We start from the raw sequence: 57036 nt of genomic DNA, 5'->3' as shown, positions 1-57036 counted from the left end.
ATGCCGGAGACGAACGCGATGTTCTCCTTGGCCAGCCCCAGTTCGGGCATGAAGCCCTGCACCGCCGCGAGGACCGCGTAGTCGCCGCAGCCCGGGCACCAGCGCACCTCCTGGTCGGACTTGAAGTCCTTCATGGACTGCTTGCCCTCGGCCCTGGGGACCAGCTGGAGGAGCTCGTTGGCGTGGGCGTCAGGCATCGATGGCCTCCTTGAGGACTGTGGCGAGCTGCTCGGCCTTGAAGGGCATTCCGTTGACCTGGTTGAAGCTCCGCGCGTCCACGAGGTACCTGGCTCTCAGCAGCAGGGCGAGCTGACCGAGGTTCATCTCAGGTACGACGACCTTGTCGTAGCGCCGCAGTACCTCACCGAGATTGGCCGGAAATGGGTTGAGGTGGCGAAGATGCGCCTGCGCGATCGTGTCGCCGGCCGCACGGAGGCGGCGCACCGCGGCGGTGATCGGCCCGTACGTCGAACCCCAGCCCAGGACCAGCGTCGTCGCGCCGGCCGGGTCGTCGACCTCCAGGTCGGGGACCCGGATGCCGTCGATCTTCGCCTGGCGGGTGCGGACCATGAAGTCGTGGTTGGCGGGGTCGTAGGAGATGTTCCCCGTGCCGTCCTGCTTCTCGATCCCGCCGATCCGGTGCTCCAGACCCGGGGTGCCCGGCACCGCCCACGGGCGGGCCAGCGTCTCCGGGTCCCTCTTGTAGGGCCAGAACACCTCCGTACCGTCCGCGAGTTCGTGGTTCGGACCGGTCGCGAACCGTGTCCGCAGGTCGGGGAGGCTGTCGGCCTCGGGGATCCGCCACGGCTCGGAGCCGTTCGCGAGATAGCCGTCCGAGAGCAGGAAGACCGGGGTGCGGTAGGTCAGCGCGATCCGGGCCGCGTCCAGGGCTGCGTCGAAGCAGTCCGCCGGAGTCATCGGTGCCACGATCGGGACCGGGGCCTCGCCGTTGCGCCCGTACATGGCCTGGAGCAGGTCGGCCTGCTCGGTCTTGGTCGGCAGACCGGTGGAGGGGCCGCCGCGCTGGATGTCGATGATCAGCAGCGGCAGTTCCAGCGACACCGCCAGACCGATCGTCTCCGACTTCAGCGCCACACCCGGCCCCGACGTCGTCGTCACGCCCAGCGAACCGCCGAACGCGGCCCCCAGCGCCGCTCCGATCCCGGCGATCTCGTCCTCCGCCTGGAAGGTCCGCACGCCGAAGTTCTTGTGCTTGCTGAGCTCGTGCAGGATGTCGGACGCCGGGGTGATCGGATACGAGCCCAGATACACCGGCAGATCCGCCTGACGGCCCGCCGCGATCAGCCCGTACGACAGCGCGAGATTCCCTGAGATATTGCGGTACGTGCCCGTCGGGAAAGCCTGTGACGCCGGTGCGACCTCGTAGGAGACCGCGAAGTCCTCCGTCGTCTCACCGAAATTCCAGCCGGCCCGGAAAGCCGCCACATTGGCCTCGGCGATATTCGGCTTCCGGGCGAACTTCGACCGGAGGAATGTCTCCGTACCCTCCGTCGGACGGTTGTACATCCAGGACAGAAGCCCGAGCGCGAACATGTTCTTCGAGCGTTCGGCCTCCTTACGGGAAAGCCCGAACTCCTTCAACGCCTCGATCGTCAATGTCGTCAAGGGCACCGGATGTACGTTGTACGCCTCCAGGGAACCGTCCTCCAAAGGAGACTCGGCGTATCCGACTTTCGCCATCGGGCGCTTCGTGAACTCATCCGTGTTCACGATGATGTCCGCCCCGCGCGGCACATCGGCGATATTGGCCTTGAGTGCGGCGGGATTCATCGCGACCAGGACATTCGGCGCGTCGCCCGGTGTCAGGATGTCGTGGTCCGCGAAATGCAGCTGGAACGACGACACCCCGGGCAGGGTACCGGCGGGTGCCCGGATCTCGGCCGGGAAGTTGGGAAGCGTCGACAGGTCGTTCCCGAACGACGCCGTCTCCGACGTGAAACGGTCGCCCGTCAACTGCATACCGTCACCCGAGTCACCCGCGAAACGGATGATCACCCGGTCCAGACGGCGGATTTCCTTCTCCGTGCCACCCGCACGAACAATGTGCGGGGCGCGCTGTTCCCCGACGACAGCCTCGCTGGCCTCATCGGACTTTCCGGCTGGGCTACTGACCTGGCTGGTCACTGAACTGGACCTCCCTCGGGGCGGCGGCTCGGGACCGGCCGACCCGCCGGCGGTCCAGACCCCACCCTACTTCTGTAAGGGTCGCCTTCCTTGGACCGGTCATATGGTGGACGCGTTTTCGACACATGAATGCGTCACGCTCCGCCAGGTTTTCCGGACCCCCTCAGCCGCCGTTCAAACCCCCTCCGTGCTCATCCTTTCGTCCTAGGTCCCGGGGAATGGGCAGACTGCGGGTGGATCATCCAGATGATCACGAGTAGATCATCGCGTTGTCATGAGTTCAGATAAGTAAGAACGGCGAGAACGCGTCGGTGATCCCCGTCACTGGGGGACAGTCCGAGTTTCAGGAAGATGTTGCTGACGTGCTTCTCCACCGCTCCGTCGCTGACCACCAGCTGCCGTGCCACGGCCGAATTCGTACGCCCCTCCGCCATGAGGCCGAGGACCTCCCGCTCGCGCGGCGTGAGCCCCGTCAGCACGTCCTGCTTGCGGCTGCGGCCCAGGAGCTGCGCCACCACCTCGGGGTCCAGGGCGGTCCCGCCCCGCGCGACGCGCACCACGGCGTCCACGAACTCCCGGACCTCGGCGACCCGGTCCTTGAGGAGGTAGCCCACCCCGCGGCTGCTGCCGGCCAGCAGTTCGGTGGCGTACTGCTCCTCGACGTACTGGGAGAGGACCAGCACCCCGATGTCCGGATAGTCCTTGCGCAGCCGTACCGCCGCCCGCACGCCTTCGTCGGTGTGGGTCGGCGGCATCCGCACATCGGCCACCACCACGTCCGGCAGCGCGTCCTGTCCCGCGAGATCGCTCACCGTCTTGATCAGCGCCTCGGCGTCCCCGACCCCCGCGACGACATCGTGCCCGAGGTCGGTCAGCAGCCGGGTGAGTCCCTCCCGGAGCAGCACCGAGTCCTCGGCGATGACGACCCGCACTCTTTCCTCCACGACGTTGTGTCCCCCACTGTCGGTGTTCCGTGCGCACGCGCTCCCGCGTGCCGCTTGCGTCCAGCATTCCAGCTCCGGCGCCCCCGTGGGCCGGGGACCAGCGGTTCCGGTGCAGCGGTACGTCCGGTGCGGCGGCGGTCACGGCACAGCGGCACGTCCGGTGCGGCGGGCCCTGCTGTTCCGGTACAGCGGTGCGTCCCGTACGCCCGCCGTTCCCGTACAGCAGGACGCGCCGCAGTGCCCCGGCCGCCATGACGGCGGCCGGGGCACTGCGGATCCGGCCCGTGTACGGGCCAGGGCCTCAGCCCCGCCAGGGCAGTTCGGCCGTGACCGTCGTCGGGCCGCCGGCGGGGGAGTCGACGACGAGGATGCCGTCCACCGCGTCCAGCCGCTCCGTCAGCCCGGCCAGCCCGCTGCCCTTCGCCGGCCCCGCGCCGCCGCGCCCGTCGTCGGTGACCTGGAGCATCAGCCGGTCGCCCGCCCGCCACACGTCGACCGAGGCACGGGTGGCCCGGGCGTGCTTGCTGACGTTCTGGAGGAGTTCGGAGACCGTGAAGTACGCGATGCCCTCGATGGCCTGTGCGGGCCGCGACTCCAGATCCACCACGACCTTCACGGGGACGGTGCAGCGGGAGGCGATGGCGGAGAGTGCGGCGTCGAGGCCGCGGTCGGTGAGGACTGCGGGGTGGATGCCGCGGGCGAGGTCGCGGAGTTCCTGGAGGGCGACCTTGACCTCTCCGTGGGCTTCGTTGACCATGCGGGCGGCTGCTTCGGGGTCGTCGGTGAGTTTCTCCTTCGCCAGCCCCAGGTCCATGGCGAGGGCGACGAGACGGGCCTGTGCGCCGTCGTGGAGGTCGCGTTCGATGCGGCGCAGGTCCGCGGCGGCCGTGTCCACGACCACACCCCGGTCCGACTCCAGCTCCGAGACCCTGGTGGCCAGCCGGGAAGGCCCGAGCAGACCCAGGACCATGACCCGGTCCACCGCCACCAGCCCGCGGACGATCCACGGCGTGACGAGGACGAGAGCCAGGCCGAACGCGCTGGTCACCGCCACCTCGAAGGGCGAGTCCAGGTAGACCTGGTGCGTCCGGTCGCCGTACAGCTGGATGCCGTCGACGCCCGCGTACGCCGGGAAGACCCAGCGCCACAGCGGATAGGTGAAGGCGGCCCAGCCGTACGCCCAGAAATTCACCGCGACGACGAACGCGAACGTCGCCCAGGGCATGTGCAGCACCGCGTATAGGAGGTGCCGCCAGGACACGCCGCTCTTCAGGACGGCGCCGACCCACGACATGAGGCCGCCCTTTCCGCGCATCGGCGCGGGATCCGCGATGTCCAGCCCCAGCAGCGCGCGCGCCCGGGCCCGCTCCATGGCGCCGAAACCGCGGCACATCGCCAGGCCGGCCGCGAGTATCGGAATGCCGAGGAAGGTGATCAGCATGCCCAGCCCCAGCGACACCATGGTCACCGCGAAGCAGAACAGCACCACGCTGATCGGCATGCTCAGGAGCACGTAGCCCAGCTCACGCCACGTGCGCGCCTCGAAGGGCGCGCGCAGCGCCGCGGGGAGGAGGTGCTTCGCCGGGGGGTGCCCCCCGGACCCCGTGCCGGGCCTGTGGCGGTCCCGCGTGTCCGGTCCGTATGCCGTGGCCATCAGTGGCGTCCGTCCGTTTCTTGTGGGCGGGTGCTCCCCGCGGGTTCGTGTGGGCGGGTGCTGCCCGCGGGTTCGTGTGGGCGGGTGCTGCCCGCCAGTTCTCGTGGGCGGGCGTTCCCCGTGGGCCGATCCGACGGCTGGTACCTCAAGACTGCTCTGCCGGGGGCCGCCGCACCATGAGGGCGGTCTCCGTATCCGGCAGGGGGTTTTCCCCACCATCGGGAGCGCCCGTCCCAGCCCCCGTCACTGTCGGCGGCCGGTTCACGTGGCGCCGACCCGCTCGGTCCCGGCGTCCGCGCGGTCGCGCCAGGGCAGTTCCGCGGTGACCGTGGTGGGCCCGCCCTCGGGGGAGTCCAGGACGAACAGCCCGTCGACGGCCCCCAGCCGCTCCGCCAGCCCCGACATGCCCGTGCCACCGTCCAGCCGGGCGCCGCCCGTCCCGTCGTCACGCACCTGGAGCATCAGCCGGTCGCCCGCCCGCCACACGGCGACGGACGCGGCGGTGGCGCGGCTGTGCTTGCTGACGTTCTGGAGGAGTTCGGAGACCGTGAAGTACGCGATCCCCTCGATGGCCTCGGCCGGCCGGCCCGACAGCGTCACCGTCACGTTCACGGGGACGGTGCAGCGGGAGGCGATGGCGGAGAGTGCGGCGTCGAGGCCGCGGTCGGTGAGGACTGCGGGGTGGATGCCGCGGGCGAGGTCGCGGAGTTCCTGGAGGGCGACCTTGACCTCTCCGTGGGCTTCGTTGACCATGCGGGCGGCTGCTTCGGGGTCGTCGGTGAGTTTCTCCTTCGCCAGTCCGAGGCCCATGGCGAGGGCGACGAGACGGGCCTGTGCGCCGTCGTGGAGGTCGCGTTCGATGCGGCGCAGGTCCGCGGCGGCCGTGTCCACGACCACACCCCGGTCCGACTCCAGCTCCGCGATCCTGCGCTCCAGTTCGTCGGACGGCGAGAGCAGACCCCGCACCATCGCCCGGTCCGCGTTCGTCAGGCCGCGCGCGATGTACGGGAGCACGGGCCAGAGCACGAACAGGCTCACCAGCGTCACGGCGAACGTCGCCACACCCCATGGCAGCCGGATGAACGAGTACAGCAACGCCCGCCAGCCCACCGGGTCCTTCAGCCCCGCCCACAGCCAGGTGAAGAAGCCCTGTTCCCGGCGGCTCCGGGCCATGGGGCTGGGCTCCTCGATTTGTACCCCGAGCATCCCCCGAGCCCGGCCGCGCTCCGCCCGGCCGAGTCCCCGCGCGCCCTGCAGTCCCAGGGCGAGCAGCGGCAGACCGATCACCGTGACGGATAGCCCGGCGCCCACGCCGATCAGGAACACGGCGTACACGAACCCGGCGACGGCCATCGGCAGATTCGCCAGGAGATACGCGATCTCCTTCCACGTCCACCGGTCGAAGGCGAAGCGCGCGGGCGGCGGCCGGTCGTTGTCCGGCACGGAGGGGCTCTTGGTCATAGGACCAGCGTGCCGGGCCGCGCGCGCCCACGCCATGGGGTTCGTGGGTGGGGCCGAGTAGGGATAACCCCACCTCGCGTCGCGCCTCCCCGGTCACCTCCTGCCCCACCCGTTCTGCGACGGGGCTGCTTACCCTTTCTTTAACAGGGCCTAGACTCCCGTGCGTACAGACCGTCGAACAGGTTGAGGGAGCGAGGGGCGGACGTGGCGGACGTGCCGGGACCGACCGTTCTCGCGTCGGACTACTTCCAGAGCTACTCAGTGGTCGGACTGCTCGCCCTGGTGGGCGTGCTGTTCGTCGCCGTCGCCTTCGGGGCCGGGCGGCTGCTGAGGCCGGTGGTCCCGACGCCGGAGAAACTCCTCACGTACGAGTGTGGCGTCGACCCCGTGGGGGAGGGCTGGGCCCACACCCAGGTTCGCTATTACGTGTACGCCTTCCTGTACGTGATCTTCGCCGTCGACTCGATCTTCCTGTTCCCCTGGGCGACGGTGTTCGCGGCCCCGGGATACGGGGCGACGACGCTGGTGGAGATGTTCATCTTCCTCGGTTTCCTGGCCGTGGGACTGCTCTACGCATGGAAGAAGGGCGTCCTCGAATGGACGTGACGAGCCGGTCGAACCCCGAGCCCCCCGTATCGCTGCCCGAGCCGAAGCGGCTCGGTGTGCTGTCCCGGCTCGCGCCCGAGCCGATGAAGGTGGTCCTCAACTGGGGCCGCCGCTACAGCCTGTGGGTCTTCAACTTCGGACTCGCCTGCTGTGCCATCGAATTCATCGCGGCCTCCATGGCACGCCACGACTTCATCCGGCTCGGCGTCATCCCGTTCGCACCCGGCCCCCGGCAGGCCGACCTGATGGTCGTGTCCGGAACGGTGACGGACAAGATGGCCCCGGCGGTGAAGCGGCTCTACGAGCAGATGCCCGAGCCGAAGTACGTCATCTCCTTCGGCGCCTGCTCCAACTGCGGCGGACCGTACTGGGATTCGTACTCCGTGACGAAGGGCGTCGACCAGATCATCCCCGTCGACGTCTACGTACCCGGCTGCCCGCCCCGCCCCGAGGCGCTCCTCCAGGGCATCCTCAAGCTCCAGGAGAAGATCGCCCGCGAGTCGCTCGCCGAGCGGTACGCCACCGAGGACACGGCCCGGCCCTCGGCCGCGGCCCTGCGCAGCGGCCTCGTGGCAGCCCCGAAGGCGCCGGGGGAGGAGCGGAAGTGACCGCCTCGGACACCTACGACCGGCTGCCCGACGCCGTCACCGACGTCTTCGGCACGGACGCCACCGCGGCGCACGCGTACGACCTGCTCACCGTGGACGTCCCCGCCGCCTCCTGGATCGGGGCCCTGGAAACGGCTCGCGACGAGCTGGGCTGCACCTACTTCGACTGGCTGAGCGCCGTCGACGAACCGGGCACCGGCTTCCGCGTCTGCGCCCACGTCGCCGCACTCGGCGACGGCACGGTGCGACGCCTGCTGCTCCGCACGACCGTCCCGCACGAGGCCGCCGTCCTGCCGACCGCTGTCGGCGTCTACGCGGGCGCCGCCTGGCACGAGCGCGAGACGCACGAGATGTTCGGCATCGATTTCTCGGACCACCCCCACCTGGCCCCGCTGCTGCTGCCGGAGAGTTTCGAGGGCCACCCGCTGCGCAAGGACTTCGTCCTGGCAGCCCGGGTCGCCAAGGCCTGGCCGGGGGCGAAGGAGCCGGGGGAGTCGGAGCACGGCGGACCCAAGCGGCGCACGATGCTTCCGCCCGGGGTGCCCGACCCGAACGAGTGGGGCCCGCTCAAGGGGCAGCTCCCGCCCGCCCCGGCGCGGCCAGCCCGAGGTGCCCGCGCGGCGGGCGACCGCCCGGTACGCCGGGCGCGCAGTGCGAGTGAGGGTTCGGCGGCACAGCGGCCGGACGCCACGGAGACCCCGCAGGCAGCTCCGCCGCGCCGTACCCGCAGCGCCTCCCAGGGCTCGGCGAGCCAGGCCACCGGCCCGGCGCCCGAGTCTCCGGCAGCCACGCCGCCCTCCTCGGGTGGGCCCGGAGACGGTGCGACGGGCACGCCGGACGCCGCTACGCCGGACGCCCGCACCTCGCAGGGCGGCGGCGCGGCCCGCGCGAAGGGCGCGGCAGGCAGCGCGGACGCACCCTGGCACGACGCGCAGCCCGCCTTCGGCGACACACCGAAGGAGCCGGGGCCGGAGCGGCCCGCATCGGACGGGCCCGTACCTGACGGGCCCGCACCGGCAGAGCCCGAGCGTGCGGCAGCACCTGAGCCCGAGCAGCCATCGGTGTCCGGGCCGGAGCAGCCGTCAGAGGCCGAGGCCGAGGCCGATTCCGACTCTGCCGATTCCGCCTCCGATTCCGCCTCCGATTCCGCCCCCGACTCTTCCGACGACACCGACCCGGGCTCCCCGTCCCCGACCGACGGTTCCGCCGGACCCGACCGACCCGCCGGAGGCGATACCGCGTGAACGACGTACTCGACGTCGCACTCCGCCTCGTCATCGTCTTTGCCGTGTTCATGGTGGTCCCGCTCGTCGTGGGGCAGACCGAGCACAAGGTGATGGCCCACATGCAGGGCCGCCTCGGACCCATGTACGCGGGCGGGTTCCACGGCTGGGCCCAGCTCGTCGCGGACGGGGTCAAGTTCGCGCAGAAGGAAGACGTCGTACCGGCCGATGCGGACCGTCGCATCTTCCAACTGGCCCCCGCCGTCGCCCTGCTCCCGTACCTCCTCGTGATCGTGGCCATCCCGATCGGCCCCAGCGAGGGTGCGGTCGGTCAGGTCGTCGACGCGGGCATCTTCTTCGTGCTGGCAGTCATGGGTGTCGGCGTACTCGGCTCGCTGATGGCGGGCTGGGCCTCGGCCAACAAGTTCTCCCTCCTCGGCGGTCTCCGCACCGCCGCGCAGCTGCTCGCCTACGAACTGCCGATGCTGCTCGCCGCCGCATCCGTGGCCATGGCGGCCGGTACCGTCTCGCTCCCCGGCATCCTCAACGCCTTCGAGTGGTGGTGGCTGCCCTGGCAGATCGTCGGCGCCCTGGTCTTCTTCGTGGCGGGGCTGGCCGAGCTCCAGCGGCCGCCCTTCGACATGCCGGTGGCCGACTCCGAGATCATCTTCGGCGCGTACACGGAGTACACGGGCCTCCGCTTCGCCCTGTTCCTGCTCGCCGAGTACGCCGGCATCGTCGTCCTGTGCGGTCTGACGACCGTCCTCTTCCTCGGCGGTTGGCACGGACCGCTCGGCGAGGACGGGCTCGGCTGGGTGTGGACCCTGCTCAAGACCGGCGTGCTCGCGTTCGTCGTCATCTGGCTCCGGGTCACCTACCCCCGCCTGCGCGAGGACCAGTTGCAGAAGCTCGCCTGGACCACGCTCATCCCCCTCGCCCTCGCGCAGATCGCGCTCACCGGCATCGTGAAGGTGGCGATCAACTAGTGCCCCCGATCCCCGGCTCAGGCCTGGCCAAGGGCCTTGCCGTCACCCTGCGGACCATGACGAAGCGCACCGTCACCGCGCAGTACCCGGACGTCCAGCCCGAACTCCCGCCCCGCACCCGGGGCGTTATCGGACTGTTCGAGGAGAACTGCACGGTCTGCATGCTCTGCGCCCGTGAATGCCCCGACTGGTGCATCTACATCGACTCCCACAAGGAGACGGTGCCCGCGGCCGCCCCCGGCGGCCGTGAGCGCAGCCGCAACGTCCTGGACCGCTTCGCGATCGACTTCGCCCTGTGCATGTACTGCGGTATCTGCATCGAGGTGTGTCCCTTCGACGCGCTGTTCTGGTCGCCCGAGTTCGAGTACGCGGAGACGGACATCCATGAACTGACCCACGAGCGCGACAAGCTCCGTGAGTGGATGTGGACCGTCCCCGAACCGCCCGCGCTCGACCCCGGGGCCGAGGAGCCCAAGGAGATCGCAGCCGCGCGCAAGACGGCCGACAAGCTCCAGGCCCAGGAAGCCCGCGAGGCCCAGGAAGCTCAGGACGCCCGCGAGGCCCAGGGATCGGCGGAAGGCCACTCGGACCGGACAGCGGAACAGGAGGGGCAGGAGTGATCCTCTCGGCCACCGCCGGCCACCCCGGCTTCCTCTCACCGACCGGTGTCGAGATCGCCTTCCTCCTGGTCGGGCTCGCCACCTTCGGCGCAGCCGTCGTCACCGTCACGACCAAGCAGCTCGTGCACGCCGCACTCTGGCTCGTCGTGGCGCTCGGCGGCATCGCGGTGGAGTACCTCCTGCTCACCGCCGAGTTCATCGCGTGGGTGCAGGTCCTGATCTACGTCGGTTCCGTCGTGGTCCTCCTCCTCTTCGGACTGATGCTCACCAGAGCCCCCATCGGCCGCTCCCCGGACGCCGACTCGGGCAACCGGTGGACAGCGCTCGGAGCGTCCGTACCGGCGGCCGGCGTCCTCGTCTGGGTCGTCGTGGACGCCTTCCGCACGACCTGGATCGATCTGGACGGCCCCGCCCAGGGCTCCACCAAGGCCTCCGGGGAATTCCTCTTCCGGAACTGGGTCCTCCCCTTCGAGGCGCTCTCCGTCCTGCTGCTCGCCGCGCTCGTGGGCGCGATCGTCCTGTCCCGCAAGGACCGACCGGACCGCCAGGGTGGCCCGGGCCGGAACGACGGGCGCACGGCTGCGCAGGACCGTCCGGACGCTCGAGCTCGCCGAACCGGCCCCGACCCCACGGACCGGCCGGCCGCCGACCGGGAGGACAACAGCTGATGCACCTCGCCTATCCCGCCGTCCTCGCCGTCCTCCTCTTCTGCACCGGGCTGTACGGGGTGCTCGCCCGCCGCAACGCGATCCTCGTCCTGATGTCCGTCGAGCTCATGCTCAACGCCGTCAACCTCAACCTGGTCGCCTTCGACGTCTGGCTCCGCGACGCACTCCACGGGGGGCAGGCGCTGACCCTCTTCACGATCGCCATCGCCGCGGCCGAGATCGGCATCGGCCTCGCGATCGTCCTGGCGGTGTACCGCAACCGCGGCAGCTCGGACATCGACCGCCTCCGCGACACCGCGGAGACCGACGACGCCGAGACACTCCCCGACGACGACGACGCCCGGGACACCACCGCAGACCAGGCCACTGCTCCGGCAGGGAAGGCAAAGAAGGCAGAGGCCACCGCGTGACCACCACGACCCTCGCCGTCCTCGTCCCCCTCCTCCCCTTCCTGGGGGCCGCCGCAGGGCTCCTCCTGGGCCGGACCGCGCCCGGTTTCGTCCGTCCCCTCGCGGTGCTGCCGACCCTCGCCGCCGCCGTCCTCGCCGTCGTCGTCGCGTCACGCCAGGGCGGTGGCCGGCCCATCGACGCGGCGACCCAGCTGACCCCCACGGGCTCGGTCCCGATCGACCTGGCCCTGCACCTGGACGGTTTCGCCGTCCTCGTCGCCGTTCTCGTGGGGCTCGTCGCCACCTGCGTCCAGGTCTACTCGACGGCGTACCTCAAGGACGACGCCCGCTACCCCTCGTACGCGGCGCTCGTCTCCCTCTTCACCTCCGCGATGCTGCTCGTCGTCTACTCGGGCGACCTCATGGTGCTCCTGGTCGGCTGGGAGATCATGGGCATCTGCTCGTACTTCCTGGTCGGCCACTACTGGGAGACCCCCGAGGCACGCGCGGCCTCCCTCAAGGCCTTCCTCGTCACCAAGCTCGGCGACGTGCCCTTCCTGATCGGCCTGTTCGCGCTCGCCGCGGACACCGGCACGTTCCGCATCACCGGCATCCTGGCCGCAGTCGGCAACGGCGGACTCGACCACCCCACCCTCATCGCCCTGCTGCTCCTCGCCGGAGTCGCCGGGAAGTCCGCGCAGTTCCCCCTGCACACCTGGCTGCCCGACGCGATGGCCGGCCCCACCCCCGTCTCCGCGCTGATCCACGCCGCGACGATGGTCGCCGCCGGCATCTACTTCGTGGCCCGGCTCCTCCCCGTCTTCGCCTCCTCCGGCGCGGCACTCGTCGTCCTCGCCGTGATGGCCGCCGTCACGATGATCGGCTCCGGTCTCGCCGCACTGGCACAGGACGACATCAAACGCGTGCTCGCCTACTCGACCATCGGCCAGCTCGGCTACATGTCCGGCGCCCTGGCCGTCGGCGACCGCGGAGCCGCCGTCTTCCACCTCATCTCGCACGGTGCGTTCAAGGCCGTCCTGTTCCTCTCGGCCGGTGTGGTCATCCACGCGGCGGGCACCAACTCACTCGCCGCCATGTCCCGCATGAGCGGGCTGACCAAGCGCATCCCCGACGCCTTCTGGACGATGACCGTCGCGCTCCTCGCGCTGGCCGCCATCCCCCCGTTCGCCGGCTTCTTCTCCAAGGAAGCCGTCCTCGTCGCCGCCGAGCACACGGCCTTCGGAGACCGTGACGTCGCCCCGGCCGCCGCCGGCTGGCTGGTCCTCGTCGCCGGACTCGCCGCCGCGGTCCTCACCGCCGCCTACGCCACCCGGCTGTGGCTCCTCGCCTTCCGGGGGCGCGGCCCCGAGGTCCCCGACCACGGCAGGCAGCCCGTCGCGATGACGTCCGTCCTCTGGGTCCTGGCCGTCCCCACGATCGCCTTCGGTCTCACCACCGGTGTCCTGATCGACTGGTTCGACGGACACAGCCTCGCCCCCTCCCTCACGACCGCCGTCCTCTCCACCGGCGTCGGACTCGTCGGCGGGCTCGTCACCTACGGGACATGGCGTCACACCACGGCGCTCGCCGAACGTCCCCCGGTCGGCGCGGTCGCCGCGCACCCCGACGCCGAACCCGCCGTGGTGGAGGCCGAGGCGATCGCCTCGCACACCGCGGCGTACGGCACCATCGCCGGCGCCCCGGACCCCTCGGACCCCGGCAGGCTCCTGCTGGGCCCGCTGCACCGCCACGCGGTCACCGGCTTCCACCTCGACGCCCTCTACACGGCGCTGTTCGTCCGCCCCACGGCGGCTGCCGCACAGCTGGTGCGCTTCCTGGACCGTGAGGTGGTCGACACCTACGTGCGCGGCTCGGGCGGGATCGCCCGTGGACTCGGCAGCCTCGTCCGCCGCGCCCAGACCGGCAACGTGCAGACCTACCTGGGCGCGTTGCTCGCCGGAACCCTCGTCCTGGCGATCGCCGCCGTCGTCCTTGCCAACGTCTACGCCGGGGCGTGAGCCGTGTTCGATATCAGCGCATCCGTGATGCAGTTCCTTCTGGCGTTCGTCGTCGTCGCCCCGCTGCTCGGCGCGGTTGCCGCGCTCCTGCCCGCCCCTCCCGGGCTCAGGGGCAGGAACCCCGACCAGGCCGTGCTCCGCCACGGCGTGACCGTCACCGGCGCCGTGCTCCTGGCCGTGCTCGTCCTCGCCGCGGGATTCGACCACGACCACCCGTCGAAGATGCAGGCCACCACGGACATCAGCTGGATCCCGGCACTCGACGTCCGGATCCACCTCGGCACCGACGGCATCTCGCTCCCCCTTCTCGTGCTGACCGCGCTGCTGACCTTCCTCTGCGCGCTCCACAGCTACTTCAAGCTCCCCGCAGGCCCCTCCCCGAAGGCCTTCGTCGCGCTCGTCCTCGTACTCGAGTCCGGCACGCTCGCGACCTTCGCCGTCCTCGACCTGCTGCTGTTCTTCCTGGCGTTCGAGATGGTCCTCATCCCGATGTACTTCCTCATCGCCCGCTGGGGCGGCGACCGGAAGCAGCCCGCCGCCTGGAAGTTCATCCTCTACACCCTGCTCGGCTCCGTGATCATGCTGCTGGGACTGCTCCTCATCGGGCTGGAGAGCGGCACCTTCGACATGGTGGCACTCGCCACTGACAACGGCCGCGGGCTCACCACATCCGTGCAGGTCATCGCCGTGCTGGCGGTCGGCCTCGGACTGGCCGTGAAGACCCCGATGTGGCCCCTTCACAGCTGGCTGCCCGACGCCCACACCGCGGCCCCCACCGTCGGCTCCGTCCTCCTCGCAGGTGTCCTGCTGAAGATGGGAACGTACGGATTCGTCCGCATCCTGCTGCCCGTCACCCCGGACGGGATGCAGACCTTCGCGCCGTACCTCGCGGCGTTCGCGGTCGTCGGGATCATCTACGGCTCCCTGGCCTGCCTCGCCCTCGCACGTCCCGGAGCCAAGGGCGACCTCAAGCGTCTGATCGCCTACTCCTCCGTCGGGCACATGGGCTTCGTGCTCCTCGGCATCGCGACCATGACCCCCACCGGCGTGAACGGCGCGCTCTTCGCGAACATCGCCCACGGCCTCATCACCGGACTGCTGTTCTTCCTCGTCGGCGCCGTCAAGGACCGCTACGGCACGGCGGACCTCGATACCCTGGCCGGGGCCACCGGAGCCGCCCTCTACGGCCGGGCACCCCGGCTCGGCGGCCTCCTCGCCTTCGCAGCCGTCGCCTCGCTCGGACTCCCCGGCCTCGCCGGCTTCTGGGGCGAGATGCTCACGCTGTTCGGCGCCTTCGACCCCGCCGAAGGCCTCAGCCGCCCCGCCTTCCTCACCTACATGTCCATCGGCGCCCTCGGCACCCTGCTCACAGCCGCGTACATGCTGATCGTCGTACGCCGTGTCTGCATGGGTGAACACCGTGAGCAGCCCCACCCGGTCGCCGACGTCCAGCGCTACGAACTCGCCGCCTGGACCCCGCTAGCCGCCCTGACCGTCCTCGCCGGACTCTGGCCCGCCGTCCTCCTCGGCCTCACCGACCCGGCCGTGCAGAAGCTCCTCGCAGGAGGCAAGTCGTGACCGTGGCAGCCGACAGCGCAACCGGGGCGGCGAGCCTCGTCCAGTCCGTCGACTGGCTCGCCGTCGCACCCCCCGTCATCGCGGCGTCCGTGGCCCTCGTCGTCCTCGTCGCCGACCTCTTCGTGGGGGAACGGCACAAGCCGCTCCTCGGCTACGGGGCCGTCGCAGGGCTCGTCGCCGCACTCGCGATGCTCGTCCCGCTGCGGGCCGGCGACCGCTCCACCTTCTGCCTCACCGACGGTTCCCAGGCCTGCAGCTACACCGCCGACCACTTCGCGCTCGTCATCCAGGCCCTCGTGCTCGGCGGAGCCCTGCTCACCGCGCTGCTCTCGATCGGCGACACCCGCAAGCTCCCCGCCGGCGAGTTCTGGTTCCTGCTGCTGGCCTCCGCGTCGGGCGCCGTGCTGCTGCCCGCCGCCCGGGACCTCGCCACCCTCGTCGTCGCCCTCGAAGTCGCCTCGCTCCCCGCGTTCGCTCTCGTCGGCATCAAGCGCGGCGACCGGCGCTCCTCCGAAGCGGCCCTGAAGTTCTTCCTCTCCTCCGTCGTCGCCACCGCCGTCATGCTCCTGGGCGTCAGCTTCGTCTACGCGACGACCGGGACCATGCACCTCACGGAGATCGCAGCCCGCCTGGACGACGTACCGGCGAGGTTCTCCACGCTCGCCGGAGCGGGCGTCGTGCTCACGCTCGTGGGCTTCGCCTTCAAGACGGCCGCCGCGCCGTTCCACTTCTGGGTCCCCGACACCTACGTGGGGGCGCCGCTCCCCATCGCCGCCTACCTCTCGGTCGTCGGCAAGGCGGTCGGCTTCTCCGGTCTCGTCCTCGTCACGGTGATCGGCTTCCCGTCGTACGCCGACGTCTGGGGGCCCGCCCTGGCCGTCCTCGCCGCGCTCACCATGACCATCGGCAACGTCGCCGCGCTCCGGCAGACCGCCACCCGCGCCCGCAGCGCCGTTCGGCTCCTCGCATGGTCGTCCGTCGGCCAGGCCGGCTACCTCCTCGTCCCGATCGCCGCCGCCGCGTACTCCAGCGACGAGCAGATCGGCTCCACCGTCGCCTACGCCCTGATGTACGCCGTCGTGAACCTCGGCGCCTTCGCCGTGGCAGCCCTCGTCGCCCGTACCCACCCAGGCAACCGTCTGAGCGACTACCGCGGCCTGTACGCCACCCGCCCCCTGGCCGCGCTCACCATGGGCTTCTTCCTGCTCTGCCTCGCGGGCCTGCCCCCCGGCATCATCGGCCTCTTCGCCAAGGTCACGGTCTTCTCGGCGGCCGTCGACGCCGGGCTGGGCTGGCTCGCCGTCGTCATGGCCGTCAACGTGGTGATCGCGCTCTACTACTACCTCCGATGGACGGCCGCTCTCTTCGTGGCCCCGGAGCCGGACACGGCGGCCGGGACGGCGTCCCCGGAACCCCGGCACCGGGTCCCCGCCCCGCTCACCGCGGCGATCGTTCTCACCGCAGTAGCCGGAATCACACTGTCCGGCGCTCCCCAGCTCATCCTCCGCTTCGCGGCCGTCAGCCTCTTCTGACCGGTTCCGACCGGAGTCGACCGGCTTGCCCGTGGACCCGCGCACAGGGCATGGTCTTGCGTGCACAGGTCACGTAACAGAGCACGCAAGACGAGAACGCATGCAGAGCACGCAAGAAGAGCACAGAGGAGCCAGAGCGGTGCTGAACGGTTTCAAGGACTTCATCCTCCGCGGGAACGTCATCTCCATGGCCATCGGCCTCGCCGTCGGAGCCGCCTTCACCGCCGTCGTCACCGGCTTCAGCAACGCGTTCATCGTGCCGCTGATCGGCCTCTTCACACGGGGCACAGGCGACTTCAGCAAGGCCGAGTACACCGTCGACGGCGTGAAGTTCCCCTACGGCCTCTTCATCAGCGCCGCCATCGCCTTCCTCATCACCGCGGCGGTCCTCTACTTCCTGGTCGTCCTGCCCATGGCCAAGGTCCAGAACCGCTTCACGGCGAAGGAGGAGGAGGAGAAGGCGGACATCAAGGCCGCCCTGCGCGACTGTCCCCGCTGCTTCACCGAGATCCCCGCCGTCGCCACCCGCTGCGCGCACTGCACCAGCGACGTCGAACCGGACGCGGAAGCCCGGGCACTCGCGGGACTGCCCGCACAGCGCTGACGCACCGCCGCGGGGACACCACCCGCCCGCGGCGGACAGACCACTCGTACGGCCCAGGGGCGGATCCGACCGGATCCGCCCCTTCTGCCTGTGCTCCCGGCCACCTCGCACAAGGGAACTAGCTCCCCTCGCCTCGCGTTGACCAGTACGGGAGGCTCCACTGGGGAGTGGAGCACCACCGAGCAAGGGTTCCCCTGCTGCACCACTTAGGAGGGCGTACCGTGCACCGCCGGCACAACGGGCTGAAAACCGCTGTACTCCTCGGGGGCCTCTCGGCCCTCATCATCGTCATCGGCAGCTTCTTCGGACGGACCGGCCTCGTCGTGGCCGTTCTCGTCGCGCTCGCGACCAACGCCTACGCGTACTGGAACAGCGACAAGCTCGCCCTGCGCGCCATGAGGGCACGCCCGGTCAGTGAGTTCGAGGCTCCACAGCTCTACCGCACCGTGCGTGAGCTCTCCACGGCGGCCCGCCAGCCCATGCCCCGGCTGTACATCTCCCCGACCCAGGCACCCAACGCCTTCGCCACCGGCCGCAACCCGCGCAACGCCGCCGTGTGCTGCACCGAGGGGATCCTCCAGATCCTCGACGAACGCGAACTGCGCGGCGTCCTCGGCCACGAGCTGAGCCATGTCTACAACCGCGACATCCTCATCTCGTCCGTCGCGGGAGCACTCGCCTCGGTCGTCATGTTCCTGGTCAACTTCGCATGGCTCATCCCAGTGGGCCGGTCCGACGACGACGACGGCCCCGGTCTCCTGGGGATGCTGCTCGTCATGATCCTCGGCCCGCTCGCCGCCTCCGTGATCCAGCTCGCCGTGAGCCGTTCCCGCGAGTACCAGGCCGACGCGTCCGGGGCCCAGCTCACCGGTGACCCCCTCGCCCTGGCGTCCGCGCTGCGCAAGCTCGACGCCGGGACCAAACAGCTTCCGCTCCCACCCGAACCCCGGATCGAGACCGCGAGTCACATGATGATCGCGAACCCGTTCCGTCCCGGCCAGGGCATGTCCAAGATGTTCTCCACCCACCCGCCCATGGCCGATCGCATCGCCCGACTCGAGCAGATGGCAGGGTATCGACCGTGAAGACAATCCTGAACGTCATATGGCTGGTCCTGTGCGGACTCTGGATGTTCCTCGGCTACATCGCCGCGGGACTCCTGCTCTGCATCACGATCATCGGCATCCCCTTCGGCGTGGCCGCGTTCCGCATCGGCGTCTACGCCCTCTGGCCCTTCGGCTACACCGTCGTCGACCGTCATGACGCCGGAGGCGGCTCCCTCGTCGGCAACGTCCTGTGGGTGATCCTGGCCGGCTGGTGGCTCGCGCTCGGCCACATCTTCACGGGCATCGCCCTGTGCGTCACGATCATCGGAATCCCGCTGGGCATCGCGAACTTCAAGCTCATCCCCGTCTCGCTGATGCCCTTCGGCAAGGAGATCGTCCGCACGGACCAGCCGTTCGCCACCCGCTGACGGGACGGCCCGGCCGCAACCCACCCGCCCACGCAGGCGTCTTGGCTTGCAGGAACAAGCGACGGGTAGGAACGCGAACATGAGCATCATCAGTTGGATCATCCTCGGGCTGCTGGCCGGAGCCATAGCCAAATTTCTTCTGCCGGGCCGCGACCCCGGCGGCATCATCGGCACCACCCTCATCGGGATCGTGGGTGCCTTCCTGGGCGGCTGGCTGTCGTCCCAGTTCCTCGACCGCCCCATCAGCACGGACTTCTACGACACGGCCACCTGGGTGGCCGCCATCGCCGGCTCCCTGGTGCTGCTGATCGCCTACCGGCTGCTCTTCGGCAACTCCCGCGACCGCCGCTGACCCGCGCCCGCACGGCCCGCGCACACGGCGACGGGGCGGGGCGCGCCACCCGGCACGCCCCGCCCCGCCCGCGACACGCTGCACACGGCAGCGAACGTTCTACCGGTAGTTGGCGAACTGCACGGCGAAGTCGAGGTCCTTGCCCTTGATCAGCGCCTGCACCGCCTGCAGGTCGTCCCGGCTCTTGGAGCTGACCCGCAGCTCCTCGCCCTGGACCTGCGCCTTGACACCCTTCGGGCCCTCGTCCCGGATGATCTTCGCCACCTTCTTGGCGTTCTCCTGGGAGATGCCCTCCTCGATCGTGGCGAAGATCTTGTACTCCTTGCCGGAAAGCTGCGGCTCACCCGCGTCCAGCGACTTCAGGGAGATCCCGCGCTTGATCAGCTTGGACTGGAAGATGTCGAGGATCGCCTTGACCCGCTCCTCGCCGTTCGCCTCCATCAGGATCTTCTCGCCGGACCAGGAGATCGACGCGCCCGTCCCCTTGAAGTCGTAGCGCTGGGAGATCTCCTTGGCGGCCTGGTTGAGGGCGTTGTCGACCTCCTGCCGCTCGACCTTCGAGACGATGTCGAAACTGGAGTCGGCCATGACGTGTGGCTCCTTGCGTCGTATGCGTTGGGTACGGCACAAAGCCTAGCCACCCACGCCCGCGCCCGGTGCTGATCAACCGGGTGGCGTAGCACCCCTGGGTATCGGGTATCGTTTACGTCGTCGCCAAGGAGCCCTTGCGGGGATCCGAGGCGTCGTTCCAGGCGGTGTGCCCGAGTGGCCAAAGGGAGCAGACTGTAAATCTGCCGGCTCAGCCTACCCAGGTTCGAACCCTGGCGCCGCCACAGGACGGGAAACCCCGTCCGACCTGCTTAAACACCAGGTCGGGCGGGGTTTTTTCGTGCGTGGGGCGGGCGCGTGGATCACGGCCGTTCGAAGAACTGGAGCACCCCTCCGACGGAGAAGCAGAGCGCACCCGTGAGGGTGCCCCAGTTGGCGATGTCGATGTTCAGGACGCTTCCCGTGGCGGGGCGCGTGAAGTCTGCCAGCGCCGAGGCCATGAAGAGTGCCGATCCGAGCTGGTTGACCGCGACGATCCACCAGCCGAGATCCCGTGGAAGTACGCGAGGCCGGCCGTGGCAGACCTCCACCAGGGCCAGATGTCCTGAGACGAGGAAGAGCGTGCAGCCGATCAGATCGGGGGCCCAGACCAGCCCGTTCTCCTGCTGCACCGAGAGCCCCTGCAGCAGGGAGCCGACCAGATTGATGCCGAACACCAGCGTTCCCACGAAGAGCAGGAAGGTGCTCAGCCAGTCGATCCGGCCGGGCTCGTAGCTCCACCAGCTCCAGTGCCGTGTGGCGAGCGACGCGCTTGTGCTGTCCTGGCGGGGGGCGTTGACCGCCTGGAGCAGCGACGCGTAGCCGCCCGCGTTGAAGAACAGGCCGCCGGCGAAGTAGATCCAGGCGCCCGTCGCGTCGGCGGGGCCGAACTGCGCCACCGCGGCCCCGAGGACGAACAGGCCCCCTCCGACGGCGAACGTACCGGCGGCGACGGCATTGAGCGTGCGGAGGCGGCCCACCGACGCGGTGTCCGCGCTCCGTGACCGGGCCTCCGTCTCACCCGCGGCCCTGACACTGAGCAGGCCGCGCTTGCGTGCCCGCCGTGATTCCCAGACGGCGGTGCTTCCGTCGTTGAGGCGCCAGGTCAGCCGGGTCGTGAACGGCCCCGCCCCGTCGGCGGTCTCCTCGGTTCGGGTCACCTGGTGACTCCAGCCTCTCGATCCCTGTTGTTCCTTCTGCGCGGCAGGTTCACGCTCGGCCGCTCCCTCATGGAGCCGAACTCGACGTGGTGGGGTCGCCGGAAGGCGGTGAAGAGCTCCGCAGCAGGTAGACCCCGGCGCATGTGACCAGGACCGCCATGCAGGCGATGAAGACCAGCCCCGCGTCCTGGAGGCCGATGTGGCCGGACAGGATGCCGACGCCGATCACCGGCAGTGAGATGCCCGCGTACGCCACCACGAACAGCGTCGAGATCACCGCTGCCCGCCGGTCCGCCGGCGAGGCGGCTGCCACCTGGGCCAGGGCCGCCCTGAAGGCCAGCCCCTGGCCCGCGCCGCCGAGGACCGCGCTCAGGACCACCAGGGGCAGCAGCTGCCACCACAAGGCACCCGCGAGCAGAGCCAGTCCGCCGAGGAGGCCCGCGCAGCCGAGCGGCAGCGACCGGCGCTCGCCGATCCGGCCGACCGCCGACTGCCCGGCGATCGAGGCGAAGAAGGCCAGCGCGACGATCAGTCCGCTCACCGCGTGGTTGTCCACGTCCAGGAACTGGGAGAGGAACGCCGGGCTGACCGAGGTGAACACCCCGAACAGTGCGAAGCCGACGAAGGAGGCGAGTGCCGCGGGCCTGAACACCGCCCTGACCTCGGGCGGCAGCCCCGGCCTCTGCGGGCGGACGGTGCTCAACGGCCGCCGCTCGCGCACGGTTTCCCGCAGGCCCAGGAGGACGGCCGCCGAAACGGCCAGCAGCGCCAGGTGCACGACGAAGGGCAGGTACAGCGGCCAGGGGGCGTACTGGGCGAGGACCCCGGCGAGCAGCGGCCCGCAGCCCAGACCGCCCATGTTGGCCGCCGTCGCCACGAGCGAGGCCCGGGGCGAGCCCTTGCCGGGCGCCAGCTCCATGACGTACGCGGTGGCCGCCCCGGTGAACAGCCCGGCCGACAGGCCCGACAGGAGCCGTCCCGCGTAGAGCCAGCCGAGAGCGGTGGCGCACAGGAAGCAGACGGCGCTCGCCGCCGCGCAGACCAGGCCCCAGATCAGCACGGGGCGTCTGCCGACAGCGTCGGAGGCGTTCCCCGCCAGCAGCAGCACCCCGATGACGCCGAAGGCGTACACGGCGTACACCACGGTCACCGTCAGCTCGGAGAACCCGAGCTTGTCCTGGTAGAGGCTGTAGAGCGGGGTCGGCAGAGTGGTCCCCGCCATGCACACGGCGAACACGGCCCCGCTGAGAAAGCAGGGGAGCCAACCTCGGCGGGCAGGGTCACCGTCCATGCGGCCGACGCTATCCCGCAGACGCCCCGGCGGACCGGAACGCCTCGCCCCGGCGGACCGGAACGCCTCGCCCCGCGGGTCCGGGGGCGCCGGACGGGCAGCTACCCGGCCGCCCACGCTGCGGAAGCGGCGGTCACGTGCCCCGCCTACGACTCCAGGTACCTCAGGACCGCCAGAATCCGTCGGCTGTGACCGGTGGTGCGCGAGAGCTCCAGCTTGTCGAAGATCGCGTTGAGGTTCTTCTCCACCGCGCTCACCGAGATGTGCAGTCGCCTCGCGATCGCGGTGTTGGTGAGTCCCTGGGCCAGAGGCTCCAGGACACTGCGTTCGCGGGGTGTGAGACGGCCCAGAGGATCCCCGTGCGTGGAGCGGATGACCAGTTGCCGGACCACCTCGGGATCGAGGGCGGCGCCGCCCGCCCGGACGCGCTCCAGCGCCTCCAGGAACTCGTCGACCTGGGCGACCCGGTCCTTGAGCAGATACCCGACTCGTTCCGCACCGGAGGCCAGCAACTGGGCCGCGTAGTGGCGCTCGATGTGCTGGGAGAGCACCAGCACCCCGGTCTCCGGCCACCGCTCGCGGATCTCCAGTGCGGCGCGCAGGCCTTCGGTGGTGTGTGTCGGAGGCATCCGGATGTCGAGGACGACGACGTCCGGCTGCCGCGTCTCCATCCCGTGCAGCAGGGAAACCGCGTCACCGAAGGAGGCCAGAACCTCGTGCCCCTCCTCGACGAGGAGCCGGACCAGGCCCTCCCGCAGCAGGGTCGAGTCCTCGGCGAGCATCAGACGCATGGAAGCTCCGCGGTAACCATGGTGGGTCCCCCCTCGGGGCTGTCGATGTGCAGGGCGCCGTCGAGTGCGTCCACCCGGCTGCGCAGACCGCTGAGACCGACGCCCGCAGGATCCGCGCCGCCCCTGCCGTTGTCCCGGACGCGAACCGTGAGTACCTGGTTGTCGAGCAGCACACGCACGGAGACGGCCGTGGCACCGGAGTGCTTGGCCGCGTTGGTCACGGTTTCCGACACCACGAAGTACGCGGCGGTCTCCACCGGCCGAGGCAGCGGCCCCTGGACGGTGAATTCCGTACGGACGGGGACACCGCACCGCTCGGCCACTCCTCCCAGCGCCTCCTCCAGCCCGAGGTCGTCGAGCGCCGAGGGGTAGACCCGCCAGGCCACCTCGCGCAGCTCCGCGAGTACGTCCCTCGACTCCTGGTGCGCCTGGAGCAGCAGAGCGTCCGCCTGCTCCGGGTCGCGCCCCCTGCGTGCCCGGCCGAGCAGCATGGCCAGGGCCACCAGGCGCTGCTGGATCCCGTCGTGGATGTCCCGCTCGATGCGCCTGCGTTCGGCGTCCACCGCCTGCACGACGGCAGCCCGGCTGACGGCCAGTTCGTCGATGCGCCGTTGCAGCAACTCCTGTTCGGAGGGGCCGAAGCTCTCGCGGGCGAGCCGGGAGTCCAGGGCGACGAGCGAGCGGAGCCCCTGGAGGCCGAGGAAGAGCAGCACACCGCCGAGGAGCGACTGCGTCAGCAGTTCGCCCCACCGGAGCGACCCCTGGACCGCTCCCCTCACCAGCAGACCCGCCAGGACGGCTCCGATGCCCAGCAGTCCGATCACCACACCGCACAGCAGTCCGGTGCTGCCGCGGACCGCCAGGTAGCGGAGGACCTTCCGGTCGCAGGACTCGTAGTGTTCCGGGAACCGGTCGCCGAAGAAGAAGGATCTCCGGTTCCGTTCGAGTCCCGCGAGCCTGCGGGCTCCTGCCATGAGAACGCCGAACGCCCCTGGCCGGGTGTGCGGCCACAGCAGGAACGGCCCCAGAGCGACACCGGCGAGTAGGAAGGCGAGGAGTCCGGCCGCGGCGGTCGTACAGCCGAGGAGCACACCCGCCACCCGGAGTGCCCACGAGAGTGTCCGGCCGTCCACGTCCTCGTCCGCTCCGGAGCCTTTCCGCCCGGGCCGACCGGGGATACGACGGGCGACGACACCTGCTGTGTCCCCCTGCACGACGGCGGATCCTAGTACGGCCGTGGGACCGCAGCAAGATCGCCCGGAGAGGCGCGAAGGCGGCGCCGCCGACCTCGGTCGCCCGGGGCGGGTCATGAACTGCGGCGGTGCTGGGCCTGGTTGGCGCCACGCAGACGCAATGCCACGAACGTCGCGGCGGCCGCGACCACGGTGACCAGCACGGCCTTGGAGGCGAACCCGACGTAGGTCTCCACCGACTCCCACCGGTCGCCCAGCCGGTAACCGGCCAGCACCAGCACCGAGTTCCAGATCAGGCTGCCCAGCGTGGTCAGCACGACGAAGAGGTGCAGCGGCATGCGCTCGACCCCGGCGGGGACGGAGATGAGACTGCGGAAGATCGGCACCATGCGGCCGAAGAAGACCGCCTTGGTGCCGTGCTTCGCGAACCACTCCTCCGTGCGCACCAGGTCGGAGGCCTTCACCAGCGGGAGCCTTCCCCAGATGGCGTGCATGCGTTCGCGGCCGAAGACCACGCCGATCCGGTACAGGACCACGGCACCCACGACCGAGCCGAGCGTGGTCCAGAAGAGGGCCGAAGCCAGACTGATGACCCCCTGCCCGGCGGCGAACCCCGCCAGCGGCAGGATCACTTCGCTCGGCAGCGGAGGGAAGAGGTTCTCCAGTGCGATGGCCAGGCCGGCTCCGGGGCCGCCCATGGCTTCGACGAGGCCGGTTGCCCAGCCCGCGATGCCGCCCGCCGGCTCCTGGAGCGGGGCCGCGTACGTGAGATGCATGAGGAGTCTCCAAGTGGCCGGGCGTCGTCCGGGGCGTGTGCCCCGATCGCCCTCCACGTTAGAAACCGCGGATCAACGGCGGTATGAGGAAGGCCGTCCGGTCCGTGTGCGGCTCTCCACAGGATCTGACCTGAGGAAAACCGCACCCCTGGGCGGGCAACGGGCCGCCGCCCGGGTCCGGACGGCCCGGCTCAGTTCCCCGCGATGTCCTTCACCGCGACCGTCACCGGCTTGTTCCCGCTGATGAGCTCCAGCGTGAGGCCCGCCGTCGCCGGGGTGTCCAGCAGCTCCACCAGCACCGCCGCCACGTCGTCACGGGGGACCGGGCCGCGGCCCGTCGAGACGGCGAGCTGGATCTGCCCGGTGCCGGCGTCGTTCGTCAGCATCCCGGGGCGCAGGATCGTCCAGTCCAGGCTGCGCCTGGAACGTACGTACGCGTCCGCCTCGCCCTTCGCCCGCTGGTAGATGTCGAAGACCTCCTCGCCCCGGTTGTCCGGGTCGGCGCCCATGGAGGACACCACGACGTAGCGGCGCACCCCAGCCCGTTCCGCCGCGTCCGCGAAGAGCACGGCCGCTCCTCGGTCCACCGTGTCCTTGCGGGCCGAGCCGCTGTTCGGGCCCGCTCCCGCCGCGAAGACCACCGCGTCGGCCCCGCGCAGCACCTCCGCCGTCTCCTCGACGGACGCCGATTCGAGGTCGAGGACGACGGGTTCGGCGCCCGCCTCCCTCAGATCCTCGCCCTGCTGCGGGTTGCGGATGACGCCCACCGCCTCGTCACCGCGCGCGGCGAGCAGCCGCTCGAGCCGCAGCGCGATCTGACCATGTCCACCTGCAATGACAATGCGCATGTCTCCGACCGTACGCCGCATGGACCGCTCGCGCTCAAGGCCCGCCGCCGGAACCGGAATCGGCCCGTCCCTGACGGGGGAGATCGAGGGCAGCCGCCGCGGCCCCGGAGTCGAGGTACTCGCGTACGGCGCTGGTCCGCGCCACCACGCGCCCGCGGTGCACCACGATCCTGCTGTACGCGAGGGAGAGCGCCCCGGCCAGGTCGTCCCCGCGTACGGCCAGCAGCTCGGCGGGGGAGCCGGACTCGACGCGCACCCCCGGCAGGCCCAGTGCCGCCCTGGCGGCTCCCGAGACGGCGTCGTAGGCGCTCTCGGGAGCGATGCCCTCCTGCGAGGCCAGCAGGTACGCCGCCTCCAGGGGGTCCGCCCGCCCGACGGGGTTCGAGCGGTCACGCAGGGCCCCGCCGCCCGCGGCCACCCGTACCCCGGCGGCGCGCAGCACACCTACGGGCGGGGTCCCGCGGATCCCGGCGCAGGAGCAACCGCCCTGGGGGAGGCAGACGACGGTCACGGCCGCGGCGGCGAGCCTGTCGGCGGTCCGGGCGATCTCGTCGCCGGGAAGCCGCGAGAGACCCGCACAGGGGCCGAGACAGACGCCGGGGCGGAAGCCTCCCGCCGTGGCGGCCAGCCGGGCGAGGAGGGCCGGGTCGTCGCCGTCCGTGTGCAGGTCGACTGGGCGGCCCCGGTCGGCGGCGAGTTCGAGCACGGTCTCGGCGTAGCCGGCCGGGTCCGGGTCGAGGTCGGGGCGGCCGCCGATCACGCCCGCGCCCATGTCCACGGCGTCCCGGAGCGCGGCGAGACCGTCCGCGCCCGCTACGCCCGTGAGGAGCCGGGGCACGGCCACGGCGGTGAGTTCGGTGAGTCCGCGCAGGGAACGGCCGGCGGCCAGGACCCCCTCCAGGGCGGCGAGGCCCTGGGCGCCACCGACCCGCACGTGGGCGCGCAGTGCGGTGGCCCCGTGGCTGAGCTGGAGCAGCGCTGCCTCGGTGGCGCGGCGCCTGACGTCCTCGGGCCGGTGGGACGGCGGGCCTCCCGAGGTGCCTGTCAGCGCGGTGTCGGCATGGGCGTGGGGTTCGGCGGGGGCGGGCAGCAGGAGGTGACCGCGCAGGTCCAGGCGGGTCCCCCGGGTGGTGAGGCTGCCCGCCGGCCCGACCGCCTCGATGCGCGGTCCACCGACCCGCACGTCGACGAGGCGCCCGTCCGCCAGACGCGCCCCGCCGAGGACGAGCGGGGGCGCGTCGCCGGTGTTTTCGGGCATCGCGCCGCTCCTGTAGGAAATGCAAGATCACGCAGAGTGCGCCGAGCCTAGGCGTGGGGTCGTCCCGCTCCAGGGAGGGCCGAATTAGTCGTACGAATGTGGCCTCGTGCGGCAGGTGCGGGAAGGGGTGCCCCTGTGGCCCGCGAGGCTGTCCGCGGAGTCGGCGTACGGGCTGATCAAGGGCCTGATCAGGGGTACGGCCGCAGGGGTCGCAAGGGGGCAGGAGAGGTCCCGGAGCGGGCGACGGAAACGGATTTGGGCGATCGGCGACAGACCGTGTAATGTCTTCCTCGCTCGCCCCAATAGCTCAGTCGGTAGAGCGTCTCCATGGTAAGGAGAAGGTCTGCGGTTCGATTCCGCATTGGGGCTCTGGTGATCGGGTGACCCCGCTTCGGCGGGGAAGCTCGGCATCAAAGCGGTGTAGCTCAGTCGGTAGAGCAAGCGGCTCATAATCGCTGTGTCACCGGTTCAAGTCCGGTCACCGCTACTAACGGTAGCCGATTGTTGGGTCGGTCCTTCGATCGGCTACTCTTTTATGCGTTCATCCGTCCATCCGTCCGTCCAAGGAGCACTCACGTGGCTGCCACCGACGTCCGCCCGAAGATCACGCTGGCCTGCGTGGAGTGCAAGGAGCGGAACTACATCACCAAGAAGAACCGGCGTAACAACCCGGACCGTCTTGAGATGAAGAAGCACTGCCCGCGCTGCAACTCGCACACCGCGCACCGCGAAACGCGCTGAAACAGGCTCGTACACGAGGCCGTCCCCACTGGGGGCGGCCTCGTGTCGTTTTATGTGGTGGCTGGGGCTGTTCTTCGGCCTATTCGACATTTCACCAGGAGGTACCGGGCTCATGGCGCTCGACCAGTCCTTCGTGGGGCGGACCTATCCCCCCACCCCGGCGTACGAGGTCGGCCGGGAGAAGATCCGGGAGTTCGCGGAAGCGGTGGGTGACACCAACCCCGCCTACGTCGATCCGGAAGCCGCCAAGGCTCTGGGGTACCCGGATGTGATCGCTCCGCCCACATTCGTGTTCTCGATCACGTTCCGGGCCGCGGGCCAGGTGATCCAGGACCCGCAGCTGGGGCTGGACTACAGCCGTGTGGTGCACGGGGACCAGAAGTTCGCCCATGTGCGGCCCGTGCGGGCGGGGGATCGGCTGACGGTCACCTCGACCATCGAGGGCATCAAGACGATGGCGGGCAACGACATCGTGGACATCCGCGGTGAGGTGCACGACGAGTCCGGTGAGCACGTCGTGACCGCGTGGACCAAGCTGGTGGCGCGCGCCGCCGAGGAGGCGTGATGACGGCGACCATCGCATACGGAGCGGTCGAGGTCGGTACGGAACTGCCGGCGCGGTCGTTCCCGGTGACGCGGGCGACCCTGGTGCAGTACGCGGGCGCCTCCGGAGACTTCAACCCGATCCACTGGAACGAGAAGTTCGCCCGCGAGGTCGGTCTGCCGGACGTGATCGCGCACGGCATGTTCACCATGGCCGAGGCGATCAGGGTGGTCACGGACTGGACCGGTGACCCGGGCGCGGTCGTCGAGTACGGAGTCCGTTTCACCAAGCCGGTCGTCGTGCCCAACGACGACACCGGAGCCCTGATCGAGGTCAGCGGCAAGGTCGCCGCGAAGCTCGACGACAACCTCGTGCGGGTCGACCTGACGGTGACGAGCGACGACAAGAAGGTGCTGGGCATGTCCCGCGCCGTCGTCCGCCTCGCCTGAACGGCACAGCCGCCGAGCGGAGGGGCGCCCCAGCGGAGCCCCTCCGCCGCCGGTATCCGTGCGGACGCCGCAATTGACAAGTTAGTGAGTAGGCAATAACTTACTGCCATGGCAAGGATGAGCGCAGAGGAGAGGCGGGAGAGTGTCGTGCGGGCGGCGGTCGCCGAGTTCGCCCGCAGCGGGTACAACGGCACCTCCACGGAGACGATCGCCAAGCGGGTCGGTGTCTCGCAGCCGTATCTGTTCCGGCTCTTCCCCGGCAAGCAGGCTATCTTCCTCGCCGCGTCCGAACGGTGCCTCGCGGACACCCGGCAGGTGTTCACGAAAGCCGCCGAGGGGCTGGAGGGCGAGGAGTTGTCACAGGCCCTGGCCCGGGCGTATCAGCGGCTGATCGTGGACGACCCCGACAAGCTGCTGATGCAGATGCAGATGTACGCGGCGGTCGCGGCGGCGGAGGCGGCGGGCGATCACGAGTTCGGTGAGCGCCTGCGGCTCGGCTGGGCGGCGATGTGGGACGAGCTGTACCTCCTGCTGGGGGCGGAGCAGGAAGAGGCCACGTCGTTTCTGGCCTACGGCATGCTCATCAACGTGCTGGCCTCGATGGGTTTTCCGGCCGGTCATCGCGTGTGGTCCGGCTTTCATCTCGCGACCAGGTCCAGCTGACCAGGCGGCGCCACCCGCCGGGAGTGCTCGCCGGAGCGGAGGCTCCGGCAGGGGGACGGACGGGACCCGCCGGCGGTCCGCCTGTTCCTCTGTCCGCTTAAGTTAGTCATTGATAACTAACCCTTGGGGTAGTAGTGAAGCAGCAAGCATCCAGCCGCGGGGCAGGCGTCTGGGCCCTCGTCATCACGAGCGTCGCCGGATTCATGGCGGCACTCGACAACCTCGTCGTCACCACCGCACTGCCGTCCATCCGCGAGAGCCTCGGCGGCCGGCTGGAGGAGCTCGAGTGGACGGTCAACGCCTACACCCTCACCTTCGCGGTGCTGCTGATGACGGGCGCCGCACTCGGTGACCGCTTCGGCAGGCGCCGGCTCTTCATCGCCGGTCTCACGGTCTTCACCGCCGCCTCCGCGGCTGCCGCCCTCTCGCCGGGGATCGACGAACTCATCGCCTTCCGCGCCGTCCAGGGCGTCGGGGCCGCGGTCATGATGCCGCTCACCCTCACCCTGCTCACCGCCGCGGTCCCGCCCGCCAGGCTCGGCATGGCGCTCGGATTCTTCGGCGCGGTCACCGGACTCGCGGTCGCCAGCGGTCCTCTGATCGGCGGGAGCCTCACCGAACACATCTCCTGGCAGTGGATCTTCTGGCTCAACGTCCCGGTCGGTCTGATCCTGCTGCCCCTGGCGCGACTGCGGCTGGCCGAGTCCTATGCCCCCGAGGCGCGGCTCGACGTACCCGGCACCGTCCTGGTCAGCGGAGGCCTCTTCGGCATCGTCTACGCGCTCGTCAGCAGCACGAGCGACGGCTGGACCGACCCGCTCGTGCTGACCGGGCTGATCGCGGGGACGCTCCTCCTGGGTGTCTTCGTCCGCCACGGGTTCCGCGCGAAGAACCCCGTCCTGCCCATGCGGCTCTTCCGCGACAGGGCCTTCTTCGGGATCAACGTGGCGAGCCTGCTGATGTTCCTCGGAATGTTCGGGTCGATCTTCCTGCTCAGCCAGTTCCTCCAGAACGCGCTGGGCTACTCGCCGACCGAGGCGGGCCTGCGGATGCTGCCGTGGACCGGAATGCCGATGCTCGTGGCGCCCGTCGCCGGATATCTGGCCGACCGGTTCGGCGGCCGCCCCGTGGTGGTGACCGGCCTCGCCCTCCAGGCGGTGGGGCTCGGTCTCTTCGCGGCGGTCCTGGAACCGGACGTCGCCTACTCGGCCCAGTTGCCCGGCCTCGTCGTCGGCGGCATCGGCATGGCCCTGTACTTCGCGCCGGCCGCCAGCCTCGTGATGTCCAGCGTCCGGCCGGGGGAGCAGGGCATCGCCTCCGGGGCCAACAACGCCCTGCGCGAGGTCGGCGGGGCCCTCGGGGTCGCCGTACTGGCCGCGGTCTTCTCCGCCCGGGGCGGATACGGGTCCCCGCGGGCATTCTCCGACGGGACCGTGCCCGCCGTATGGATCGGTGCCGGTGCGGTGGCCCTCGCCGCGCTCACGGCCCTGTTGATCCCGCGCCGCAGGCGGGTGTCCGGTCCGGCGCCCGAATCCTCCGAGGAGCGTGTGTCCGTCGCCGTCTGACCCCACGCCCTCGTCCGTACGGTCCATGGCCCGCTCCCGGGACGTGGACCGTACTCTTGTCCCCGTGCAGGAACTCCACGACGCCCCCCTCGCCCCCCTGACCACCTTCCGGCTCGGCGGCCCGGCCAACCGCCTCCTGACGGCCACCACCGACGCCGAGGTGATCGCCGCCGTACGCGAAGCCGACGACAGCGGCACCCCGCTGCTGGTCATCGGCGGCGGCTCGAACCTGGTCATCGGCGACAAGGGCTTCGACGGAACGGCCCTGCGCATCGCGACCAAGGGCTTCGAGCTCTCCGGTACGGCGCTCGAACTGGCCGCCGGCGAGGTCTGGACCGACGCCGTGGCCCGCACGGTCGAGGCTGGACTGGCCGGGATCGAATGCCTGGCCGGGATCCCCGGATCCGCCGGGGCGACACCGATCCAGAACGTCGGCGCCTACGGGCAGGAGGTGTCCTCGGTCATCACCGAGGTCGTCGCCTACGACCGGCACACCCGGGAGACGGTCACCCTCCCGAACGAGGCCTGCGCGTTCTCGTACCGCCACAGCCGTTTCAAGGCCGAACCCGACCGCTACGTCGTGCTCCGCGTGCGGTTCGGGCTGGAGGACGCGGGCGGTCGGTCCGCGCCCCTCCGCTACCCCGAGACCGCCAGGGCCATGGGTGTCGAGCAGGGCGAGCGCGTGCCCGCCGCCTCCGCCAGCGAAACCGTCCTACGGCTGAGGGCGGGCAAGGGCATGGTGCTCGATCCGGAGGACCACGACACCTGGTCGGCCGGGTCCTTCTTCACCAACCCGATCCTCGACGAGGAGGAGCACGCGGCGTTCCTCGCACGCGCCGGCGAGCGGCTGGGCGCGGACGTCACGCCCCCGGCCTTCCCCACGGGCGACGGCCGGGTGAAGACCTCGGCCGCCTGGCTCATCGACAGGGCCGGCTTCACCAAGGGCTACGGCACGGGCCCGGCGCGCATCTCGACCAAGCACACGCTCGCCCTCACCAACCGGGGCGACGCGACCACCGAGGACCTGCTGGCCCTGGCCCGCGAGGTCGTCGCCGGGGTCCACGAGGCCTTCGGGGTCACGCTCGTCAACGAACCGGTGACGGTCGGCGTCAGCCTGTAGCGGCCCCGGCGTCAGTAGGCGACGCCCACGCCCTGCTTCACAGCGGCCGGCTCGTCGACGAGCGCCAGCATCGCGTGGGCGACATCAGCCCGCGCGATGGACCGGCCGCTGCGCGGGGTGCCGCCCACGACCGTGCGGTACGTCCCCGTCAGCGGGCCGTTCGTCAGCTTCGGCGGCCGGACCGACGTCCAGTCCGTCGCGCTCGCGGCCAACGCGGCCTCCATGCACGTCAGATCGGCGTACACCTCCTTGAGGACCCTGCCGATGACCCGGCGGACCGCCCGGTCCAGCAGCGGGTCGTCCGCCGGTTCGGGACCGACCGGTGCGGCGCTCACGACCAGCAGCCGCCGCACCCCCTCCGCCTCCATCGCTCCCAGCACCTGCCGGGTCAGCCGCTCCGCGACGTCGCAGGCCTTACGGCCCCGGGCCCCCAGCCCGGAGAGCACGGCATCCCGCCCCGCGACGGCCGCCGCGACATCGGACAGGGGGAGAACCTCGTGCGGGGAGGCGTCCCGGAGTCCGTCCGGGAGCCGGGAGGGATCACGGACCACCGCCGTCACCTCGTGCCCCGCCGCGGACGCCTGCCGCACGATCTCCTGGCCGACGGCCCCCGTCGCTCCGAACACGGTGAGTCTCATCGCGCACGCCCCTTCCGAGTGGGTGAGTGTTCACTAACCCATAGGGTGAGTGGGCACTCACTCTCTCGTCAAGGCCCGCTGGAGCACCCATGGACCAGAAGCCGGCCCGCGTCCGCATCGTCGACGCGGCTTATGAGCTCATGCTCGGCATCGGCCTCGCGCGGACGACGACGAAGGAGATCGCCCGGGCCGCCGACTGTTCCGAAGCAGCGCTGTACAAGTACTTCGCGAGCAAGGACGAGATCTTCGTGACCGTGCTCGCGGAACGCATGCCGAGGCTCGGTCCGCTCCTGGGCGACCTGGAGGCGGGCGAGGGGGACCTGGAGGAGAACCTCACCGAGGTCGCCCGTCAGGCCGCGCTGTTCTACGGACAGACCTTCCCCGTGCTCGCCTCGCTGTACGCCGAGCCACGCCTCAAGCGCCGCCACGACGAGGCGATGCGCGAGATGGGCACCGGTCCGCACAAGCCGATCCAGGGCCTGGACGCCTATCTCCGCGCCGAGCAGCGGGCAGGGCGCGTACGCCCGGAGGCCGACACCTGTGCCGCGGCCTCGCTGCTCCTGGGCGCCTGCGCGCAGCGTGCCTTCGCCTACGAGGCCGGCGGTGTCCAGCAGCCGTTGGACGACTTCGCCGCGTCCCTCGCGCGCACCCTGCTGGGCGGCCTCAGCTAGCCAGCCACGCGTCGATCCCGCCCAGCAGCTTCTCCCGCACCTCGACGGGTGCCACCGACCCGCGCACGGACTGCCGTGCCAGCTCGGCCAGCTCCTCGTCGGTGAAGCCGTGGTGCCGGCGCACGAGGTCGTACTGGGCGGCCAGCCGGGAGCCGAAGAGCAGCGGGTCGTCCGCCCCCAGCGCCATCGGCACCCCCGCGTCGAACAGAGTGCGCAGGGGTACGTCGTGGGGCTTCTCGTAGACGCCGAGCGCCACGTTGGAGGCCGGACAGACCTCGCAGGTCACCCCCCGCTCCGCGAGCCTGCTCAGCAGCCGGGGGTCCTCGGCCGCCCGGACACCGTGCCCGATCCGGGACGCGTCGAGGTCGTCCAGGCAGTCCCGGACGCTTGAGGGGCCGGAGAGCTCACCGCCGTGCGGAGCCGCGATCAGGCCGCCCTCGCGGGCGATGGCGAAGGCTCGGTCGAAGTCACGGGCCATCCCGCGCCGCTCGTCGTTGGAGAGCCCGAAGCCGATGACACCCCGGTCCGCGTACCGCACGGCGAGCCTGGCCAGCGTCCGGGCGTCCAGCGGATGCTTCATCCGGTTCGCCGCGATGACCACCCGGATCCCGAGCCCGGTGTCCCGGGCCGCGCGGTCCACGGCGTCCAGGATGATCTCGATCGCCGGGATCAGCCCGCCGAGCAGCGGGGCGTACGAGGTCGGGTCGACCTGGATCTCCAGCCACCCGGAGCCGTCCGCGACATCCTCCATGGCGGTCTCGCGCACGAGGCGCTGGATGTCCTCCGGCGAGCGGAGGCAGGACCGCGCGATGTCGTAGAGGCGCTGGAAGCGGAACCAGCCGCGCTCGTCGGTGGCCCGTAGTTTCGGCGGCTCACCGCCGGTCAGCGCCTCGGGCAGGCGGACACCGTACTTCTCCGCGAGTTCGATCAGGGTCGTCGGCCGCATCGACCCGGTGAAGTGCAGGTGCAGATGGGCCTTGGGCAACAGCCGTACGTCACGCTCCATTGAAGGATCTTGCCGCACACGAGGGGTGCGGCGGTAGCCGGATCCCCTTGTGAGTTACCCCTCGAACGAAAAAGTGACCCCCGGCCGGAACCGGGGGTCACCTTCTCGGGGCGGGTGCTCCGCGTCAGTCGCGGGCCTCGCCCAGCAGCTTCTGGAGCCGGGAGACGCCCTCGACGAGGTCGTCGTCGCCCAGCGCGTAGGACAGCCGCAGGTAACCCGGGGTGCCGAAGGCCTCGCCCGGGACCACGGCGACCTCGGCCTCGTCCAGGATGAGGGCCGCGAGCTCGACGGAGTCCGCCGGGCGCTTGCCGCGGATCTCCTTGCCGAGCAGTCCCTTCACCGACGGGTACGCGTAGAACGCGCCCTCGGGCTCGGGGCAGAACACGCCGTCGATCTCGTTGAGCATGCGCACGATCGTCCGGCGGCGGCGGTCGAAGGCGGTCCGCATCTCGGCGACCGCGTCCAGTGGGCCGGAGACGGCGGCCAGCGCGGCGACCTGCGCGACGTTGCTGACGTTGGAGGTGGCGTGCGACTGCAGGTTGGTCGCGGCCTTCACGACGTCCTTGGGGCCGATGATCCAGCCGACCCGCCAGCCGGTCATGGCGTACGTCTTGGCGACGCCGTTGACCACGATGCACTTGTCACGCAGCTCGGGCACGACCGCGGGGAGCGAGGCGGCGGCAGCCCCGCCGTAGACCAGGTGCTCGTAGATCTCGTCGGTCATGACCCACAGACCGTGCTCCACGGCCCATCGGCCGATGGCCTCGGTGTCCGCCTCGTTGTAGACGGCGCCGGTCGGGTTCGAGGGGGAGACGAACAGGACGACCTTGGTGCGCTCGGTGCGCGCCGCCTCCAGCTGCTCGACCGAGACCCGGTAGCCCGTGGTCTCGTCGGCGACGACCTCGACCGGGACACCGCCGGCGAGACGGATGGACTCCGGGTAGGTGGTCCAGTAAGGCGCGGGGACGATGACCTCGTCGCCCGGGTCGAGGATCGCGGCGAAGGCCTCGTAGATGGCCTGCTTGCCGCCGTTGGTCACCAGGATCTGGGACGCGTCGACCTCGTAGCCGGAGTCGCGCAGGGTCTTCTCCGCGATGGCGGCCTTGAGCTCGGGAAGCCCGCCGGCGGGGGTGTAGCGGTGGTACTTCGGGTTGCGGCAGGCCTCGACCGCGGCGTCGACGATGTAGTCGGGTGTCGGGAAGTCGGGCTCGCCGGCGCCGAAGCCGATCACCGGACGCCCGGCGGCCTTGAGGGCCTTCGCCTTGGCGTCGACGGCGAGGGTGGCGGACTCGGAGATCGCACCGATGCGGGCCGAGACCCGGCGCTCGGACGGAGAAGTTGCAGCGCTCATGCCCCCCATGCTCGCAGACCGGAAAACCCCCCGGCACAGGGGTTTCAGGGACCGGACAGGACTCGGACAGCATCCGGACAGGACCGGTCGGTTGTGGTCTGTTCGACGCGGCGGCGCTGAGCACGTACACTCACCTGTCGTTGGCCTTCATCAGCCGCACCGTTTTCCCGACCGGTACACCGGGGAGGATGCGGTAGGTTGGTGGAAACCACAAAGGGTCGTAGCTCAATTGGTAGAGCACTGGTCTCCAAAACCAGCGGTTGGGGGTTCAAGTCCCTCCGGCCCTGCTACACACTCCTTCGCCAGGATGTGTGCGCATGTACGTACTTCAATGCACCGCCGTGCGGCTCCACCGGGCGCGGCACGGCCATGACCCGGAATCAGGTGAGTAGCGTGACGGACGCCGTGGGCTCCATCGACATGCCTGATGCCGAGGACGAGACCCCCGAGTCGAAGAAGAAGACCCGGAAGGGCGGCAAGCGCGGCAAGAAGGGCCCCCTGGGCCGTCTCGCGCTGTTCTACCGCCAGATCGTCGCCGAGCTCCGCAAGGTCGTCTGGCCCACGCGCAGCCAGCTGTCCACGTACACGGCCGTAGTGATCATGTTCGTGGTCGTGATGATCGGTCTCGTCACCGTGATTGACTTCGGATTCGCGCGGGTCATCAAGTACGTCTTCGGCTGATCCCGCGGAGGGCGCCTCATCGGCGCCCCTTTCGCATGTTCCACCCATATGTATCCAGGAAGAAGCAGCCATCGTGTCTGACCCGAACCTGAACGACGACGCCGAGCCCACGGCGAGCGCCGTCGAGTCCGCCGAGGACGAGCTCGACATCGTCGAGGCGGCGGATGCCGTGGCCCCGGACCAGGTCGACGCTGCTGACGCCGCCGCGGGCGAGCCCGCCGAGCAGGCCGCCGTGAACGCCGAGTCCGACGACGACGAGGCTGTCGAGCCCGCCGAGGGTGACGAGGACGCTGCTGAGGAAGAGGCCGCCGAGGACGCCGAGCCGGCCGCCCCCGTCGACGCCGTCGCAGCCCTGCGCGACGAGCTCCGCGGACTTCCCGGCGAGTGGTACGTCATCCACACGTACGCCGGTTACGAGAAGCGCGTGAAGGCCAACCTGGAACAGCGCGCCGTCTCGCTCAACGTCGAGGACTTCATCTACCAGGCCGAGGTGCCCGAGGAAGAGATCGTCCAGATCAAGAACGGTGAGCGGAAGAACGTCCGTCAGAACAAGCTCCCGGGATACGTCCTGGTGCGCATGGACCTGACGAACGAGTCCTGGGGTGTTGTCCGCAACACCCCCGGCGTCACCGGCTTCGTGGGCAACGCCTACGACCCGTACCCGCTGACCCTGGACGAGATCGTCAAGATGCTCGCCCCCGAGGCCGAGGAGAAGGCGGCCCGCGAGGCTGCCGAGGCCGAGGGCAAGCCGGCTCCGGCCCGCAAGGTCGAGGTCCAGGTCCTGGACTTCGAGGTGGGCGACTCGGTCACCGTCACCGACGGCCCCTTCGCGACCCTGCAGGCGACGATCAACGAGATCAACGCCGACTCGAAGAAGGTCAAGGGCCTCGTCGAGATCTTCGGTCGCGAGACCCCGGTCGAGCTCAGCTTCGACCAGATCCAGAAGAACTGACGGCTTTCCGCCCGTTTCTGGACACATGCCTACCGAGCAGGTCAGACAGGCTTCGCAGCCCGTCTGACCTGCTCGGTTTTTGGTCGCGCAGCTATACCCGTTATCGTTGCGCGGTATGCCTCCATCCGGATGACCGGAATGGCGGCGAAACACTCTCACTAGGACCCGGAGAGAGCAATGCCTCCCAAGAAGAAGAAGGTCACGGGGCTTATCAAGCTCCAGATCAACGCCGGTGCGGCCAACCCGGCGCCGCCGGTCGGTCCCGCACTGGGCCAGCACGGCGTCAACATCATGGAGTTCTGCAAGGCCTACAACGCCGCGACCGAGTCGCAGCGTGGCATGGTCGTGCCGGTGGAGATCACGGTCTACGAGGACCGCTCCTTCACCTTCATCACCAAGACTCCGCCGGCCGCCAAGCTGATCCTCAAGGCCGCGGGTGTGGACAAGGGCTCCGGCGAGCCGCACAAGACCAAGGTCGCCAAGCTCACGGCCGACCAGGTCCGCGAGATCGCCACGACCAAGCTCCCCGACCTGAACGCCAACGACCTCGACGCCGCGTCGAAGATCATCGCTGGCACCGCCCGTTCCATGGGCATCACGGTCGAAGGCTGAGTCAGCCCCGTAGCCCCACAGTGGTAGGACCAAGCGCTGGTCCGCACCACGACTCCACACTCTGAAAACCACAGGAGTAGATGTGAAGCGCAGCAAGAACCTCCGCGCTGCGGACGCGAAGATCGACCGGGAGCGTACCTACGCCCCGCTCGAGGCCGTCCGTATCGCCAAGGACACCGCCACCACCAAGTTCGACAGCACCGTCGAGGTCGCGTTCGCGCTGGGTGTCGACCCGCGCAAGGCCGACCAGATGGTCCGTGGCACCGTGAACCTCCCGCACGGCACCGGCAAGACCGCCCGGGTCCTGGTCTTCGCGACCGGTGACCGTGCTGCGGCCGCGGAAGCCGCGGGCGCCGACATCGTCGGCGCCGACGAGCTCATCGACGAGGTGGCGAAGGGCCGTCTGGACTTCGACGCCGTCGTCGCCACGCCGGACCTCATGGGCAAGGTCGGCCGCCTGGGCCGCGTGCTCGGTCCGCGTGGTCTGATGCCGAACCCGAAGACCGGCACCGTCACCCCCGATGTCGTCAAGGCTGTCAACGACATCAAGGGCGGAAAGATCGAGTTCCGCGTCGACAAGCACTCGAACCTGCACTTCATCATCGGAAAGACCTCTTTCGATGACACGAAGCTGGTCGAGAACTACGGCGCGGCCCTGGAGGAGATCCTCCGTCTGAAGCCGTCCGCCGCGAAGGGTCGCTTCATCAAGAAGGCGACCATGAGCACGACGATGGGCCCCGGCATCCCGCTGGACTCCAACCGCGTGCGCAACCTCCTCGTCGAGGAGGACCCGGCCTCCGTCTGAGCCCCCGTGCTCAGCAGGTAGCCGCGTCACGGCACAGGGCGGGCCCCGCAGCCTCTTCGGAGGGTGCGGGGCCCGTCCTCGTACGCCGGGGCGGTGCGCCGGTCGCAGGTGCCGGCGAGCGCCTAAACCCCTTTCGGGGGGCGGGTCATGACGGATTTGCTCCCGAAGGCCCCGGTCGCGTACTCTCGTGAAGAAGCCAAAGACCGCTGGTCGTTGCCGCTTCCTCGTCAGAGGAACGGTGACCGAAGGTTCCGCTAGATCGGACGACCTGCGCAGGTGACTGTGGATCGCTCCCGGACTCTGTCCGGTTGAGCTGCGCCCTGGCACTTGTGCTGGGGCGTTTCGTCTTTCCCGGCCCCTTCTGAGCGGTCCTCATCACCCGGAAGGAGGCCGACGCTCATGGCAAGGCCCGACAAGGCTGCCGCGGTAGCCGAGCTGACGGACCAGTTCCGCAGCTCGAACGCCGCCGTGCTGACCGAGTACCGGGGTCTCACCGTGGCGCAGCTCAAGACGCTGCGTCGTTCGCTCGGTGAGAACGCCCAGTACGCCGTGGTGAAGAACACGCTGACCAAGATTGCGGCCAACGAGGCCGGGATCGACACGCTGGACGACCTGTTCGCAGGTCCGACGGCGGTTGCCTTCATCACCGGTGACCCGGTGGAGTCGGCGAAGGGTCTTCGTGACTTCGCCAAGGACAACCCGAACCTCATCATCAAGGGCGGTGTCCTTGACGGTAAGGCGCTGTCCGCCGATGAGATCAAGAAGCTCGCGGACCTCGAGTCCCGCGAGGTTCTGCTCGCCAAGCTGGCCGGTGCCATGAAGGGCAAGCAGACGCAGACTGCGCAGCTCTTCCAGGCTCTGCCGTCGAAGTTCGTCCGCACCGCGGAAGCGCTTCGCGCCAAGAAGGCCGAGCAGGGCGGTGCCGGTACGCCGGCTCCCGCCGAGGCTGCCGAGTAATTTCGCTCAGCGGTCCAGCGGGCACCACGTACGCCCGCCGACATATACAACCGGCACCTGCCGAATAGTGGAAGGACGCCATCATGGCGAAGCTCAGCCAGGAAGACCTGCTCGCCCAGTTCGAGGAGCTCACCCTCATCGAGCTCTCCGAGTTCGTTAAGGCGTTCGAGGAGAAGTTCGACGTCACCGCCGCCGCGGCCGTCGCCGTCGCCGCCCCGGGTCAGGGTGGCCCCGCCGCCGAGGCCGAGGCCGAGCAGGACGAGTTCGACGTCATCCTCACGGGTGCCGGCGAGAAGAAGATCCAGGTCATCAAGGTCGTGCGTGAGCTGACCTCGCTGGGTCTCAAGGAGGCCAAGGACCTCGTCGACGGCGCCCCGAAGCCCGTCCTCGAGAAGGTCGCCAAGGAGGCCGCCGAGAAGGCTGCCGAGTCCCTCAAGGGCGCCGGCGCCTCCGTCGAGGTCAAGTGACTTCGAGAGTCCTCTGACTCTTCCGAGGACGCTCACGCCGCACGGCGCTGAGTGACCTCAGCCAAGGGCGATCACCCATCCGGGTGGTCGCCCTTCGGCATGCCCCCGGAGGCTGCCTTGATCTTCGGCGTGCGACGAGTAGGGTGATCTTCGCCGTGCGTTTCTCCAGGAGCGCCGCGAGGCGTCAACCGGCGTCCTCCGGGCGCAGGTGAAGATCGCCGGACGTCCGCCGAGGCCCGCGAGGCCTTGACGAACCGCACGCGGCGCGCAATTCTCAGGACGCGTCGTCATCTCGATCCGCTTCCGAGGCATGGATCGAGAGCGAAGAGGGCAGTAAAGAAGAGCGCACCCCGCGCGAGGGCTATTCATAGGTGTTGAGAACAGCTGTTTAGAGCAACGTGGGTCTCTGAGAACCCCGACTGGACATCAGTGTGCCGCTTGGCTACACTGACCCTTTGCGCTGCCTGTTAGCTGCCTCCTGCCCGTCACCAGGGGCATGCCCACGCCTAGCACCGATGGCCGGACTTCCCTGACCTTGGGATTTCTGTCTCTGTGTGCGGCTTGGGGCCGGTACGCGCGTAGTGAGTCCGAGCCCTCGGAAGGACCCCCTCTTGGCCGCCTCGCGCAACGCCTCGACCTCGAATACGAACAACGGTGCCAGCACCGCCCCGCTGCGCATCTCTTTTGCAAAGATCAAGGAGCCCCTCGAGGTTCCGAACCTCCTCGCGCTGCAGACCGAGAGCTTTGACTGGCTCCTCGGCAACGCCGCCTGGAAGGCTCGCGTCGAGGCTGCTCTGGACAGCGGACAGGACGTCCCCACCAAGTCCGGCCTGGAGGAGATCTTCGAGGAGATCTCGCCGATCGAGGACTTCTCCGGGTCGATGTCGCTCACGTTCCGCGACCACCGCTTCGAGCCCCCGAAGAACTCGATCGACGAGTGCAAGGAGCGCGACTTCACGTTCGCCGCGCCGCTCTTCGTCACGGCCGAGTTCACCAACAACGAGACCGGCGAGATCAAGTCCCAGACGGTCTTCATGGGCGACTTCCCGCTCATGACCAACAAGGGCACCTTCGTCATCAACGGCACCGAGCGTGTCGTCGTGTCGCAGCTCGTGCGCTCGCCGGGTGTCTACTTCGACTCCTCCATCGACAAGACGTCCGACAAGGACATCTTCTCCGCCAAGATCATCCCCTCCCGGGGTGCCTGGCTGGAGATGGAGATCGACAAGCGCGACATGGTCGGTGTCCGCATCGACCGCAAGCGCAAGCAGTCCGTCACCGTCCTCCTGAAGGCTCTCGGCTGGACCACCGAGCAGATCCTGGAGGAGTTCGGCGAGTACGAGTCCATGCGCGCCACCCTGGAGAAGGACCACACCCAGGGCCAGGACGACGCGCTGCTCGACATCTACCGCAAGCTGCGTCCGGGCGAGCCGCCCACGCGCGAGGCTGCTCAGACGCTGCTCGAGAACCTCTACTTCAACCCGAAGCGCTACGACCTCGCGAAGGTCGGCCGCTACAAGGTGAACAAGAAGCTCGGCGCCGACGAGCCGCTCGACGCCGGTGTCCTCACCAGCGACGACATCATCGCCACCATCAAGTACCTGGTGAAGCTGCACGCCGGTGAGACCGAGACGGTCGGCGAGTCCGGCCGTTCGATCATGGTCGAGACCGACGACATCGACCACTTCGGCAACCGCCGTATCCGTAACGTCGGTGAGCTGATCCAGAACCAGGTCCGTACGGGTCTCGCCCGTATGGAGCGTGTCGTGCGCGAGCGCATGACCACCCAGGACGTCGAGGCGATCACGCCGCAGACCCTGATCAACATCCGGCCGGTCGTCGCCTCCATCAAGGAGTTCTTCGGCACCAGCCAGCTGTCCCAGTTCATGGACCAGAACAACCCGCTGTCGGGGCTGACGCACAAGCGTCGTCTGAACGCCCTCGGCCCGGGTGGTCTGTCCCGTGAGCGGGCCGGCTTCGAGGTCCGTGACGTCCACCCGTCGCACTACGGCCGCATGTGCCCGATCGAGACGCCCGAAGGCCCGAACATCGGTCTGATCGGCTCGCTGGCCTCCTACGGGCGCATCAACCCGTTCGGCTTCATCGAGACGCCGTACCGCAAGGTCGTCGAGGGTGTCGTCAGCGACGACGTCGACTACCTGACGGCCGACGAGGAAGACCGCTTCGTGATCGCCCAGGCGAACGCGACGCTCTCCGAGGACATGCGCTTCACCGAGGCCCGCGTCCTGGTCCGCCGCCGTGGCGGGGAGATCGACTACATCCCCGGTGACGACGTCGACTACATGGACGTCTCGCCGCGCCAGATGGTGTCGGTCGCGACCGCGATGATCCCGTTCCTCGAGCACGACGACGCCAACCGTGCCCTCATGGGCGCGAACATGATGCGTCAGGCCGTCCCGCTCATCAAGAGCGAGGCGCCGCTGGTCGGTACCGGCATGGAGTACCGCTGTGCCACCGACGCCGGCGACGTGCTCAAGGCGGAGAAGGCGGGTGTGGTCCAGGAGGTCTCCGCGGACTACATCACCGTGACGAACGACGACGGCACGTACACCACGTACCGCATCGCCAAGTTCTCGCGCTCCAACCAGGGCACCTCGGTCAACCAGAAGGTCGTCGTCTCCGAGGGCGACCGCGTGATCGAGAGCCAGGTCCTCGCCGACGGGCCCGCCACCGAGAACGGTGAGATGGCGCTCGGCAAGAACCTGCTCGTGGCGTTCATGCCCTGGGAAGGTCACAACTACGAGGACGCGATCATCCTGTCGCAGCGCCTCGTGCAGGACGACGTCCTCTCCTCGATCCACATCGAGGAGCACGAGGTCGACGCCCGTGACACCAAGCTGGGCCCGGAGGAGATCACCCGGGACATCCCGAACGTCTCCGAAGAGGTCCTCGCCGACCTCGACGAGCGCGGCATCATCCGTATCGGTGCCGAGGTCGTCGCCGGTGACATCCTCGTCGGCAAGGTCACGCCCAAGGGTGAGACCGAGCTGACCCCGGAGGAGCGTCTGCTCCGTGCGATCTTCGGTGAGAAGGCGCGCGAGGTGCGCGACACCTCGCTCAAGGTCCCGCACGGCGAGATCGGCAAGGTCATCGGCGTCCGCGTCTTCGACCGCGAAGAGGGCGACGAGCTGCCGCCGGGCGTGAACCAGCTGGTCCGCGTCTACGTCGCGCAGAAGCGCAAGATCACCGATGGTGACAAGCTCGCCGGCCGTCACGGCAACAAGGGCGTCATCTCGAAGATCCTCCCGATCGAGGACATGCCGTTCCTGGAGGACGGCACCCCGGTCGACATCATCCTCAACCCGCTGGGTGTCCCGTCCCGAATGAACCCGGGACAGGTCCTGGAGATCCACCTCGGCTGGCTCGCCAGCCGCGGCTGGGACGTCTCCGGTCTCGGTGACGAGTGGGCCCAGCGCCTGCAGGCCATCGGTGCCGACCAGGTCGCCCCCGGTACCAACGTCGCCACCCCCGTCTTCGACGGTGCGCGCGAGGACGAGATCACCGGCCTCTTCCAGGCCACGATCCCGAACCGCGACGGCGACCGGCTGGTCCTGCCCTCGGGCAAGGCCAACCTGTTCGACGGCCGCTCCGGCGAGCCGTTCCCGGACCCGGTCTCGATCGGGTACATGTACATCCTCAAGCTGCACCACCTGGTCGACGACAAGCTCCACGCGCGTTCGACCGGTCCGTACTCCATGATCACGCAGCAGCCGCTGGGTGGTAAGGCACAGTTCGGTGGGCAGCGATTCGGTGAGATGGAGGTGTGGGCCCTTGAGGCTTACGGCGCCGCATACGCCCTCCAGGAACTGCTGACGATCAAGTCCGACGACGTGACCGGCCGCGTGAAGGTCTACGAGGCGATCGTCAAGGGCGAGAACATCCCCGAGCCCGGCATTCCCGAGTCCTTCAAGGTGCTCATCAAGGAAATGCAGTCGCTCTGCCTCAACGTGGAGGTGCTGTCCTCGGACGGCATGTCCATCGAGATGCGCGACACGGACGAGGACGTCTTCCGCGCGGCGGAGGAGCTCGGTATCGACCTGTCCCGGCGCGAGCCGAGCAGCGTCGAAGAGGTCTGACGGGTTGCCCGGCCGGATCCTCGTGATCCGGCCGGCCCTCCCCGGACCCGTTCAGACCATTGCTGAAGTGCCCCGATTTCTCGCGTGAAGCGAGGGGGCTCGAACCCCCGAAAGAGGGATTGACGACAAGTGCTCGACGTCAACTTCTTCGACGAGCTGCGGATCGGCCTTGCCACCGCGGACGACATCCGGACCTGGTCCCACGGCGAAGTGAAGAAGCCGGAGACCATCAACTACCGCACGCTCAAGCCCGAAAAGGACGGACTCTTCTGCGAGAAGATCTTCGGTCCGACCCGGGACTGGGAGTGCTACTGCGGCAAGTACAAGCGTGTCCGCTTCAAGGGCATCATCTGTGAGCGCTGTGGCGTCGAGGTCACGCGCGCCAAGGTGCGCCGTGAGCGCATGGGTCACATCGAGCTTGCCGCTCCCGTCACCCACATCTGGTACTTCAAGGGCGTCCCGTCGCGCCTCGGCTACCTGCTGGACCTCGCGCCGAAGGACCTTGAGAAGGTCATCTACTTCGCCGCGTACATGATCACGTTCGTCGACGAGGAGCGCCGCACGCGTGACCTCCCGTCGCTGGAGGCGCACGTCTCCGTCGAGCGTCAGCAGGTCGAGAACCGTCGCGACTCGGACCTCGAGAACCGCGCCAAGAAGCTCGAGACCGACCTGGCCGAGCTCGAGGCCGAGGGTGCCAAGGCCGACGTGCGCCGCAAGGTGCGCGAAGGCGCCGAGCGTGAGATGAAGCAGCTGCGCGACCGTGCGCAGCGCGAGATCGACCGTCTCGACGAGGTGTGGAGCCGCTTCAAGAACCTCAAGGTCCAGGACCTCGAGGGCGACGAGCTGCTCTACCGCGAGCTGCGTGACCGCTTCGGCACGTACTTCGACGGCTGCATGGGCGCCGCCGCGCTGCAGAAGCGCCTGGAGTCCTTCGACCTCGACGAGGAGGCCGAGCGCCTCCGCGAGATCATCCGTACCGGCAAGGGCCAGAAGAAGACCCGTGCGCTCAAGCGCCTCAAGGTCGTCTCCGCGTTCCTGCAGACCAGCAACAAGCCCAAGGGCATGGTGCTCGACTGCGTGCCGGTCATCCCGCCGGACCTGCGTCCGATGGTGCAGCTGGACGGTGGCCGCTTCGCGACCTCCGACCTGAACGACCTGTACCGCCGCGTGATCAACCGCAACAACCGCCTGAAGCGGCTTCTCGACCTCGGCGCGCCCGAGATCATCGTGAACAACGAGAAGCGCATGCTCCAGGAGGCCGTGGACGCCCTCTTCGACAACGGTCGTCGTGGTCGCCCGGTCACCGGTCCCGGCAACCGCCCCCTGAAGTCCCTCAGCGACATGCTGAAGGGCAAGCAGGGCCGTTTCCGTCAGAACCTCCTCGGCAAGCGCGTGGACTACTCCGCGCGTTCCGTGATCGTCGTCGGTCCGCAGCTCAAGCTGCACCAGTGCGGTCTGCCGAAGGCGATGGCGCTGGAGCTCTTCAAGCCGTTCGTGATGAAGCGCCTGGTGGACCTGAACCACGCGCAGAACATCAAGTCGGCCAAGCGCATGGTCGAGCGCGGCCGCACCGTGGTGTACGACGTCCTCGAAGAGGTCATCGCCGAACACCCGGTGCTGCTGAACCGTGCGCCCACCCTGCACCGCCTCGGCATCCAGGCCTTCGAGCCGCAGCTCGTCGAGGGCAAGGCCATCCAGATCCACCCGCTCGTCTGCACCGCGTTCAACGCGGACTTCGACGGTGACCAGATGGCCGTGCACCTGCCGCTCTCCGCGGAGGCGCAGGCCGAGGCCCGCATCCTGATGCTGTCCTCGAACAACATCCTGAAGCCGGCCGACGGTCGTCCCGTCACCATGCCGACCCAGGACATGGTGCTGGGTCTCTTCTTCCTCACCACGGACGAAGAGGGCCGCAACGTCAAGGGCACGGACCGCGCGTTCGGCTCCACGGCCGAGGCCACCATGGCCTTCGACGCCCGCGAGCTGTCGCTCCAGGCGAAGGTCGACATCCGCTTCCCGGTGGGCACCATGCCCCCGCGTGGCTGGGTGCCGCCGGTCGCCGAGGAGGGCGAGCCCGAGTACCAGCCGGGTGACACCTTCCGCCTGCGTACGAGCCTGGGCCGCGCGCTCTTCAACGAGCTGCTGCCCGAGGACTACCCGTTCGTCGACTACTCGGTGGGCAAGAAGCAGCTCTCCGAGATCGTCAACGACCTGGCCGAGCGCTACCCCAAGGTCATCGTGGCGGCGACGCTCGACAACCTGAAGGCGGCCGGTTTCCACTGGGCGACCCGCTCCGGTGTGACCGTGGCCATCTCCGACGTCGTCGTGCCCGAGGCCAAGAAGGCCATCGTCAAGGGCTACGAGGAGCAGGACGAGAAGGTCCAGAAGCAGTACGAGCGCGGTCTCATCACCAAGGACGAGCGCACGCAGGAGCTCATCGCGATCTGGACCAAGGCGACCAACGAGGTCGCCGAGGCGATGAACGCGAACTTCCCGAAGACGAACCCCATCTTCATGATGGTCGACTCGGGTGCCCGAGGAAACATGATGCAGATGCGTCAGATCGCGGGTATGCGTGGTCTGGTGTCGAACGCCAAGAACGAGACGATTCCCCGTCCCATCAAGGCGTCCTTCCGTGAGGGCCTCACCGTTCTGGAGTACTTCATCTCCACGCACGGTGCCCGTAAGGGTCTGGCGGACACCGCCCTGCGTACCGCCGACTCGGGTTACCTGACCCGTCGTCTGGTGGACGTCTCGCAGGACGTCATCATCCGCGAGGAGGACTGCGGCACCGACCGCGGCCTCAAGCTGAAGATCGCCGTCAAGGGTGCGGACGGTGTCCTGCGCAAGACGGAGGACGTCGAGACCTCGGTCTACGCCCGCATGCTCGCCGAGGACGTCGTCGTCGACGGCAAGGTCATCGCGCCTGCCAACGTCGACCTCGGTGACGTCCTGATCGACGCCCTCGTGGGTGCCGGCGTCGAGGAGGTCAAGACCCGCTCGGTCCTGACCTGTGAGTCCGCGGTCGGCACCTGTGCCTTCTGCTACGGACGCTCGCTCGCCACCGGCAAGCTGGTCGACATCGGTGAGGCGGTCGGCATCATCGCCGCCCAGTCCATCGGTGAGCCCGGTACCCAGCTGACGATGCGTACCTTCCACACCGGTGGTGTGGCGGGTGACGACATCACGCAGGGTCTGCCCCGTGTCGTCGAGCTCTTCGAGGCGCGTACCCCCAAGGGTGTCGCCCCGATCTCGGAGGCCAAGGGCCGGGTCCGCATCGAGGAGACCGAGAAGACCAAGAAGCTCGTCGTCACCCCGGACGACGGCAGCGAGGAGACGGCGTTCCCGATCTCCAAGCGTGCCCGTCTCCTGGTCGGCGAGGGCGACGCGGTCGAGGTGGGCCAGAAGCTCACCGTCGGTGCCACGAACCCGCATGACGTGCTGCGGATCCTCGGTCAGCGCGCGGTCCAGGTCCACCTGGTCGGCGAGGTCCAGAAGGTCTACAACTCGCAGGGTGTGTCGATCCACGACAAGCACATCGAGATCATCATCCGGCAGATGCTGCGCCGTGTGACGATCATCGAGTCCGGCGACGCGGAGCTGCTGCCGGGCGAGCTCGTCGAGCGCTCGAAGTTCGAGACCGAGAACCGTCGTGTGGTCACCGAGGGCGGTCACCCCGCCTCCGGCCGTCCGCAGCTGATGGGTATCACCAAGGCCTCGCTCGCCACCGAGTCGTGGCTGTCGGCGGCGTCCTTCCAGGAGACGACCAGGGTCCTGACCGACGCGGCGATCAACGCCAAGTCGGACTCCCTGATCGGCCTCAAGGAGAACGTCATCATCGGTAAGCTCATCCCGGCCGGTACGGGTCTGTCCCGCTACCGCAACATCCGGGTCGAGCCGACCGAGGAGGCCAAGGCCGCGATGTACTCGGCCGTCGGCTACGACGACATCGACTACTCGCCGTTCGGCACGGGCTCCGGCCAGGCCGTTCCGCTGGAGGACTACGACTACGGTCCGTACAACCAGTAACAGTGAGTGAGAAGGGCGCCCATCCCGTCAGGTACGGGGTGGGCGCCCTTCTGCGTGCCGTGGTCCGGCACGCGGCGGGTCAGCGCAGGGTCTCCCACAGGGCGACGGCGAGTCCGGCGGTCGCGGTGAGCGCGCCGATGCTCGCCAGGGGCCAGCGGGAACGTTCCAGCGTGTCGAGGCGGGCCTCGTGGTCCGCCAGTTGCTTGTCGGTCTGGTCGCTGCGCTGTACCAGCAGCGCCAGCTGGCCGTCGGCCCGGGCGAAGCCGGCCTCCAGCGAACCGCGCAGGCGTTCCAGCTCCAGGGCGACGGCGACCGGGTTGTTCGGATCAGTCTCGGTCACGGGCGGCTCCCACGGTCTCGTCCTCCGGCGGTTCGGTGCGTAGCCACGCCGGGAGGAGCGCCTGCACCCCGGGCACGGCCATCACCCGGGTCAGCGCCCCCGCGACGGCCAGGGTCCCGGCGACCCGGGGCAGGGTCGCCGGGAGCCCGGACGCGTCGACAAGCGCGGGCAGGAGCACGGCAAGGGAGAGGGCGGTCTGGACCACGGTGCGGGTGGTGCGGCGGGTGGCGTCGGACATGGCTGTGGACTCCTCACTTCGTGTGCGGGACCTTCAGTGCGTTCCAGGAGGTGCGGCCCGGGACCCCGTCGGCGTCGCCGCCCCGGAAGCCGAGCTTGCGCTGCCAGGCGGCGTACGAGCGGCGGTCGGCGTCGCTCCAGCGGGGGCCCGGCCCGACGGCGTAGGACGAGCAGCCCTCGGCGACGAGCCGGCGGCCCATGGCGGTGATCACGGGGGAGCTGGTCCGGCCTGAGAAGAACGAGGCGCCGGGGAACGGCTGGTACCGGGGGGCGGATGTCCCGCCGCCCGGCTTGCCCGCGGACCCGCCGCTCGCCGGGCCGTCCGCCGGGCCGCTCAGCCGGGTGGCGACACGCTCCCGCAGGGACGGCATGGTGAATCCGCGCGGGTCGACCTTCCGGTCGGACCACTCCAGGTGGCCGATGACGCTGCGAGCGGACCAGCCGTGGGCCCGGCAGAGGGCCGCCGAGACGCGTTCGATCGCGTCCAGCTGGGCAGCCGGCCAGGGGTCCGCGCCGTCGCCCAGGTTGACGCACTCGAATCCGTAGAAGCGGGCGTTGCCGTCGACGGAGCCCGCGCTTCCGTCGTGCTCGTGGGAGGCCGGCGGCCGGTCCCCGTAGTCCTCCGCGATCACCCGCCGGAGTACGGCCGGATCGCCGCCGCCCGCGTGGTTGGCACGGCCGTGGCCCACCAGGTGGACGGTGCCCGCCTTGTCGATGACGCCGTGGCAGAGCGGGCCCGGCAGGGCGGCGTAGCCGTTTCGGCAGAGCGCCACGGACGCGTCTGTTCCGCTGCTGACGGTGTGGTGGATCATGACACCGTTCAGCGGGCCCCAGGTGCCCTTGTGGTTGCGGTTGTGGGTGCGCCAGCTCTTGTGCTCGACGACGTCGACGCCTTCGGCGCGCAGCGCTGTGAGCAGCTGGTCGGCGGTCAGGGGAGTGGCCATGGGTGTCTTCCTTCCGGTGGGGCTCTTCACTGCGCGGGTGAGGGGCCCGGCACCGGGCGGGTGCGGGGCCCCTCGGGAGGGTGTGGTCAGGAGAGTGCTGCCCAGATGGCGTTGGAGTCGGCGACGACGTTGCCGATGGGGAAGGAGGTGGGCAGGGAGGTCTGGCCGGTGGTGCTGAGCCGGCCGTGGCGGATGAACGCACCAGGCATCCGGGCGCTGCCGCCCGGTGCCTCGCCCACATGGGCGCCCCGCGAGAAGGCGGGGCCGTTGGTGTTGGGGCTGGGCCCGTTGACGACGAGCCCGATCCAGTAGTTGCCCGCCTTCGCGGCGTACGGCACGCTCAGCGGGCAGACCACGGTCGTTCCTTCGGTCTTGGGGATCAGGGTGCTGAGGCCGGCGGTCAGCCCGACCCGTGCACCGGCGTCGGTGTAGAGCCCGGCGTAGGAGGAGGTGGTGCTGAGCGTGCCGCCGACGTAGCCCGGGACGTAGAACACCAGGTTCTTCACGGTGGTGGGCGCGTGCAGCGGGATGCCGATCAGGTACACCCAGCCGCTGATGCAGTACTGCGGGGTGGGCGCGGCGGCCGCGGCCGGGTCGAACGCCCAGCCGCTGAAGCCCATCGACGACGGGGACCAGGTGCCGGCCGACGAGACCGCGTCCACGTAGCCGCGCCGGGCCAGGTGGTCGTCGGCGGTCGGGGCGGCCGTGGTGGAGGGCGGGACGACGAACGCCTTGGCGCCGTCGATCTGCTGGTCCCCCGTGAGCAGGACCCCTTGGCCCACCGGTACCGCCGCGACGTCGGAGGCGGTGAGGGTCACCTCGCCGGTGAGGCCGTTGACCGAGGTGACGGGGGCGCCGTCGAGTGCCAGGTAGCGGGCGTCGCCCGCCGCCCGGGTCAGGGCGCCCAGGTCGTTCGCGGTCAGCAGGACCGCGCCGGTCTGCCCGTTGACGGATGCGACGGCTCCGCCGCCCGCCGGGAGCTGGGCGGCCGGGACCAGGCCGTTCGCGCCGAGGGTGGCCACCCCGCCCGGCGCGCCGGCCGACGCGGCGGCCAGGGCCGAGACGTCCGCCGCGCCCAGCACGATGTCGGCCTCGGTGTGCCCGTTGACGGAGTGCACCGCGCCGGCCGGGCCGGTGGGGCCCTGCGGGCCGAGTTCACCGGCCGGTCCCGGCGGGCCGGGTACGGCGACGTACTGCGGGGCGGCCGGATCGGCCGGGGCGATGTCGGCGAGGTCCACGGCGGGCAGGGCGGTGGTGAGCGCGATCTGGTAGGTCCGTCCGCCGCGTGCGAGGCCGGCGAGCTTCTCGGTGACGGTGTACGTCCAGACGGCGGGATTCCAGCCCGGGTCGTCGGTGGCGGGCAGGACGACGCTGATCCGGCCTTCCGCGTCGAGGGTGGTCCGGGTCGGGCCGCCCAGGAAGAGGTCCTCCTCGGCGTGCGTGAGGAGCGCCGGGGGCCGGAATTCGACGGTGCCGCTCATCGGGCGGCCGTCGGGGGTCATGTAGCGGGCGGTGACGGTGACGGTGGGGATGTTTTCAGGCAGCACTCGGTGCCCTCCTCGGTGGTTGTCTGGGTGGAGGTCCGGCCTGGCCGGGCGTCAGGACTGGACGCCGTACAGGGCGACCGGACGGCAGCGCAGGGTGTCGCCGGCGGCCGCGACCCTGGCCTGGATCTCGAAGGTGACCGTGGTGCCGAAGCCGGCGGCCAGCCTCTCGGTGAACACGAGGCCGCCGCCCGGCGCGCCCACCCCGGCGAGCTGTACGCCGTCGACGAGCAGCCGCACCTCGGCGCCCGTGCTGCCCTCGGCGGCGACAGCGCAGTGCAGCCGGGGGTGCTGGACGATGCCCGGACCGCGGTAGAGCGTCGTCCAGGCGGTCGACCCGGTGGATTCCCAGCGGGCCGCGTCGGCCGGGGCGGGCAGCGGGTACGGGATGTAGGGGCGGGCCAGACCGCCGTGGGCGGCGTCGTCGGCGACGACCACGTTGCCCCGGCGGTCGAAGACCTGCACCGGCTGCACCGGCAGGGTGTCCGGGGCCGCCGTCCAGATGGTCAGGGCGAGGGAGCCGTCGTCACGGCGTACGACGAAGCCCTGCTGCGGGTCGTCCTTGCCGCGGTCGGGCTGGACGCGGCCCAGGTAGAGCAGGTCCTCGTCGCCGGAGGTGCGGACGCGCAGCCGTCCCTTGTCGCCGATGACCACCTCGCCGCCCATGATCTGGTTCAGCGCCGGTGTGGTGTTGGCGCTGCCCATCAGGTCTCTGACCTGGCGTTCCAGTGCGCGGATACGGTCGAGCAGATCGGTGGGGATGATCGCCACGGGTCACGCTCCTTCCAGGTAGAGGACGGCGGTCTCGGCCTTGGTGCGCTGGGGCGGGGTGACGGCGATGCCGACGATCCGGTAGGCGGCGTCGAGACCCTCGTGATGCCACAGGTCGTGGATGCGCAGCCGGATCCGGGCACCGAGCAGCGCGGGGGTGATCCGCCCGTCCAGCAGCACGGTCAGCTCCGGGATGACCTCGGGACGGTTCTGCCGGGCCAGTTCGGCGCGGGCCAGCGAACGCAGGGTGGCCTCCTCCGAGACACCGCTGTGGTCGGACGTGAGCTCCAGGCGGGGCCAGCCGGCTTCCAGGTCTCCGGGCGACTCCTCGCTGACGGTCAGTGGCTGGGAGTCCTGGGACTGATCGGTGTTGGCGGAGTCGCCCCGCGCCACCCAGACGTTCGCCTGCACCGTGGAGTCCGTCGGCAGGCTGTAGGTGAGGACCTGGCCGGGGTGGTCCAGCACGATGTCCGTGTGTCCCGTGCGGATCTGCGGGTGGCCGAGCTGGAGTCGCTTGACCCGGCGGCCCTCGGCGTCCCGGTAGCAGTGGATGCGCCACTCGAACCCGTCGCTCAACTGGCCCAGGTTGTCGATGAGTTCCCTGACCCGGGCGAGTGCGGAGTAGGCGTAGGCGTAGTCGCGCACCACCCCGGACCGGTCGTGGCCCGGGCTGATGCCGATGTCCCCGCCGGTCTGTTCCTGTGCGTGCGTGATCAGGGCGCGGGCGATGTCGAACTGGTCCATTCCGGTGCCCGCCATGTCCTCGGCGAGGATGCGGTGGTCCAGGTACGAGTCGAACGTGCCGGCCTGGAACTGCACCATGATCCGGCCCTGCTCGTCGGAGACCGGGGTGCAGGTCCACAGGATCCCGCCCCACCAGATGTCCCCGTCACGCTCCAGCCAGACCGCGGTGCGGCCGGGCTGGAGCGCGGCCCGAGCCCGGGCCGCCAGCGCGCCGCCCGGCAGCGGAACGTTGGCGGTGAGCGATCCGGGCTTGCCTATGTAGTCGTCGAACTTGGCCTCCGTGAGCGGCAGTACGTCCAGCAGGCGGTCGGTGCGCAGGTCGCAGAAGAGCGCCCGGTAGACGGGCGTGGTGATGGACGCGGTCATCGGCTGCCTCACACGAGCGGGTCGACGCGGATGAAACGGTTGTCGAACCAGCCCTTGTTGCTGGCCGCCGACGAGCAGTAGGCGGAGACCGCCGTGTAGACGGCGCCGGGCTGCAGCCCGGTGACGCGGGAGGTGGCGGACACCGAGGTCAGCGCCTTGGAGCTGACCGTGGCCGAGCGGACCTCGTTCGCCTCGACGACCAGGACGCCGTCCTTGCGGATGTTGACGCCCATGCGGGACCACTGGCCGTCCACGCCGGTGTTCCCCATGAAGCCCACGGTCACCAGCACCGCACCCGTCACCGGCACCGTGAAGGTGGCCGTGATCGTGGGGCCGACCGTGTCGGTGACCGCCTCGACCCAGGAGGTGGAGGCGCAGTAGCCGCCGTCGGTGTTGTTCGCCCACGCGGTGGACGGGACGGCCGGCCGCCACACGGTGCCGTCCCAGCGCTGGAGCCGTCCGGCCTCGTCGCGGTACTGGCCGGTGTACTCGCCCGCGGCCAGCGCCCCCTGTGGGGCGATGCCGCCGATCTGCCGGGCGTAGTTCACCCAGCGCGTTCCGTCCCAGCGCTGGAGGGTGCTGGAGGTGTCGCGGTACTGGCCCGGGTACCCGCCGGCCGTCTCACGGTTCCAGGAGTCGGCGAGGATGCCGCCCACGGCCACCGTGGACACCCGCATGTCGTACACCGCGTCGGCCCACGCGATGCCGCCCGTGCCCACGGAGGCACCGGCGGGCACGGTGACCCGGGCGAGCGGGAGCGAGGCTTCCGGAAGCTGCGGCGACTGGGGGGTCGCCTCCGGCTCGCCCTCGATGACCTCCAGCACGGCCTCCGTACGGACTCCGCCGTCGACCTGGGCGTCGTGCACCCGCAGCACGACCAGGTCGATACGCGGGTTGGAGGCGTTTCCGTCGCCGAAGGTCACGTCCGTGTAGTCGGTCAGGACGACCGGGTAGGCGCCGGCCGAGCCCCGGCCCTGGATCACCGCGCGGCCCGGTGCGACGGAGGCCTTCATCCCGGCGCTCTCGCCGAAGACGTAGAGCCCCGACATCAGGTACTCGCCGCCGGCGGAGCCCGGGATCACGCCGCCGGTGCTGGACAGCGCCCCGTTCGGGGCCATGGTGCCGACCGGGGAGAGCCGGGTGTCGGCCCGGGACTGACCGGTCTCGGTCTCGGTGCGGTTGATCAGCCAGGCACTGCGTACGGGCATGGGGTCCTCCTGGGAAGTGGTGGTGGATGGTGGTGGGCCGCCGGGCGGTCACCAGTGGGCGTCGCGCCAGCGCAGGGTGACGGAGGCCCGGGGGTCGGGGGTGGCGTCGTCGGAGCGGAAGGCCAGCTCCGTGGTGCCCGGCGGCAGCTGGAACAACTGCTCGGGAACCGAGGCGGGGGACGCGGTGTAGAGCCGGGAGGCGGTGGCGTTGAGCAGCACCGTGCCGGACTCGGTGTCCACCGTCAGCACGTCCTGGGAACCCAGCACGATGTCGTACCGGAGCTGCCGGCCGTCGCCGAGCCGGGTCAGCGTGGGGCGTCGCAGCGGGCCGCGGAACTCGATCACCGGGTGGGCCGTCGCGGCGCCGCCGTTGACGGCGGTGCAGGTGCCCGCGGTGCCGGTCGTCCCCCACTCCAGCGGCCATTCGAGTCCCATCCCTGCGGCCCCGGGCTCACCCGGCCAGTCCAGGCCCGGCTCCGTGACGGGCAGAACGGCCCGCGCCTCCCGGTGGACGGCCCCGTACCGGCGCGGGTCGGTGGCGGTCCACTGGAGGCTGGCCTTGGACGTGCCGTGCACCACGAACGCCCGGTCCTGCGGTACGACGCGTCGGCTGACCCTGGCCCGTACGGCCAGGGTCTCGCCGTGCAGGCGCACGGCCAGCCACTGCTCGCCACCGTCGGCGCCGGTGGCGGCGCGGAACGCGGAGACGACGCCGAGAGCCTCGCCGGTGCCCCGGGGCAGCAGCCAGACGGACGCGCCCACGAGCCGGGGCTGCGCCCAGCGGGCGCCGGGCCAGGCGCCGTGCTGGTCGGGACGGACGATGTCTCCGGTGTCGAGCGTCGGCAGGTCGTCCCAGCCGGTGAGTCCGGTGCGGTCGATCTCGTACGGAGTGCCGGGGCCCATCAGCAGTCCGGCCCACTGGATCTGCCCGTCGCGGGTGATCAGTGAGCCGGGTGCGGCCTCCTGGGAATATGTGGTTGTGGTCTCGGCCATGAGGGGCCGTCACCTCGTCTCAGTCGTGGGGCGGGTGGGCGCTCATGCCGCCGCCCCGTGCAGGAACAGCAGGTCGGTGGCGACGGCGAGCGGGCCGTTGCCCTCCGCCGCGTGGTACGTGCGCAGCCGGGAGCGGTCCGTCGAACCGGTGGGCCCGGTCGTGCGCGCAGCCGGTTCGGCGGGGCGCAGCCGGCTGAGCGCGGACAGCGGCAGTACGGAGGAGGCGGTGCCGGGCCCGGCGGGCCGGACGACACCGCCCTCGGCGAGCTGCGGGATCTTGGGCAGGTCGACGCCGAACTTCTTGCCGAGGAGGCTGAAGCTCAGCTTGTTGAGGCCGTCGATGACCCAGTTGGCGAAGGAGATCAGCGCCTTGACCGGCCCGGTGACCGCCGCCATGACGCCCTGCATGCCGGTGCTGAGGAAGCGGCCGATGCCCTCCAGGGTCTTGGACATGGCGTCCTTGACCCGGGTGAACATGCCGGGGATCCTCTTCGTGATCCAGTCCAGGACGGGCTGGATGACGGTGCGGAAGCCGCTCCAGGCGCGGCGGACGAGGCCGGTCACGGCGTTCGTGGCGGAGGCGACGGCGTTCCGGGTGCCGTCGAAGTCCCTGGAGAGGAGCGCGCCTACGACGGCCAGGACCGTGGTGACGACCTTGAAGGCGGTCGTGAAGTAGGCCGAGATGACGGTGGCGTACGCCTTGACGACGGGACCCAGGAACTTCCAGATGGTCCGGAACACCTGGAGGACCTGGTCGAAGACCTGCTTCATGATCTTCTGGCCGGTCTCCGAGCTGAGCGCGTACTCGATGAGGTAGCCGGCCAGCGGGGCGACCAGACCGAGGACGAATCCGAGGGGGTTGGCCCGCATGGCGACGTTGACGGCGGTCATCGCGCCGGAGGCGACGGTGAGCGCGCCGCCGAAGAGGCCCATGAGTTTGGACACCGTGCCGGAGCCCTTGCCCAGCACACCGACGACTCCGCTGAAAGCGGCGCCCTCGGTGGCGATGGAGTCGAGGGGTGCGGCGGTGGCGCGGGCCTTGGTGGAGCCGGTACGGAGCTGGGTCGCCGCACGGCCGGCTGTCCGGCCTGCCCTGGTGAGGGACTTCCCGGCCTTGTCCGCGCCCGTTCTGATCTGCCGGAGCTGGGTGCCGGCGGAGGCGGCGGAACCCTTGATGCGGTCGGCGGCCGACCCGGCCCGTCCGATGTTCTGTGCGGCGGCCCGTACGGACCGCGCGGCGCCGGTGAGGCCGGCGCGGAAGGAACTCAGTGCTCCGGCGACTCCCGCGAGCGGGTCCGCGCCCGCACCGATCGCCGCGGCGCTCATCCGCGTGCCTTGGACAGGAACAGCAGGGCGGTGGCCGTCTCCTGGAGGTCGGCCGTGGACGCCTCGTAGTAGTTCTCGATCTGGAAGCCGGAGACGGCTCCGGCCGTGGCGTTGACGGAGTCGGCCCTGGCCCGGTGGGCGGTGTGGCGCAGCAGCCGGTCCAGCTTGGACAGCGGCAGCACGGCCTCCGCCTCACCGGCCTCGGCGACGATCGCGTGCACACCGCCGTTGCGCGGTGCCACGATGCCGCCGGCCGCCAGCTGCGGGATCTTCGGCAGGCTGATGCCGAACGTCTTGCCGCCGACCCCGGGGACCCAGCCGGGGATCGAGACCTTGATGCGGTTGAGCTTGTCGATCGCGGAGTTGATGAGCCGGATCACGGAGTTGACCGGGCCCTTCACCGCCCCCGTGATCTTGTCGAAGGCCCGTTTCGCGATTCCCTGCAGTC

55 protein-coding genes and 4 tRNA genes (2 of these 59 cut by a window edge) are annotated in these 57036 nt (G+C 70.0%); 33 read left to right on the top strand and 26 right to left on the bottom strand.

Features of this window, described 5'->3' with window-relative positions:
* The 5 genes from P8A20_RS14810 to P8A20_RS14790 form a co-directional block, all read right to left on the bottom strand.
* Positions 1–197, bottom strand: partial view of a 2-oxoacid:ferredoxin oxidoreductase subunit beta gene (locus tag P8A20_RS14810; RefSeq protein ID WP_147959006.1) — the 5' end (the start) only. 871 nt of this gene lie to the left of the window's left edge; only the first 197 of its 1068 coding nucleotides appear in the window; its start codon is at positions 195–197; its stop codon lies beyond the left edge, outside the window.
* Positions 190–2145, bottom strand: a complete 1956-nt coding sequence (locus tag P8A20_RS14805) for a 2-oxoacid:acceptor oxidoreductase subunit alpha (protein ID WP_306103636.1) — start codon at positions 2143–2145, stop codon at positions 190–192. The genes P8A20_RS14810 and P8A20_RS14805 overlap by 8 nt, the downstream gene beginning before the upstream one ends.
* Positions 2146–2417: 272 nt before the next feature.
* Entirely contained in the window at positions 2418–3077 is a 660-nt protein-coding gene (locus P8A20_RS14800; RefSeq protein WP_109880207.1) for a response regulator AbrC3, read from the bottom strand.
* Between the two features lie 313 nt (positions 3078–3390).
* The gene (locus tag P8A20_RS14795) at positions 3391–4743 is read right to left on the bottom strand and encodes a sensor histidine kinase AbrC2 (RefSeq protein ID WP_306103635.1); all 1353 of its coding nucleotides are present in this window, start codon (positions 4741–4743) and stop codon (positions 3391–3393) included.
* A 261-nt stretch (positions 4744–5004) separates the two neighbouring features.
* Entirely contained in the window at positions 5005–6204 is a 1200-nt protein-coding gene (locus P8A20_RS14790; RefSeq protein WP_306103634.1) for a sensor histidine kinase AbrC1, read from the bottom strand.
* Between the two features lie 204 nt (positions 6205–6408).
* Here P8A20_RS14790 and P8A20_RS14785 point away from each other — a divergent pair, with 204 nt between their 5' ends.
* The 14 genes from P8A20_RS14785 to P8A20_RS14720 all read left to right on the top strand — a co-directional run bounded on the left by P8A20_RS14785 (position 6409) and on the right by P8A20_RS14720 (position 18862).
* Positions 6409–6810: an NADH-quinone oxidoreductase subunit A gene (locus P8A20_RS14785; protein ID WP_014154653.1), complete on the top strand. Its 402-nt coding sequence runs from the start codon at positions 6409–6411 to the stop codon at positions 6808–6810.
* Positions 6801–7418, top strand: a complete 618-nt coding sequence (locus P8A20_RS14780) for an NADH-quinone oxidoreductase subunit B (protein WP_147959010.1) — start codon at positions 6801–6803, stop codon at positions 7416–7418. The genes P8A20_RS14785 and P8A20_RS14780 overlap by 10 nt, the downstream gene beginning before the upstream one ends.
* Positions 7415–8662, top strand: coding sequence for an NADH-quinone oxidoreductase subunit C (locus P8A20_RS14775; RefSeq protein ID WP_306103633.1), 1248 nt, complete (start codon positions 7415–7417; stop codon positions 8660–8662). Before P8A20_RS14780 ends, P8A20_RS14775 begins: the two co-directional genes overlap by 4 nt.
* Positions 8659–9627 (top strand): complex I subunit 1/NuoH family protein, encoded by a 969-nt coding sequence (locus P8A20_RS14770; RefSeq protein ID WP_306103632.1) that lies wholly within the window; start codon positions 8659–8661, stop codon positions 9625–9627. The genes P8A20_RS14775 and P8A20_RS14770 overlap by 4 nt, the downstream gene beginning before the upstream one ends.
* Positions 9627–10247: a NuoI/complex I 23 kDa subunit family protein gene (locus P8A20_RS14765; protein ID WP_147959012.1), complete on the top strand. Its 621-nt coding sequence runs from the start codon at positions 9627–9629 to the stop codon at positions 10245–10247. The genes P8A20_RS14770 and P8A20_RS14765 overlap by 1 nt, the downstream gene beginning before the upstream one ends.
* On the top strand, positions 10244–10915 hold the full coding sequence (locus P8A20_RS14760; protein WP_147959013.1) for an NADH-quinone oxidoreductase subunit J family protein: 672 nt from the start codon (positions 10244–10246) through the stop codon (positions 10913–10915). The genes P8A20_RS14765 and P8A20_RS14760 overlap by 4 nt, the downstream gene beginning before the upstream one ends.
* On the top strand, positions 10915–11325 hold the full coding sequence (gene nuoK / locus P8A20_RS14755) for an NADH-quinone oxidoreductase subunit NuoK (RefSeq protein WP_306103631.1): 411 nt from the start codon (positions 10915–10917) through the stop codon (positions 11323–11325). Before P8A20_RS14760 ends, nuoK begins: the two co-directional genes overlap by 1 nt.
* On the top strand, positions 11322–13322 hold the full coding sequence (locus tag P8A20_RS14750) for an NADH-quinone oxidoreductase subunit 5 family protein (protein WP_147959015.1): 2001 nt from the start codon (positions 11322–11324) through the stop codon (positions 13320–13322). Before nuoK ends, P8A20_RS14750 begins: the two co-directional genes overlap by 4 nt.
* 27 nt (positions 13323–13349) lie before the next feature.
* Positions 13350–14900, top strand: coding sequence for an NADH-quinone oxidoreductase subunit M (locus P8A20_RS14745; protein WP_306105150.1), 1551 nt, complete (start codon positions 13350–13352; stop codon positions 14898–14900).
* Positions 14897–16432, top strand: a complete 1536-nt coding sequence (locus tag P8A20_RS14740) for an NADH-quinone oxidoreductase subunit N (RefSeq protein ID WP_306103630.1) — start codon at positions 14897–14899, stop codon at positions 16430–16432. The genes P8A20_RS14745 and P8A20_RS14740 overlap by 4 nt, the downstream gene beginning before the upstream one ends.
* A 139-nt stretch (positions 16433–16571) precedes the next feature.
* Positions 16572–17036, top strand: coding sequence for a large conductance mechanosensitive channel protein MscL (gene mscL, locus P8A20_RS14735; RefSeq protein WP_147959017.1), 465 nt, complete (start codon positions 16572–16574; stop codon positions 17034–17036).
* A gap of 221 nt (positions 17037–17257) precedes the next feature.
* A complete protein-coding gene (htpX, locus tag P8A20_RS14730) occupies positions 17258–18121 on the top strand; it encodes a zinc metalloprotease HtpX (protein ID WP_014154642.1) in 864 nt (287 codons plus the stop codon).
* Positions 18118–18510 (top strand): YccF domain-containing protein, encoded by a 393-nt coding sequence (locus P8A20_RS14725; protein ID WP_306103629.1) that lies wholly within the window; start codon positions 18118–18120, stop codon positions 18508–18510. The genes htpX and P8A20_RS14725 overlap by 4 nt, the downstream gene beginning before the upstream one ends.
* Before the next feature lie 79 nt (positions 18511–18589).
* Positions 18590–18862: a GlsB/YeaQ/YmgE family stress response membrane protein gene (locus P8A20_RS14720; RefSeq protein WP_147959018.1), complete on the top strand. Its 273-nt coding sequence runs from the start codon at positions 18590–18592 to the stop codon at positions 18860–18862.
* A 99-nt stretch (positions 18863–18961) separates the two neighbouring features.
* On the opposite strand, the gene P8A20_RS14715 is transcribed toward P8A20_RS14720, so the two are convergent.
* Positions 18962–19450: a YajQ family cyclic di-GMP-binding protein gene (locus tag P8A20_RS14715; protein WP_014154639.1), complete on the bottom strand. Its 489-nt coding sequence runs from the start codon at positions 19448–19450 to the stop codon at positions 18962–18964.
* 163 nt (positions 19451–19613) lie between these two features.
* Between P8A20_RS14715 and P8A20_RS14710 the strand changes: the two genes are divergently transcribed.
* Positions 19614–19695: transfer RNA gene (locus P8A20_RS14710), tRNA-Tyr, on the top strand.
* A 78-nt stretch (positions 19696–19773) separates the two neighbouring features.
* Here P8A20_RS14710 and P8A20_RS14705 read toward each other — a convergent pair.
* The 7 genes from P8A20_RS14705 to P8A20_RS14675 all read right to left on the bottom strand — a co-directional run bounded on the left by P8A20_RS14705 (position 19774) and on the right by P8A20_RS14675 (position 26767).
* Positions 19774–20610, bottom strand: coding sequence for a hypothetical protein (locus P8A20_RS14705; RefSeq protein ID WP_147959027.1), 837 nt, complete (start codon positions 20608–20610; stop codon positions 19774–19776).
* A gap of 67 nt (positions 20611–20677) precedes the next feature.
* The gene (locus P8A20_RS14700; RefSeq protein ID WP_306103628.1) at positions 20678–21901 is read right to left on the bottom strand and encodes an MFS transporter; all 1224 of its coding nucleotides are present in this window, start codon (positions 21899–21901) and stop codon (positions 20678–20680) included.
* Positions 21902–22047: 146 nt separating this feature from the next.
* A complete protein-coding gene (locus P8A20_RS14695) occupies positions 22048–22692 on the bottom strand; it encodes a response regulator transcription factor (protein WP_187282124.1) in 645 nt (214 codons plus the stop codon).
* Positions 22683–23906 (bottom strand): sensor histidine kinase, encoded by a 1224-nt coding sequence (locus tag P8A20_RS14690; protein ID WP_371934399.1) that lies wholly within the window; start codon positions 23904–23906, stop codon positions 22683–22685. Before P8A20_RS14690 ends, P8A20_RS14695 begins: the two co-directional genes overlap by 10 nt.
* A gap of 92 nt (positions 23907–23998) precedes the next feature.
* Complete coding sequence (locus P8A20_RS14685; protein ID WP_147959030.1) at positions 23999–24661, bottom strand: DedA family protein; 663 nt, start codon at positions 24659–24661, stop codon at positions 23999–24001.
* Positions 24662–24852: 191 nt separating this feature from the next.
* Complete coding sequence (locus tag P8A20_RS14680; protein ID WP_147959031.1) at positions 24853–25509, bottom strand: SDR family oxidoreductase; 657 nt, start codon at positions 25507–25509, stop codon at positions 24853–24855.
* A gap of 34 nt (positions 25510–25543) precedes the next feature.
* A complete protein-coding gene (locus P8A20_RS14675) occupies positions 25544–26767 on the bottom strand; it encodes an amidohydrolase family protein (RefSeq protein ID WP_147959032.1) in 1224 nt (407 codons plus the stop codon).
* A gap of 296 nt (positions 26768–27063) precedes the next feature.
* Here P8A20_RS14675 and P8A20_RS14670 point away from each other — a divergent pair.
* From P8A20_RS14670 to P8A20_RS14635, 8 genes are all read left to right on the top strand, one after another.
* Positions 27064–27136, top strand: a tRNA-Thr gene (locus P8A20_RS14670).
* A 45-nt stretch (positions 27137–27181) separates the two neighbouring features.
* Positions 27182–27254 (top strand) — tRNA-Met (locus P8A20_RS14665).
* An 89-nt stretch (positions 27255–27343) separates the two neighbouring features.
* Positions 27344–27508, top strand: a complete 165-nt coding sequence (rpmG, locus tag P8A20_RS14660; protein ID WP_003956487.1) for a 50S ribosomal protein L33 — start codon at positions 27344–27346, stop codon at positions 27506–27508.
* 112 nt (positions 27509–27620) lie between these two features.
* Complete coding sequence (locus tag P8A20_RS14655) at positions 27621–28073, top strand: MaoC family dehydratase N-terminal domain-containing protein (RefSeq protein WP_147959033.1); 453 nt, start codon at positions 27621–27623, stop codon at positions 28071–28073.
* Complete coding sequence (locus P8A20_RS14650) at positions 28073–28501, top strand: MaoC family dehydratase (protein WP_147959034.1); 429 nt, start codon at positions 28073–28075, stop codon at positions 28499–28501. Before P8A20_RS14655 ends, P8A20_RS14650 begins: the two co-directional genes overlap by 1 nt.
* Before the next feature lie 117 nt (positions 28502–28618).
* Entirely contained in the window at positions 28619–29164 is a 546-nt protein-coding gene (locus P8A20_RS14645) for a TetR/AcrR family transcriptional regulator (protein WP_147960393.1), read from the top strand.
* Between the two features lie 134 nt (positions 29165–29298).
* Entirely contained in the window at positions 29299–30729 is a 1431-nt protein-coding gene (locus P8A20_RS14640; RefSeq protein ID WP_306103627.1) for an MFS transporter, read from the top strand.
* A 64-nt stretch (positions 30730–30793) separates the two neighbouring features.
* Positions 30794–31849, top strand: a complete 1056-nt coding sequence (locus P8A20_RS14635) for a UDP-N-acetylmuramate dehydrogenase (protein WP_261988617.1) — start codon at positions 30794–30796, stop codon at positions 31847–31849.
* Positions 31850–31860: 11 nt separating this feature from the next.
* Here P8A20_RS14635 and P8A20_RS14630 read toward each other — a convergent pair whose 3' ends face one another.
* Positions 31861–32487, bottom strand: a complete 627-nt coding sequence (locus P8A20_RS14630; RefSeq protein WP_147959037.1) for an NAD(P)-dependent oxidoreductase — start codon at positions 32485–32487, stop codon at positions 31861–31863.
* Between the two features lie 89 nt (positions 32488–32576).
* Here P8A20_RS14630 and P8A20_RS14625 point away from each other — a divergent pair, with 89 nt between their 5' ends.
* Entirely contained in the window at positions 32577–33158 is a 582-nt protein-coding gene (locus tag P8A20_RS14625) for a TetR/AcrR family transcriptional regulator (RefSeq protein ID WP_306103626.1), read from the top strand.
* On the opposite strand, the gene P8A20_RS14620 is transcribed toward P8A20_RS14625, so the two are convergent.
* Together P8A20_RS14620 and P8A20_RS14615 are read right to left on the bottom strand one after the other, a co-directional pair.
* On the bottom strand, positions 33151–34164 hold the full coding sequence (locus P8A20_RS14620; protein WP_306103625.1) for an adenosine deaminase: 1014 nt from the start codon (positions 34162–34164) through the stop codon (positions 33151–33153). The genes P8A20_RS14625 and P8A20_RS14620 overlap by 8 nt on opposite strands.
* Before the next feature lie 124 nt (positions 34165–34288).
* Positions 34289–35515, bottom strand: a complete 1227-nt coding sequence (locus P8A20_RS14615) for a pyridoxal phosphate-dependent aminotransferase (protein WP_037828887.1) — start codon at positions 35513–35515, stop codon at positions 34289–34291.
* A gap of 214 nt (positions 35516–35729) precedes the next feature.
* Here P8A20_RS14615 and P8A20_RS14610 point away from each other — a divergent pair.
* The 9 genes from P8A20_RS14610 (at position 35730) to P8A20_RS14570 (ending at position 48115) form a co-directional block, all read left to right on the top strand.
* Positions 35730–35802, top strand: a tRNA-Trp gene (locus tag P8A20_RS14610).
* A gap of 106 nt (positions 35803–35908) precedes the next feature.
* Entirely contained in the window at positions 35909–36196 is a 288-nt protein-coding gene (secE, locus tag P8A20_RS14605) for a preprotein translocase subunit SecE (RefSeq protein WP_147959038.1), read from the top strand.
* Positions 36197–36269: 73 nt separating this feature from the next.
* Positions 36270–37148: a transcription termination/antitermination protein NusG gene (gene nusG / locus P8A20_RS14600; RefSeq protein WP_147959039.1), complete on the top strand. Its 879-nt coding sequence runs from the start codon at positions 36270–36272 to the stop codon at positions 37146–37148.
* A gap of 177 nt (positions 37149–37325) precedes the next feature.
* Positions 37326–37760: a 50S ribosomal protein L11 gene (gene rplK, locus P8A20_RS14595; RefSeq protein WP_018550660.1), complete on the top strand. Its 435-nt coding sequence runs from the start codon at positions 37326–37328 to the stop codon at positions 37758–37760.
* An 82-nt stretch (positions 37761–37842) separates the two neighbouring features.
* Positions 37843–38565: a 50S ribosomal protein L1 gene (gene rplA / locus P8A20_RS14590; RefSeq protein ID WP_147959040.1), complete on the top strand. Its 723-nt coding sequence runs from the start codon at positions 37843–37845 to the stop codon at positions 38563–38565.
* 399 nt (positions 38566–38964) lie between these two features.
* Positions 38965–39522, top strand: coding sequence for a 50S ribosomal protein L10 (gene rplJ, locus P8A20_RS14585; protein ID WP_147959041.1), 558 nt, complete (start codon positions 38965–38967; stop codon positions 39520–39522).
* 83 nt (positions 39523–39605) lie between these two features.
* Positions 39606–39989: a 50S ribosomal protein L7/L12 gene (gene rplL, locus P8A20_RS14580; RefSeq protein ID WP_147959042.1), complete on the top strand. Its 384-nt coding sequence runs from the start codon at positions 39606–39608 to the stop codon at positions 39987–39989.
* Between the two features lie 611 nt (positions 39990–40600).
* Positions 40601–44086: a DNA-directed RNA polymerase subunit beta gene (gene rpoB, locus P8A20_RS14575; protein WP_147959043.1), complete on the top strand. Its 3486-nt coding sequence runs from the start codon at positions 40601–40603 to the stop codon at positions 44084–44086.
* Positions 44087–44215: 129 nt separating this feature from the next.
* Positions 44216–48115, top strand: coding sequence for a DNA-directed RNA polymerase subunit beta' (locus P8A20_RS14570; protein ID WP_014154600.1), 3900 nt, complete (start codon positions 44216–44218; stop codon positions 48113–48115).
* 79 nt (positions 48116–48194) lie between these two features.
* Here P8A20_RS14570 and P8A20_RS14565 read toward each other — a convergent pair whose 3' ends face one another.
* The 10 genes from P8A20_RS14565 to P8A20_RS14520 form a co-directional block, all read right to left on the bottom strand.
* A complete protein-coding gene (locus P8A20_RS14565; protein WP_147959044.1) occupies positions 48195–48455 on the bottom strand; it encodes a hypothetical protein in 261 nt (86 codons plus the stop codon).
* Positions 48442–48693, bottom strand: coding sequence for a hypothetical protein (locus P8A20_RS14560; RefSeq protein ID WP_147959045.1), 252 nt, complete (start codon positions 48691–48693; stop codon positions 48442–48444). The genes P8A20_RS14565 and P8A20_RS14560 overlap by 14 nt, the downstream gene beginning before the upstream one ends.
* Positions 48694–48706: 13 nt before the next feature.
* Positions 48707–49636: a peptidoglycan-binding protein gene (locus P8A20_RS14555; RefSeq protein ID WP_147959046.1), complete on the bottom strand. Its 930-nt coding sequence runs from the start codon at positions 49634–49636 to the stop codon at positions 48707–48709.
* Positions 49637–49722: 86 nt separating this feature from the next.
* Entirely contained in the window at positions 49723–51183 is a 1461-nt protein-coding gene (locus P8A20_RS14550) for a phage tail protein (RefSeq protein ID WP_147959047.1), read from the bottom strand.
* Positions 51184–51234: 51 nt separating this feature from the next.
* A complete protein-coding gene (locus P8A20_RS14545; RefSeq protein WP_147959048.1) occupies positions 51235–51951 on the bottom strand; it encodes a hypothetical protein in 717 nt (238 codons plus the stop codon).
* Between the two features lie 3 nt (positions 51952–51954).
* Positions 51955–53061, bottom strand: coding sequence for a hypothetical protein (locus tag P8A20_RS14540; protein WP_147959049.1), 1107 nt, complete (start codon positions 53059–53061; stop codon positions 51955–51957).
* A gap of 8 nt (positions 53062–53069) precedes the next feature.
* Positions 53070–54269, bottom strand: a complete 1200-nt coding sequence (locus tag P8A20_RS14535) for a hypothetical protein (protein WP_147959050.1) — start codon at positions 54267–54269, stop codon at positions 53070–53072.
* A 48-nt stretch (positions 54270–54317) separates the two neighbouring features.
* A complete protein-coding gene (locus P8A20_RS14530) occupies positions 54318–55262 on the bottom strand; it encodes a phage distal tail protein (protein WP_147959051.1) in 945 nt (314 codons plus the stop codon).
* A 42-nt stretch (positions 55263–55304) separates the two neighbouring features.
* On the bottom strand, positions 55305–56588 hold the full coding sequence (locus P8A20_RS14525) for a tape-measure protein (protein ID WP_306103624.1): 1284 nt from the start codon (positions 56586–56588) through the stop codon (positions 55305–55307).
* Positions 56585–57036 carry the final stretch of a phage tail protein gene (locus P8A20_RS14520; protein WP_147959053.1) on the bottom strand. The gene runs 748 nt beyond the window's last position, so 452 of the gene's 1200 nt are visible here — the last part of the coding sequence; its start codon lies off the right edge, out of view; it ends in the stop codon at positions 56585–56587. The genes P8A20_RS14525 and P8A20_RS14520 overlap by 4 nt, the downstream gene beginning before the upstream one ends.

Source organism: Streptomyces sp. Alt3, assembly GCF_030719215.1.
Lineage (GTDB): Bacteria > Actinomycetota > Actinomycetes > Streptomycetales > Streptomycetaceae > Streptomyces > Streptomyces glycanivorans.
The sequence above is the reverse complement of the archived record's forward strand: the minus strand, read 5'-3'. Positions and strand labels throughout refer to the sequence as shown.

Coding starts and splice junctions, on each gene's coding strand:
- P8A20_RS14795 (WP_306103635.1), bottom strand. CDS start 4,743: ATGGCCACGGCATACGGACCGGACACGCGGGACCGCCACAGGCCCGGC.
- P8A20_RS14790 (WP_306103634.1), bottom strand. CDS start 6,204: ATGACCAAGAGCCCCTCCGTGCCGGACAACGACCGGCCGCCGCCCGCG.
- P8A20_RS14780 (WP_147959010.1), top strand. CDS start 6,801: ATGGACGTGACGAGCCGGTCGAACCCCGAGCCCCCCGTATCGCTGCCC.
- nuoK (WP_306103631.1), top strand. CDS start 10,915: ATGCACCTCGCCTATCCCGCCGTCCTCGCCGTCCTCCTCTTCTGCACC.
- P8A20_RS14745 (WP_306105150.1), top strand. CDS start 13,350: ATGCAGTTCCTTCTGGCGTTCGTCGTCGTCGCCCCGCTGCTCGGCGCG.
- P8A20_RS14720 (WP_147959018.1), top strand. CDS start 18,590: ATGAGCATCATCAGTTGGATCATCCTCGGGCTGCTGGCCGGAGCCATA.
- P8A20_RS14715 (WP_014154639.1), bottom strand. CDS start 19,450: ATGGCCGACTCCAGTTTCGACATCGTCTCGAAGGTCGAGCGGCAGGAG.
- P8A20_RS14700 (WP_306103628.1), bottom strand. CDS start 21,901: ATGGACGGTGACCCTGCCCGCCGAGGTTGGCTCCCCTGCTTTCTCAGC.
- P8A20_RS14695 (WP_187282124.1), bottom strand. CDS start 22,692: ATGCGTCTGATGCTCGCCGAGGACTCGACCCTGCTGCGGGAGGGCCTG.
- P8A20_RS14685 (WP_147959030.1), bottom strand. CDS start 24,661: ATGCATCTCACGTACGCGGCCCCGCTCCAGGAGCCGGCGGGCGGCATC.
- P8A20_RS14680 (WP_147959031.1), bottom strand. CDS start 25,509: ATGCGCATTGTCATTGCAGGTGGACATGGTCAGATCGCGCTGCGGCTC.
- P8A20_RS14675 (WP_147959032.1), bottom strand. CDS start 26,767: ATGCCCGAAAACACCGGCGACGCGCCCCCGCTCGTCCTCGGCGGGGCG.
- P8A20_RS14655 (WP_147959033.1), top strand. CDS start 27,621: ATGGCGCTCGACCAGTCCTTCGTGGGGCGGACCTATCCCCCCACCCCG.
- P8A20_RS14650 (WP_147959034.1), top strand. CDS start 28,073: ATGACGGCGACCATCGCATACGGAGCGGTCGAGGTCGGTACGGAACTG.
- P8A20_RS14645 (WP_147960393.1), top strand. CDS start 28,619: ATGAGCGCAGAGGAGAGGCGGGAGAGTGTCGTGCGGGCGGCGGTCGCC.
- P8A20_RS14630 (WP_147959037.1), bottom strand. CDS start 32,487: ATGAGACTCACCGTGTTCGGAGCGACGGGGGCCGTCGGCCAGGAGATC.
- P8A20_RS14625 (WP_306103626.1), top strand. CDS start 32,577: ATGGACCAGAAGCCGGCCCGCGTCCGCATCGTCGACGCGGCTTATGAG.
- P8A20_RS14620 (WP_306103625.1), bottom strand. CDS start 34,164: ATGGAGCGTGACGTACGGCTGTTGCCCAAGGCCCATCTGCACCTGCAC.
- P8A20_RS14615 (WP_037828887.1), bottom strand. CDS start 35,515: ATGAGCGCTGCAACTTCTCCGTCCGAGCGCCGGGTCTCGGCCCGCATC.
- rplK (WP_018550660.1), top strand. CDS start 37,326: ATGCCTCCCAAGAAGAAGAAGGTCACGGGGCTTATCAAGCTCCAGATC.
- rplJ (WP_147959041.1), top strand. CDS start 38,965: ATGGCAAGGCCCGACAAGGCTGCCGCGGTAGCCGAGCTGACGGACCAG.
- rplL (WP_147959042.1), top strand. CDS start 39,606: ATGGCGAAGCTCAGCCAGGAAGACCTGCTCGCCCAGTTCGAGGAGCTC.
- P8A20_RS14560 (WP_147959045.1), bottom strand. CDS start 48,693: ATGTCCGACGCCACCCGCCGCACCACCCGCACCGTGGTCCAGACCGCC.
- P8A20_RS14555 (WP_147959046.1), bottom strand. CDS start 49,636: ATGGCCACTCCCCTGACCGCCGACCAGCTGCTCACAGCGCTGCGCGCC.
- P8A20_RS14540 (WP_147959049.1), bottom strand. CDS start 53,061: ATGACCGCGTCCATCACCACGCCCGTCTACCGGGCGCTCTTCTGCGAC.
- P8A20_RS14535 (WP_147959050.1), bottom strand. CDS start 54,269: ATGCCCGTACGCAGTGCCTGGCTGATCAACCGCACCGAGACCGAGACC.
- P8A20_RS14530 (WP_147959051.1), bottom strand. CDS start 55,262: ATGGCCGAGACCACAACCACATATTCCCAGGAGGCCGCACCCGGCTCA.
- P8A20_RS14525 (WP_306103624.1), bottom strand. CDS start 56,588: ATGAGCGCCGCGGCGATCGGTGCGGGCGCGGACCCGCTCGCGGGAGTC.